At 72.6% G+C, this 54,680-nt stretch carries 53 protein-coding genes and 1 tRNA gene (2 of these 54 only partly in view); 22 read left to right on the top strand and 32 right to left on the bottom strand.

Annotated features, from left to right (window positions below; all coding sequences use genetic code 11):
• The 3 genes in view from ACZ6KO_RS12420 to ACZ6KO_RS12410 are tightly spaced (each overlapping or abutting the next) and all read right to left on the bottom strand, a layout consistent with a single transcriptional unit that may run on beyond the window.
• Window positions 1–1,544, bottom strand: the 5' portion of a protein-coding gene (locus ACZ6KO_RS12420; protein ID WP_469303460.1) for a hypothetical protein. It extends 40 nt beyond the left edge of the window; the window shows 1,544 of its 1,584 coding nt (coding positions 1–1,544); the start codon lies at window positions 1,542–1,544; its stop codon lies off the left edge, out of view.
• Window positions 1,532–2,707 (bottom strand): hypothetical protein, encoded by a 1,176-nt coding sequence (locus ACZ6KO_RS12415; protein ID WP_469303458.1) that lies wholly within the window; start codon window positions 2,705–2,707, stop codon window positions 1,532–1,534. Before ACZ6KO_RS12415 ends, ACZ6KO_RS12420 begins: the two co-directional genes overlap by 13 nt.
• Complete coding sequence (locus ACZ6KO_RS12410) at window positions 2,649–3,467, bottom strand: phosphatase PAP2 family protein (RefSeq protein WP_469303455.1); 819 nt, start codon at window positions 3,465–3,467, stop codon at window positions 2,649–2,651. The genes ACZ6KO_RS12415 and ACZ6KO_RS12410 overlap by 59 nt, the downstream gene beginning before the upstream one ends.
• A 119-nt stretch (window positions 3,468–3,586) precedes the next feature.
• Between ACZ6KO_RS12410 and ACZ6KO_RS12405 the strand changes: the two genes are divergently transcribed.
• Window positions 3,587–4,183: a histidine phosphatase family protein gene (locus ACZ6KO_RS12405; protein ID WP_469303454.1), complete on the top strand. Its 597-nt coding sequence runs from the start codon at window positions 3,587–3,589 to the stop codon at window positions 4,181–4,183.
• Window positions 4,184–4,220: 37 nt separating this feature from the next.
• Here the strand turns inward: ACZ6KO_RS12405 and ACZ6KO_RS12400 are convergent, their stop codons facing one another.
• Window positions 4,221–5,531 (bottom strand): tetratricopeptide repeat protein, encoded by a 1,311-nt coding sequence (locus ACZ6KO_RS12400; protein WP_469303452.1) that lies wholly within the window; start codon window positions 5,529–5,531, stop codon window positions 4,221–4,223.
• A 238-nt stretch (window positions 5,532–5,769) separates the two neighbouring features.
• On the opposite strand from ACZ6KO_RS12400, the gene ACZ6KO_RS12395 reads away from it, so the two are divergent.
• Window positions 5,770–6,174 (top strand): hypothetical protein, encoded by a 405-nt coding sequence (locus ACZ6KO_RS12395; protein WP_469303450.1) that lies wholly within the window; start codon window positions 5,770–5,772, stop codon window positions 6,172–6,174.
• 95 nt (window positions 6,175–6,269) lie between these two features.
• The gene (locus tag ACZ6KO_RS12390; protein ID WP_469303447.1) at window positions 6,270–7,145 is read left to right on the top strand and encodes a spermidine synthase; all 876 of its coding nucleotides are present in this window, start codon (window positions 6,270–6,272) and stop codon (window positions 7,143–7,145) included.
• Window positions 7,146–7,217: 72 nt separating this feature from the next.
• Here the strand turns inward: ACZ6KO_RS12390 and ACZ6KO_RS12385 are convergent, their stop codons facing one another.
• Window positions 7,218–7,763 carry a hypothetical protein gene (locus ACZ6KO_RS12385; protein ID WP_469303444.1) on the bottom strand — a complete coding sequence of 182 codons (546 nt, stop codon included), beginning with the start codon at window positions 7,761–7,763 and terminating at the stop codon, window positions 7,218–7,220.
• Between the two features lie 79 nt (window positions 7,764–7,842).
• Between ACZ6KO_RS12385 and ACZ6KO_RS12380 the strand changes: the two genes are divergently transcribed.
• From ACZ6KO_RS12380 to ACZ6KO_RS12365, 4 genes are all read left to right on the top strand, one after another.
• The gene (locus ACZ6KO_RS12380) at window positions 7,843–8,532 is read left to right on the top strand and encodes a response regulator transcription factor (RefSeq protein ID WP_469303441.1); all 690 of its coding nucleotides are present in this window, start codon (window positions 7,843–7,845) and stop codon (window positions 8,530–8,532) included.
• 52 nt (window positions 8,533–8,584) lie between these two features.
• A complete protein-coding gene (locus tag ACZ6KO_RS12375) occupies window positions 8,585–9,958 on the top strand; it encodes a HAMP domain-containing sensor histidine kinase (protein WP_469303438.1) in 1,374 nt (457 codons plus the stop codon).
• A gap of 152 nt (window positions 9,959–10,110) precedes the next feature.
• Window positions 10,111–10,824 carry an NADPH-dependent F420 reductase gene (locus ACZ6KO_RS12370; protein ID WP_469303435.1) on the top strand — a complete coding sequence of 238 codons (714 nt, stop codon included), beginning with the start codon at window positions 10,111–10,113 and terminating at the stop codon, window positions 10,822–10,824.
• Between the two features lie 66 nt (window positions 10,825–10,890).
• Window positions 10,891–11,193, top strand: coding sequence for a hypothetical protein (locus ACZ6KO_RS12365; RefSeq protein WP_469303433.1), 303 nt, complete (start codon window positions 10,891–10,893; stop codon window positions 11,191–11,193).
• A 45-nt stretch (window positions 11,194–11,238) separates the two neighbouring features.
• Here ACZ6KO_RS12365 and ACZ6KO_RS12360 read toward each other — a convergent pair whose 3' ends face one another.
• Entirely contained in the window at window positions 11,239–11,760 is a 522-nt protein-coding gene (locus ACZ6KO_RS12360; RefSeq protein WP_469303431.1) for a MarR family winged helix-turn-helix transcriptional regulator, read from the bottom strand.
• A gap of 168 nt (window positions 11,761–11,928) precedes the next feature.
• On the opposite strand from ACZ6KO_RS12360, the gene ACZ6KO_RS12355 reads away from it, so the two are divergent.
• The gene (locus tag ACZ6KO_RS12355) at window positions 11,929–12,810 is read left to right on the top strand and encodes an NAD(P)H-binding protein (RefSeq protein WP_469303902.1); all 882 of its coding nucleotides are present in this window, start codon (window positions 11,929–11,931) and stop codon (window positions 12,808–12,810) included.
• Between the two features lie 16 nt (window positions 12,811–12,826).
• Here ACZ6KO_RS12355 and ACZ6KO_RS12350 read toward each other — a convergent pair whose 3' ends face one another.
• Genes ACZ6KO_RS12350 through ACZ6KO_RS12335 form a run of 4 tightly spaced genes read right to left on the bottom strand, consistent with a single transcriptional unit; the run spans window position 12,827 to window position 17,294 of the window.
• On the bottom strand, window positions 12,827–14,170 hold the full coding sequence (locus tag ACZ6KO_RS12350) for a GH1 family beta-glucosidase (RefSeq protein ID WP_469303429.1): 1,344 nt from the start codon (window positions 14,168–14,170) through the stop codon (window positions 12,827–12,829).
• A complete protein-coding gene (locus ACZ6KO_RS12345; RefSeq protein ID WP_469303426.1) occupies window positions 14,167–14,991 on the bottom strand; it encodes a carbohydrate ABC transporter permease in 825 nt (274 codons plus the stop codon). Before ACZ6KO_RS12345 ends, ACZ6KO_RS12350 begins: the two co-directional genes overlap by 4 nt.
• Window positions 14,988–15,965 carry a carbohydrate ABC transporter permease gene (locus ACZ6KO_RS12340; RefSeq protein WP_469303422.1) on the bottom strand — a complete coding sequence of 326 codons (978 nt, stop codon included), beginning with the start codon at window positions 15,963–15,965 and terminating at the stop codon, window positions 14,988–14,990. The genes ACZ6KO_RS12345 and ACZ6KO_RS12340 overlap by 4 nt, the downstream gene beginning before the upstream one ends.
• 3 nt (window positions 15,966–15,968) lie before the next feature.
• Window positions 15,969–17,294: an ABC transporter substrate-binding protein gene (locus ACZ6KO_RS12335; protein ID WP_469303419.1), complete on the bottom strand. Its 1,326-nt coding sequence runs from the start codon at window positions 17,292–17,294 to the stop codon at window positions 15,969–15,971.
• Between the two features lie 101 nt (window positions 17,295–17,395).
• Between ACZ6KO_RS12335 and ACZ6KO_RS12330 the strand changes: the two genes are divergently transcribed.
• Complete coding sequence (locus tag ACZ6KO_RS12330) at window positions 17,396–18,427, top strand: LacI family DNA-binding transcriptional regulator (RefSeq protein ID WP_469303416.1); 1,032 nt, start codon at window positions 17,396–17,398, stop codon at window positions 18,425–18,427.
• A gap of 79 nt (window positions 18,428–18,506) precedes the next feature.
• Here ACZ6KO_RS12330 and ACZ6KO_RS12325 read toward each other — a convergent pair.
• The 4 genes from ACZ6KO_RS12325 to ACZ6KO_RS12310 form a co-directional block, all read right to left on the bottom strand.
• Window positions 18,507–18,579: transfer RNA gene (locus tag ACZ6KO_RS12325), tRNA-His, on the bottom strand.
• Window positions 18,580–18,685: 106 nt separating this feature from the next.
• Window positions 18,686–19,288: an oligoribonuclease gene (gene orn, locus ACZ6KO_RS12320; RefSeq protein WP_401450414.1), complete on the bottom strand. Its 603-nt coding sequence runs from the start codon at window positions 19,286–19,288 to the stop codon at window positions 18,686–18,688.
• Between the two features lie 82 nt (window positions 19,289–19,370).
• Complete coding sequence (locus ACZ6KO_RS12315; protein WP_469303413.1) at window positions 19,371–20,540, bottom strand: helix-turn-helix domain-containing protein; 1,170 nt, start codon at window positions 20,538–20,540, stop codon at window positions 19,371–19,373.
• A 375-nt stretch (window positions 20,541–20,915) separates the two neighbouring features.
• Window positions 20,916–21,290, bottom strand: a complete 375-nt coding sequence (locus ACZ6KO_RS12310) for a hypothetical protein (protein ID WP_469303410.1) — start codon at window positions 21,288–21,290, stop codon at window positions 20,916–20,918.
• Between the two features lie 400 nt (window positions 21,291–21,690).
• Here ACZ6KO_RS12310 and ACZ6KO_RS12305 point away from each other — a divergent pair, with 400 nt between their 5' ends.
• Window positions 21,691–22,221, top strand: coding sequence for a universal stress protein (locus ACZ6KO_RS12305; RefSeq protein ID WP_401450407.1), 531 nt, complete (start codon window positions 21,691–21,693; stop codon window positions 22,219–22,221).
• A gap of 108 nt (window positions 22,222–22,329) precedes the next feature.
• Window positions 22,330–22,899 (top strand): GPR1/FUN34/YaaH family transporter, encoded by a 570-nt coding sequence (locus tag ACZ6KO_RS12300; protein ID WP_469303408.1) that lies wholly within the window; start codon window positions 22,330–22,332, stop codon window positions 22,897–22,899.
• A gap of 102 nt (window positions 22,900–23,001) precedes the next feature.
• Here ACZ6KO_RS12300 and glmS read toward each other — a convergent pair whose 3' ends face one another.
• The 3 genes from glmS to ACZ6KO_RS12285 all read right to left on the bottom strand — a co-directional run bounded on the left by glmS (window position 23,002) and on the right by ACZ6KO_RS12285 (window position 26,118).
• The gene (glmS, locus tag ACZ6KO_RS12295; RefSeq protein ID WP_469303406.1) at window positions 23,002–24,819 is read right to left on the bottom strand and encodes a glutamine--fructose-6-phosphate transaminase (isomerizing); all 1,818 of its coding nucleotides are present in this window, start codon (window positions 24,817–24,819) and stop codon (window positions 23,002–23,004) included.
• A gap of 40 nt (window positions 24,820–24,859) precedes the next feature.
• Window positions 24,860–25,135 carry a hypothetical protein gene (locus tag ACZ6KO_RS12290; protein ID WP_401450400.1) on the bottom strand — a complete coding sequence of 92 codons (276 nt, stop codon included), beginning with the start codon at window positions 25,133–25,135 and terminating at the stop codon, window positions 24,860–24,862.
• A gap of 98 nt (window positions 25,136–25,233) precedes the next feature.
• Complete coding sequence (locus ACZ6KO_RS12285; RefSeq protein ID WP_469303404.1) at window positions 25,234–26,118, bottom strand: DUF4429 domain-containing protein; 885 nt, start codon at window positions 26,116–26,118, stop codon at window positions 25,234–25,236.
• A gap of 55 nt (window positions 26,119–26,173) precedes the next feature.
• Here ACZ6KO_RS12285 and ACZ6KO_RS12280 point away from each other — a divergent pair, with 55 nt between their 5' ends.
• The 4 genes from ACZ6KO_RS12280 to ACZ6KO_RS12265 all read left to right on the top strand — a co-directional run bounded on the left by ACZ6KO_RS12280 (window position 26,174) and on the right by ACZ6KO_RS12265 (window position 32,749).
• On the top strand, window positions 26,174–27,802 hold the full coding sequence (locus ACZ6KO_RS12280; protein WP_469303402.1) for a beta-N-acetylhexosaminidase: 1,629 nt from the start codon (window positions 26,174–26,176) through the stop codon (window positions 27,800–27,802).
• Window positions 27,803–27,931: 129 nt separating this feature from the next.
• Window positions 27,932–28,261, top strand: coding sequence for a trypco2 family protein (locus tag ACZ6KO_RS12275; RefSeq protein WP_469303400.1), 330 nt, complete (start codon window positions 27,932–27,934; stop codon window positions 28,259–28,261).
• A gap of 7 nt (window positions 28,262–28,268) precedes the next feature.
• Window positions 28,269–31,523 carry a tetratricopeptide repeat protein gene (locus ACZ6KO_RS12270; RefSeq protein WP_469303398.1) on the top strand — a complete coding sequence of 1,085 codons (3,255 nt, stop codon included), beginning with the start codon at window positions 28,269–28,271 and terminating at the stop codon, window positions 31,521–31,523.
• Window positions 31,524–31,963: 440 nt separating this feature from the next.
• Complete coding sequence (locus tag ACZ6KO_RS12265) at window positions 31,964–32,749, top strand: hypothetical protein (RefSeq protein ID WP_469303395.1); 786 nt, start codon at window positions 31,964–31,966, stop codon at window positions 32,747–32,749.
• Here the strand turns inward: ACZ6KO_RS12265 and ACZ6KO_RS12260 are convergent, their stop codons facing one another.
• Both ACZ6KO_RS12260 and ACZ6KO_RS12255 read right to left on the bottom strand, forming a co-directional pair.
• Window positions 32,750–32,929 carry a DUF397 domain-containing protein gene (locus ACZ6KO_RS12260; protein ID WP_469303392.1) on the bottom strand — a complete coding sequence of 60 codons (180 nt, stop codon included), beginning with the start codon at window positions 32,927–32,929 and terminating at the stop codon, window positions 32,750–32,752. It lies immediately after the preceding gene.
• Between the two features lie 25 nt (window positions 32,930–32,954).
• Window positions 32,955–33,806, bottom strand: a complete 852-nt coding sequence (locus tag ACZ6KO_RS12255; RefSeq protein ID WP_469303390.1) for a helix-turn-helix domain-containing protein — start codon at window positions 33,804–33,806, stop codon at window positions 32,955–32,957.
• 259 nt (window positions 33,807–34,065) lie between these two features.
• Here ACZ6KO_RS12255 and ACZ6KO_RS12250 point away from each other — a divergent pair, with 259 nt between their 5' ends.
• Both ACZ6KO_RS12250 and ACZ6KO_RS12245 read left to right on the top strand, forming a co-directional pair.
• A complete protein-coding gene (locus ACZ6KO_RS12250) occupies window positions 34,066–34,476 on the top strand; it encodes an ATP-binding protein (RefSeq protein WP_469303388.1) in 411 nt (136 codons plus the stop codon).
• 2 nt (window positions 34,477–34,478) lie between these two features.
• On the top strand, window positions 34,479–34,676 hold the full coding sequence (locus ACZ6KO_RS12245) for a DUF7848 domain-containing protein (protein ID WP_469303900.1): 198 nt from the start codon (window positions 34,479–34,481) through the stop codon (window positions 34,674–34,676).
• Between the two features lie 119 nt (window positions 34,677–34,795).
• On the opposite strand, the gene ACZ6KO_RS12240 is transcribed toward ACZ6KO_RS12245, so the two are convergent.
• The 10 genes from ACZ6KO_RS12240 to ACZ6KO_RS12195 form a co-directional block, all read right to left on the bottom strand.
• Complete coding sequence (locus ACZ6KO_RS12240; RefSeq protein WP_469303386.1) at window positions 34,796–36,613, bottom strand: IucA/IucC family protein; 1,818 nt, start codon at window positions 36,611–36,613, stop codon at window positions 34,796–34,798.
• Window positions 36,610–37,242, bottom strand: coding sequence for a GNAT family N-acetyltransferase (locus ACZ6KO_RS12235; RefSeq protein WP_469303384.1), 633 nt, complete (start codon window positions 37,240–37,242; stop codon window positions 36,610–36,612). The genes ACZ6KO_RS12240 and ACZ6KO_RS12235 overlap by 4 nt, the downstream gene beginning before the upstream one ends.
• Complete coding sequence (locus ACZ6KO_RS12230) at window positions 37,239–38,549, bottom strand: lysine N(6)-hydroxylase/L-ornithine N(5)-oxygenase family protein (protein WP_469303382.1); 1,311 nt, start codon at window positions 38,547–38,549, stop codon at window positions 37,239–37,241. The genes ACZ6KO_RS12235 and ACZ6KO_RS12230 overlap by 4 nt, the downstream gene beginning before the upstream one ends.
• On the bottom strand, window positions 38,533–40,014 hold the full coding sequence (locus ACZ6KO_RS12225) for a pyridoxal phosphate-dependent decarboxylase family protein (RefSeq protein ID WP_469303380.1): 1,482 nt from the start codon (window positions 40,012–40,014) through the stop codon (window positions 38,533–38,535). The genes ACZ6KO_RS12230 and ACZ6KO_RS12225 overlap by 17 nt, the downstream gene beginning before the upstream one ends.
• 127 nt (window positions 40,015–40,141) lie before the next feature.
• Window positions 40,142–41,050 (bottom strand): siderophore-interacting protein, encoded by a 909-nt coding sequence (locus ACZ6KO_RS12220; RefSeq protein WP_469303379.1) that lies wholly within the window; start codon window positions 41,048–41,050, stop codon window positions 40,142–40,144.
• 32 nt (window positions 41,051–41,082) lie between these two features.
• The gene (locus ACZ6KO_RS12215; protein WP_469303377.1) at window positions 41,083–42,126 is read right to left on the bottom strand and encodes an ABC transporter substrate-binding protein; all 1,044 of its coding nucleotides are present in this window, start codon (window positions 42,124–42,126) and stop codon (window positions 41,083–41,085) included.
• A 196-nt stretch (window positions 42,127–42,322) separates the two neighbouring features.
• Window positions 42,323–43,483, bottom strand: coding sequence for an acyl-CoA dehydrogenase family protein (locus ACZ6KO_RS12210; protein WP_469303375.1), 1,161 nt, complete (start codon window positions 43,481–43,483; stop codon window positions 42,323–42,325).
• Window positions 43,484–43,490: 7 nt separating this feature from the next.
• A complete protein-coding gene (locus ACZ6KO_RS12205; protein ID WP_469303373.1) occupies window positions 43,491–44,432 on the bottom strand; it encodes a hydroxymethylglutaryl-CoA lyase in 942 nt (313 codons plus the stop codon).
• Window positions 44,429–46,486 carry an acetyl/propionyl/methylcrotonyl-CoA carboxylase subunit alpha gene (locus ACZ6KO_RS12200; RefSeq protein WP_469303371.1) on the bottom strand — a complete coding sequence of 686 codons (2,058 nt, stop codon included), beginning with the start codon at window positions 46,484–46,486 and terminating at the stop codon, window positions 44,429–44,431. Before ACZ6KO_RS12200 ends, ACZ6KO_RS12205 begins: the two co-directional genes overlap by 4 nt.
• A gap of 23 nt (window positions 46,487–46,509) precedes the next feature.
• Entirely contained in the window at window positions 46,510–48,126 is a 1,617-nt protein-coding gene (locus ACZ6KO_RS12195) for a carboxyl transferase domain-containing protein (protein WP_469303369.1), read from the bottom strand.
• Window positions 48,127–48,215: 89 nt separating this feature from the next.
• Here ACZ6KO_RS12195 and ACZ6KO_RS12190 point away from each other — a divergent pair, with 89 nt between their 5' ends.
• Window positions 48,216–48,794 carry an SACE_7040 family transcriptional regulator gene (locus ACZ6KO_RS12190; RefSeq protein WP_469303367.1) on the top strand — a complete coding sequence of 193 codons (579 nt, stop codon included), beginning with the start codon at window positions 48,216–48,218 and terminating at the stop codon, window positions 48,792–48,794.
• Window positions 48,795–48,842: 48 nt separating this feature from the next.
• On the top strand, window positions 48,843–49,643 hold the full coding sequence (locus tag ACZ6KO_RS12185; RefSeq protein ID WP_469303365.1) for a phosphatase: 801 nt from the start codon (window positions 48,843–48,845) through the stop codon (window positions 49,641–49,643).
• Window positions 49,644–49,711: 68 nt separating this feature from the next.
• Here ACZ6KO_RS12185 and ACZ6KO_RS12180 read toward each other — a convergent pair whose 3' ends face one another.
• On the bottom strand, window positions 49,712–50,578 hold the full coding sequence (locus ACZ6KO_RS12180) for an SDR family NAD(P)-dependent oxidoreductase (protein ID WP_469303362.1): 867 nt from the start codon (window positions 50,576–50,578) through the stop codon (window positions 49,712–49,714).
• Window positions 50,579–50,657: 79 nt separating this feature from the next.
• Here ACZ6KO_RS12180 and ACZ6KO_RS12175 point away from each other — a divergent pair, with 79 nt between their 5' ends.
• Both ACZ6KO_RS12175 and ACZ6KO_RS12170 read left to right on the top strand, forming a co-directional pair.
• Window positions 50,658–51,119, top strand: coding sequence for a MarR family winged helix-turn-helix transcriptional regulator (locus tag ACZ6KO_RS12175; protein ID WP_469303360.1), 462 nt, complete (start codon window positions 50,658–50,660; stop codon window positions 51,117–51,119).
• A 64-nt stretch (window positions 51,120–51,183) separates the two neighbouring features.
• Window positions 51,184–52,044 (top strand): DUF4253 domain-containing protein, encoded by an 861-nt coding sequence (locus ACZ6KO_RS12170; protein ID WP_469303358.1) that lies wholly within the window; start codon window positions 51,184–51,186, stop codon window positions 52,042–52,044.
• A gap of 88 nt (window positions 52,045–52,132) precedes the next feature.
• Here the strand turns inward: ACZ6KO_RS12170 and ACZ6KO_RS12165 are convergent, their stop codons facing one another.
• Both ACZ6KO_RS12165 and ACZ6KO_RS12160 read right to left on the bottom strand, forming a co-directional pair.
• Window positions 52,133–53,008, bottom strand: coding sequence for an acyl-CoA thioesterase (locus ACZ6KO_RS12165; RefSeq protein ID WP_469303356.1), 876 nt, complete (start codon window positions 53,006–53,008; stop codon window positions 52,133–52,135).
• A 6-nt stretch (window positions 53,009–53,014) separates the two neighbouring features.
• On the bottom strand, window positions 53,015–54,172 hold the full coding sequence (locus ACZ6KO_RS12160) for an acyl-CoA dehydrogenase family protein (protein WP_469303354.1): 1,158 nt from the start codon (window positions 54,170–54,172) through the stop codon (window positions 53,015–53,017).
• A 277-nt stretch (window positions 54,173–54,449) separates the two neighbouring features.
• On the opposite strand from ACZ6KO_RS12160, the gene ACZ6KO_RS12155 reads away from it, so the two are divergent.
• Window positions 54,450–54,680, top strand: the start of a protein-coding gene (locus ACZ6KO_RS12155; protein WP_469303351.1) for a serine hydrolase domain-containing protein. Its footprint extends 969 nt past the window's final position; the window shows 231 of its 1,200 coding nt (coding positions 1–231); the start codon lies at window positions 54,450–54,452; its stop codon lies off the right edge, out of view.

Below are 54,680 nucleotides of genomic sequence, written 5' to 3'. Positions count from 1 at the left end.
GGGAAGAGCGTGGCGGCAGGCGACCCGGGCGGGCCGCCGTGGGTCCACGGCGTGTTCTCCGGGTCCGGCAGCTTCGGGCCGCCCCGGGCGTCGTGCTCGAACAGCGTCCAGCACAGCCGGTCGCCCTTCTCCGGCACCGAGCCCGGCTCCGGCTCCCGGCCGCGGCCCATCCGGTCCAGCAGCCGCAGCACCAGCTGCCCGTCCTCCTCGAAGCGGACGAACTCGGCGGCCTGCGTCCGGCCGTCGAGCACCCGGAACACCTTGCCGCCGCCGGCCTCCGCCAGCTGCGGGGTGTCCTCCGTGGCGACCGTCACCAGCGGGCGCGGACTGGGCCGCTTCGACTCCGTCCACGCCATCACCACCTCGGTGACCTCGCCCGCGAACGCCTCGCCCGCCAGCCGCCGGCCCGCCATCACCAGCGGGTCGTCCAGCGCCTCCTGGGCGTCCAGGCGGACCTGCTCGGTCTCGCGCGTGGCCAGCTTCTGCGCCGCCGTCACCGCGTCGTCGCGGCGCGGCTGCGGCGGCTCACCCGCCCGCACCCGGTCCCGGTGACCGGTGTAGGACCAGCGGTCGCGCGTCCAGCGCTCCTCGGCCCGCTCGCCCGGCCGCAGCGTGCGCATCAGGTCGACGGCCTCCCACACCGACCACCAGGTGTTCGCCATCTGCGCCACGACCAGGCGCCGGATCGCCCGCTCGGCCAGCCGCACCGGGTCCGCGTCGCGCGGCTGCCCGCCAACCCGGGCCGCGTCGAACTTCGCCATCGCCGGGGCCAGCAGCTTGTTGTCGAAGGCCGGGTCGGTGGCCGGACCGGCCGGCGGCACCAGCAGCTGGCCGTCGGCGTCCCGGCCGTGCTCGGCGCGCAGCGCGGCCTCCGCCCCGGAAGCACCCTCCGGGGGATCTATCCAGGCCAGCAGCGAGCCCAGGTGCTGGTCCTCCAGGTTGCTCTGCCCGGTCGCCCAGTGCCGCGCCAGCAGATCGGTCGCCGACAGCAGCATCGAGGAGCCCGGCACCCGCGCGCGCTCGCCCAGGTGCGTGAACCAGCGGCCCAGCAGCGGCACCTGGGTGGGCGCCGGGTAGGGGTTGTCCGGGTCCTCCTCCGCCGTCCGCCGGAACCGCATCGACCGGCCCAGCAGCCGGACGTACTCGATGCCCGCCCGGCTCGGCACGATCAGCTGCGGCGCGTCCACGCACAGCTCGGTCTCCACCTTGACCCGCTTGCCCGTCTCCGGGTCGGTCTCGGTGCGCTCGGCCGGCTCCACCACGTCCGCGTACCCGTCGAGGTACGGCATGACCCGCGCCGCGAGGTCCGCCAGGAACTCCCAGCGCAGGTCCCGGTCGCGCGGCTGCGGTACGACGAGGATCCGCGGGTCGTGCCGGTCGGTGCCGACCATCGCGCCCAGCGGCGCGCCGGCCTCACCGGCCGTGGTCAGCGGCACGAACACCAGCGGCTCCGCGCCGATGTGCCGGTGCCGGACGGTCGCCAGCGGCTGGGCCCGGCCCGCGCGCACGGCCTCCAGCCGGGCCAGCGTGTTCAGCAGGGGCATTCGACGGCCTCCGGCACCTCGTACGGATCGGCGGCCGCGATCTCCAGGGCCTCCGCGCGCAGCCGGGCCGCCCGGTACAGCGCGGCGGCGGTCGGGTCGTCCCCGGCGCCCTCCCCGCAGGCGGCGGCGAGGGCCTCGCCGACGGTGGTCAGCGCCCCCAGCTCGCCCCGGACCGAGCGGCCCAGCGCGGTGACGGTGTCGGCGGCGCGCGCCGCGGAACGGCAGTGGAAGGCCAGCTCGCACGAGGCCAGGCACTCCGGCGCGTACACCGCGTCGACCGCGGCCACCGCCTCGGTCAGCTCCTCGGCGGGCCGGGCCACGTCGAAGCTCAGGCCCGCGGGCAGCGCGGCGGCCAGCTCCTCGACGCGGGTGAGCCGGTCCAGCTGGCGCCGGGTGACGGAGCGCTGCTTGCGGACGTCCATGGCGGCCGCGGTGGGCAGGTTCGAGAAGTCCTTGGGGCAGACCAGCAGCGCCGTGTGCCCCACCCGCGCCTGCGGCAGCAGGTCGGCGGTCTTCTCCAGGGCCAGCACGTAGACGGCGGCCTGGCGGGCGGCGGCGCCGACCTTCGCCGCGTCCGCCGCCCCGTCGATCATCGGGAAGGACTTGATCTCGACGACCGTCCAGCGGCCGTCGGGGTGCACCACCACGGCGTCCGGCTCCAGATAGGCGGGGGTGCCCGCCACCTCCAGCGCCAGCATCGGGTGGTCCAGCAGGGTCCACGCGCCCTCGTCGCGGCCGGCCGCGGTGGCCTCGCGCAGCGCCAGCGCCGTACGGGCCGCGCGGCCCTCGGGGCCGGCGGCGGTCAGGTCGGGGACGCGGGCGCCCCGGCCGGGCGGCTCGGCCCCGGCGCCGAGGTGCTCGTGGACCAGGCGCAGCAGCTCCGCCCCGCCGTCGCCCTTCACCTTGGCCTCGAAGGAATTGCCGCGGATCATCGCGAACTGCGACTGGCCGAAGGCCGCGGGCGAGCCCAGGGCCGAGGCCAGCGCGGTCTTGTCCACACCGGCCCCGTCCAGCAGGGCGCGTCTGCCGCAGCCGGGGTTGGCGGCGAGCGCCGCCAGCGCCCGGGCGTCGAGCGGGCGGGGCGGCACGGCGGGGCCGCGCAGGTCAGCGAGCCGCTGCCGGAGAGTCGTCTGCGGAGGGCCGCTGGGCGGGTAGGAGCTCACCCGCGGAAGTGTCCCATCCGCCACTGACAATCGTGGGGCCGCGGCGGAAAACGATCCGCCGGGCCAGCAGATAGCCGGCTCCCATGACCGCCGCGCCCGCGACCGCGTCGAAGAAGTAGTGGTTGGCCGTCCCCATCACGACCAGGGTCGTGACCAGCGGATACGCCACGGCGAACGCCCGCACCAGGGGGCGGCGGCCGTACGTCCACAGCAGGACGCCGCACCACAGCGCCCAGCCGACGTGCAGGCTCGGCATGGCGGCGTACTGGTTGGTCAACGAGCCCATCCCGCGCGGTGCGCTGGCCTCCGCGCCCCACCAGCCGTACCCGCTGTACTGCGCCATCGTGTCGCTGAACCCGTGCGCCGCGTCCAGCAGCCGCGGCGGGCAGGTCGGCATCAGCGTGAAGCCGATCAGCCCGAGCAGCGTGGACGCCACCAGCCAGGTGCGCGCGAGCCGGTAGTGGGCGGGCCGGCGGCGGTAGAGCCAGACCAGCACGGCCGGGGTCACCAGGTAGTGCAGCGAGGCGTAGACGAAGTCGGCGGGTACGCCCAGCCAGGCCTGGTCGGTGAACAGCCGGTTGAGGGGCCGTTCGAAGTCCATCCCGAGGGCGCCCTCGGAACGCAGGATCGCGAGCCCGTGGTCGACGGCGAGCTGCACGTCGCCGCGGGCGAGGAGTCTGCCGCCCGAGTACGCGGCGTAGACGAGCCCCAGGAGCAGCAGTTCGGCCCACCAACGGGTGGGCCGGGGCCTTTGAGTCATACGGTGTAAGACGCACGTATGTACGGACGGGTTGCCTGGTGTTCCCGTGATGGATGATGGTCGGACGATACAACCGGCGATTACCGGCCATAACCGGCACGAACCTGGGAGAAACGCACATGGCCCCCCGCATCCTGCTGGCCCGCCACGGGCAGACCGCGTGGTCGCTGTCCGGCAAGCACACGGGCCGCACGGACGTCCCCCTGCTCGAGGAGGGCCGGCGCGGCGCGAGGCTCCTCGGCGAGCGGCTCGCCAAGGACCCGTGGGCGGGGCTGCCGGGCGTCGAGGTGCGCACCAGCCCGCTGCTGCGGGCGAGCGAGAGCTGCGACCTCGCCGGCTTCGGCGCCCGCGCCGAGCCCTGGGACACGCTGATGGAGTGGGACTACGGCGACTACGAGGGCATGACCCCGGCCGAGATCCAGGCCGTCCGCCCCGGCTGGCTGATCTGGCGCGACGGCGTCCCCGGCGGCGAGTCGGTCGCCGACGTCGCCGCCCGCGCCGACGAGGTCGTGCGCTGGGCCCGTGCGGCCGAGCAGGACGTCCTGGTCTTCGCGCACGGCCACATCCTGCGCACCCTGGCGGCCCGCTGGCTCGGCCTGGACGCCTCCTTCGGCGCGCGCATCCGGCTGGACCCGACCTCCCTGTCCGTCCTGGGCTGGGCGTACGGGGAGCCGGCCCTGGAGCGCTGGAACGACACGGGCCACCTGGACGCGTGACCGCGGCCGCCCCGCCCGCGCGAGGGCGGGGCGGGGCTCAGACCGAGGCGTGCCGGGCCAGGAAGTCGCAGACGCGCGGCGAGCGCTGGTGCGGGACCAGGGTCTGCGCGGTGCCCGCCAGCAGCGACCGCACCCGGGTGGACTGCACCTCGGTGAGCAGGTCCAGCACCCGGCCGCCGGCCCAGGCGGCCTCGTCGGGGGCGCCCGCGCGGGCCAGGTCGTCGGCGAGCTCGGCGGTGTACAGCGCGACATTGCGCGCGAAGTGCGGGTCCTGGAGGTCGGCCGCCCTCCGGGCGTGCCGGGCGGCCCGGCCGTACTCGCCCAGCTCCGCCCAGCACTTGGCCTCCAGCGACTCCAGCTCCGCCTCGCCGAAGAAGGACATCCACTCCGGATCGGCCTCCTCCGCGCCCCGCGAGAAGTGCGTGTGCGCCCGGCTCAGCGCGTCCTCGCAGGACGAGCGGTCCGCCAGCCCCGCCCAGCCGCCCGCCTCCCGCAGCGAGAGCAGCGACAGCAGCCGCGCCGAACCCAGCCCCCGCGCCGCGCGCTGCCCGGCCTGGGCGGCGCGGACCGCCTCGCGCGGCCGCCCGCAGTCCCGGGCCAGGAAGGCCGTGTTGCAGAAGGCGTGCGCCTCCAGGCCCGCGTCCCCGGCGACCCGGGCCGTGGCCAGCGCCTCGGCGTAGTGGGAGCGGGCGTCGTCGAAGCGGCTCGAGTCGTGCGCCAGCCAGCCCACCGAGAGGGCGAGTTCGCCGGCGCCCGCGTGCAGCCGGTCCTCCGTCGACTGCCGGGCGGCCCCGGCGTCCAGCAGTGCGTACGCGGCGCGCAGCGGCTCGGCGGCCCTGCGGTAGAGGGCGTCGGCGCCGTGCCGGTCGTCCAGCAGCCGGATCTGGCGGACGGCGTCCTCCACCGCGGCCACCTCGGCCTCCCCGGCCCGCGCGGGAGGGGGGCGGTGGTCACCGAGCAGGCTGAAGTTGAGCGTCGCGGCGGCCACGGTCGCCGAGCCGCCCGCCATGAACGCGCGACGCAGCACGTCGCTCTCCTTGGAGGGGTGGGGGGTGGGGGACGGGGCGGCCGGGACGCGGGCCGAGCGGCCGCGCACCGCCTCGCGCGGGGCGAAACCGAGGTCGCTCAGCGTGCGGCCGGGGAACAGGTGCAGGAACACCCGCTCGTAGGCGTAGTTGGGGCAGCGGATCTCGCCGGACTCGACCCGGCCGATGTAGCGGGGGTCGCAGGAAACCGTTTCTCCGATTTCCTTCGCCGCCCTGCGCACCAGGGCGGCGAACTCGGCGGGCGAACGCTGCCCGCGCAGCCGGCGGAACGTGGCGTTCGGTGCGTGGGGGGACGCCGCCATGGACCTGGCCTCTCTGGCGAGGAAGGGTGCCGGTGACGGGTGGGGTCCGGCGCGCATGAACGTACCGCCGACGCCGGTGGCTCCACACGGTGTTTGGCTACAAAACGGATATCTCACCCACGATCCGCCATGAAGTGCCATCCTTTGCGGCGTTCTCGCGCCGCCACCGTTGACGTTCCGGTGCGTTGAACCATGCGGACTCGAGCATCAAGGAGGGGTTCCCTTGTTGGAGGGTGGCATGGAGAGCAGTGGAACGAGCACCGCGCCCGAGCCTGGCGCGACCCCGACCCCGGCCCCGGATCTGGTGACCGTGCCCACCCGGCAGGGACTGGAGGCGGTGGACATCATCCTCCGCGCCTCCCCGACCCCGGCCGCCGGCGTCGGTCCCGTGCTCCACGACGGATCCGGCGACACCCTCGGCTTCCTCGTCCCGCCCGGCACCGCCGACGCCTGGGACATGCCGGGCAGCGCGTGTACGCAGACCAACGGGCGCGGCATGCGCTTCGGCGACGCGCCCGCCGCCGGCCCCACCGCCTGGCTGTTGCCGCCGGAGGTCACCGGCGGTCTGACCGACCCGGAGGTGCTGCGCGCGGCCCTCGGCGAGGCGGCCCGCCTGATCGAGGCGGCGGACGGCTGCCACTGACCTCGCACCGGCGCCGGCGCCGGGGATCGCCCCGGCACCCGCCGCTGCCCCGCCGCCGTCCCGCCGCCGCGAGGGCCCGGCTCTGACCAGCGATAATGGGGGGCGTGGCAAAGGGCAGGAGAAGTGGAAAGGCGGCGGCCGCCGAGACGGTCGTGGGACAGGTCGACGGCGGTACGGCCGAGCTGGTCCCCGACCGGGAGCGAGCCCGCGCGTTCACGCTGCTGATCGACGGCGCCCCGCAGTCCCACGTGGACCTCGGCGATCCGGCCCACCTGGACTTCGCCTACCAGCGCCGGATCGGGCACCTCGTCGACCTCGCCGCCCCGGCCCGGCAGCCGCTGAACGTGGTGCACCTGGGCGGCGGTGCCTTCACCCTGGCCCGCTACACCGCGGCCACCCGGCCCCGGTCCGCCCAGCAGGTCGTGGAGATCGACGCGGGCCTGGTGGCCTTCGTACGGGAGCACCTCCCGCTGGATCCGCAGGCACGGGTACGGGTCCGCGCCGTCGACGCCCGGGCCGGACTCGCCAAGGTGCCGGACGGCTGGGCGGACCTGGTGATCGCGGACGTGTTCAGCGGGGCGCGCACCCCGGCGCACCTGACCAGCACCGAGTTCCTGGACGACGTACGGCGGGCGATGGCGCCCACCGGGTGGTACGTCGCGAACCTCGCCGACGGCGCGCCGCTGGCCCACCTGCGCGGGCAGATCGCGACCGCGGCGGTCCGCTTCGAGCGGCTGGCGCTGGCGGCGGACCCGGTCGTCCTCAGGGGGAAACGTTTCGGCAATGCCGTGCTGGTGGCTTCCGACCGCGAGCTCCCGGTGGCCGAGTTCACCCGCCGGGTGGCCGGCGACCCGCACCCCGGCCGGGTGCTGCACGGCCGCGACCTGGCGGACTTCACGGGCGGCGCGGCCCCCGTGGCCGACGCCTCGGCGGTGGCCTCGCCCGCACCGCCGCCGTCGGTGTTCCGGTAGTCCAGGTCCCGGTCCCGGGTCAGGTCCAGGGCCAGATCCCGGGCCAGATCCCGGCCGGCCCGCTCCGTCCCCTCAGCGCTCGTCGAACTCCACCAGCGGCGGGTGGTCGTGCCAGGTGCAGAAGACGGAGGACTCGCGGCCGTCACGGGTGAAGGTGACCCGGATCATGAACGGCTGCTTCCACACCTGCATCCGCCATCCGGCCGCCGGGGTCGCCGAGACCAGCTCCGCCGAGGTGGCGCCGAGGTCGAAGACCACCCGGCCGCCGGGGACCGTGTAACCCTTCACATCGCCCGTGCCCTCCTTCGCCGGCCCGCCGCCGTACGGCTGCTGGCTCGGCGAGGGCTTCGCGGCGGCCGGCGGCCGGGACGAGGCGGACGCGGACGGCGAGGCGGAGGGGGCCGGCGCCGAGGGCGTGGCCGGGCCGGGTGAGGCGGACGGAGCCGGGGGCCGCGTGCCCTGGGTGGCCGAGGACAGCGCCTGCGTCGTGAGCGGAACGGCGAGCGGCCGGTCGTACGCCGTACCGGACATGACCGTGTGCACGCCCCACCACGACAGCGTCACCGCCGCCCCGGTGGCCAGTGTCCAGGCGAAAGCGTGTACCAGTCCTCGTCGCATCAGGGCACATACTGCACCACGCGTCGCAGAGGTGGACCGCCACCCCGCGCGGTCCCCCGAATGGCGTACGGTGCCGCCCATGGCAAGTGTGCTCGTGGTCGAGGACGACCAGTTCGTACGTTCCGCCCTCATCCGGCACCTCACCGATGCCTCCCACACAGTGCGGAGCGTCGGTACGGCCCTGGAGGCCCTGCGCGAAGTCGCCCACCACCACTTCGACGTGGTCATCCTGGACCTCGGGCTGCCCGACCTGGACGGGTCGGAGGCGCTGAAGATGCTGCGCGGCATCACCGACGTCCCGGTGATCATCGCGACCGCGCGGGACGACGAGACGGAGATCGTCCGGCTGCTCAACGCCGGCGCCGACGACTACCTGACCAAGCCCTTCTCCGTGGAACACCTCTCCGCCCGGATGGCCGCCGTACTGCGCCGCGCCCGGGCCGCCGCCGGGGCCGAACCCCCCTCGCGCGTGCTGCGGGTCGGCGGGCTGGCCATCGACCCGCTGCGCCGTCTCGCGGAGCTGGACGGGGCCGTACTGGACCTGACCCGGCGCGAGTTCGACCTGCTGGCCTTCCTGGCCGGGCGGCCCGGGGTGGTCGTGGCGCGGCGCGAGCTGCTGGCGGAGGTCTGGCAGCAGTCGTACGGGGACGACCAGACGATCGACGTCCATCTGTCGTGGCTGCGGCGCAAATTGGGCGAGACGGCCGCGAACCCCCGCTATCTGCACACCCTGCGGGGCGTCGGGGTCAAACTGGAGCCACCCGCGTGAGCGGGGCGGGCGTCATGGGGAGGGCCGGCGCGGCGGGCGGGGGGCGCGTGCGATGAGATGGGCCCTGGTCAAGGTGTGCCTCGCGGTCACCGCCATGGTGGTCGTCGCGTTCGCCGTACCGCTGGGGATGGTCGTCCAGGAGATGGCCAGCGACCGGGCGTTCTCCAACGCCGAGCGGCAGGCCGCCACCATCGGGCCCACCCTGTCCATCACCACCGACCCGCAGCAGCTGCGCAAGGCCGTGGAGTCCACCCAGATGGGCGCTGCCGAGCGGATGGCCGTGCACGTGCCGGGGGTCGGCGGGGCGGCCGCGGTGACCATCGGCAGGGCCCGGGCGGCCGCCGGTGACGTGGCCCGCACCCGCGAGTACGGGCGGGCCACCACCGCCTCGGTGCCGGGCGGCGGCTCGGCGCTGCTCCAGCCCACCGCCATCGGTACCGGCGACATCGCGGTCGTGGAGATCTTCGTACCGGAGAGCGAGGTCAGCAACGGCGTCACCACCGCCTGGCTGGTCCTCGCGGGCGTCGGACTCGCCCTGATCGTGGGTTCGGTGGCGGTCGCCGACCGGCTCGGCGCCCGCCTGGTGCGGCCCGCCGAGCGGCTCGCGGACGCCGCCCACCAGCTGGGCGAGGGCAGGCTCGGCGCGCGCGTGCCCGAGGCCGGGCCCAAGGAACTGCGGTCGGCCGCCGTGGCGTTCAACTCGATGGCGGACCAGGTCGTCGAACTCCTCGCCAACGAGCGGGAGCTGGCCGCCGACCTCTCGCACCGGCTGCGGACGCCGCTGACGGTGCTGCGGCTCAACGCGGCCTCCCTCGGGGACGGACCGGCCGCCGACCAGACCCGGGCGGCCGTCGAGCAGCTGGAGCGCGAGGTCGACACGATCATCCGGACCGCGCGCGAGCAGCGGCCGGCGACGCAGGGGGCCGGCGCGGGCTGCGACGCCTCCGAGGTGATCCGCGACCGGATGGACTTCTGGTCCGCGCTCGCCGAGGACGAGGGCCGCGAGGTGCGCCTCGCCGGCGTCGACCGGACGGTACGGATCCCGGTGGCCCGCCCGGAGCTCGCGGCGGCCCTGGACGCCATGCTCGGCAACGTCTTCCGGCACACCCCCGAGGGCACCCCGTTCGCGGTGGACGTGCACGACGCCGGGGACGCGGTCATCGTGCTGGTCTCCGACGCCGGCCCCGGGATCGCCGACCCGGACGCCGCGCTGCGGCGCGGCAACGACGGGGGCCGGGACGGTTCCACCGGGCTCGGGCTGGACATCGTCCGCCGGGTGGCGGAGTCGACGGGCGGCGACGTACGGATCGGGCGCTCGGTGCTCGGCGGCACCGAGGTGCGGGTGTGGATCGCACTGGACGGGCGCAGCCGGGGCGGTGCGGGCGGGCCGCAGGCGCGGCGGGGACGGCGCAAGCGACGGGGGTGAGGGGCCGACCCGGGCTGGGGGGGGGCGACGGGGCTGGCCCGGCTGGGGGGCCGACGGGGCCGAGGGGCGGGTTCACGGTACGGCGCGGTACCGGTTTCCACTCCGGCGTGGGCATCCTGGACTCGTCCGTCCCGCTCCAGAAGGAGTCCGCCATGCGTTACGCCGTCCTCGGCACCGGGATCGTCGGCCGGACCGTCGCCGCCAAGCTGGTCTCGCTCGGCCACGAGGTGGTCATCGGCACCCGCGACCCGGCCGCCACCCTCGCGCGTACGGAGACCGGCGAGACGGGCGTGGGCCCGTACGCCGTCTGGCAGGCCTCCCATCCCGACGTGACGCTCGCGCCCTTCGCCGGGGCCGTGGCGGCCGGGGAGGTGCTGGTGAACGCCACGGGCGGCCGGGTCAGCCTGGACGCGCTGGCCGCCGCCGACGCCGCCGACCTCGAGGGCAAGGTGCTGCTGGACATCGCCAACCCGCTGGATTTCAGCCACGGATTCCCGCCCGGACTGGACCCGGTGAACACCGACAGCCTCGGGGAGCGGATCCAGCGGACCTTCCCGGGCCTGCGGGTGGTGAAGTCCCTGAACACCATGAACTGCGCCGTCATGGTCGACCCGAGCCGGGTCGCGGGCGAGCACCACGTCTTCGTCTCGGGCGAGGACGCGGAGGCCAAGAAGACGGTGCGGGAGCTGCTGTACTCCTTCGGCTGGCCGGAATCGAGCGTGCTGGACCTCGGTGGCATCGAGTCCGCGCGCGGCACGGAGATGCTGCTGCCGATCTGGCTGCGCCTGATGGGCACCCTCGGGCACACCGACTTCAACTTCCACATCACGGGCGCGGGCGGCGGCGGGGCCTGGGGCGGCCACTGACGGGTGCGCAATTGTTGCCTCCCCTGGTGGGGCAGCCGAGGGTGGGCGTGACGGAAGGAGTCACGCATGAGAGTCATGCTCCGGGCCCACATCGACACCACCGCGGGTAACGAGGCCCTCCAGAACGGGTCGCTGCAGCGGACGATGGAGAAGCTGCTGAAGGCCGTCAACCCGGAGGCGGCCTACTTCGGCCTCTCGGAGGGCGTCCGCTCCTGCTGGATCGTCTTCGACATGGACGACAGCGCGACGTTGCCGCCGCTGCTGGAGGGCCTGTTCATGGAGCTGGGCGCCGAGATCGAGGTCGCCCCGGTGATGGACCGCGACGGTCTGGAGCGGGGCCTGAAGGCGATGGCGGCGGCCCAGGGCTGAGCGGCCGCGCGCACCGACGCACCCGCGCACCCGCGGACCCGCGGGTCAGGGGGTGCCGGGGGTGCCGGGGGCTGCGTGGGGGGTGTGGGAGAGGCGTTCGGCCTGCTCGCGGCCGACCGCGGCGGTGCGGTGGAGGTAGTCGGCGATGACGGCCAGTTCGGCGTCGGAGTAGCCGCTCAGGACCTCGCCGAACGCGCGCCCGGGGGTGTCCCAGGCGGTGGAGATGCGCGTGCGGGCGATGGGGGAGAGGGCCACCAGGGAACGGCGGCGGTCGTGGGGGTCCGCGTGCCGTTCGACGACGCCGGCCTTGACCAGGCGGTCGACGAGGCGGGTGGCGGAACCCGAGGTCAGGCCGGTCAGACGGGCGACGTCGCCGGTGCTGACGGGGCCGGGTTCGAGGTCGAGCAGGGCCACGCACTGCATGTCGGTGGGGTGCAGGCCGACGTGGTCGGCCATCGCCTGGTTGAAGACGGAGTAGTCGGCGTAGTGCTTCTGGCTCTCCGTGATGACGCGCGCGAGCAGCTCCGCGCGGCTCCATTCACCCGAACGGGGGGAATCGGTTGACATCGGCTTCTCCGTGCTCCAAATTTATCTGTGTGACGCAGAGAATGCGTCGCACAGAATCTGCGTCACGGAGATTGTAGCCGTGTCGCGTCCGATCACAAGGAGCCTTCCATGTCCCAGCCCTCCCTCCCGGCATCGCTCCCGTCCGCGTCCGCGTCTCCGTCCCGGTCTCTGTCCGCGTCATCCACGTCGTCGGCGTCGTCCGGGCCGTGTGTCCTGGTCACCGGTGGCCGCGGCGCCGTGGCCCGCGCTGTCGCCGCCCGCCTGGCCGAGCGCGGGGTCCCGTTCCGCCTCGGCTCCCGCGAGCCCGGGCCTCCCGGCGCGTCGGGTGCGTCCGGCGCCCCGGGCGCCGTGCATCTGGACCTGACCGATCCCGCCACCTTCCCGGCGGCCCTGGAGGGCATCCGCACGGTCTTCCTCTACGCCGAGGCGGCGGCGATCGACGCCTTCGTGAAGGAGGCCACCGCCGCCGGCGTCGAGCATGTCGTGCTGCTGTCCTCCTCCAGCGTCCTCGCCCCCGACGCCACCGAGAACGCCCTGGCCGCCTCCCACCTCGTGGTCGAGCAGGCCCTGCTCGCCTCGCCGCTGCGCACCACCCTGCTGCGCCCCGGAGCCTTCGCGAGCAACGCCCTCGGCTGGGCCTGGGCCATGAAGTCCGGGGCGGCCATCCGGCTGCCCTACCCCGGTGCGTACGCCGACCCGGTCCACGAGGCCGACATCGCCGACGCGGCCGTCGCCGTCCTCACCGACCCCGCCCTGGCCGGCCGGGCGTACACCCTCACCGGCCCGCAGTCCCTCACCTTCGCCACGCAGCTTGCGGTCCTCTCCGGCGTCCTCGGCCGGTCCGTCCCCTTCGAGACCGTCACCCCCGAGCAGTGGAAGGCCGACGTCGAGGGCTTCATACCCGGCCCCTATGCCGATGCCCTGCTCGCCCACTGGGCCGCCCAGGACGGGATCGCGACGCCGGTCACCGACGAGGTCGAGCGTCTGACCGGCCACCCCGCCCGCGCGTTCGAGACCTGGGCCGAGGACCACGTGGAGGCCTTCTCCTGACCCGCGACCCGGCGGCTCACAGCCGACCCGTGCGGGCCAGCCGGGCGTACCAGTGGGCGCTGGAACGGGGGGTGCGGACCTGGGTGGCGTAGTCGACGTGGACGATGCCGAAGCGCTTGCTGTAGCCGTAGGACCACTCGAAGTTGTCCAGCAGGGACCACAGGAAGTAGCCCTCGACCGGGGCGCCGTCCGACAGGGCCCGGTGGACGGCGGTCAGATGGGCCTCCAGATAGGCGATCCGCAGCGGGTCGTGGAGGTCGGCGGGGTAGGCCGCGCCGTTCTCCGTGACCATCAGCGGCAGGCCGGGGGCCTCCTTGGAGAAGCGCATCAGCAGGTCGTACAGGCCCGTCGGGTCGATGGACCAGTCCATGTCGGTCCGCTCGCCCGGAGGTTGGTGGAAGGCCACCGTCTCCGCCGCGGGCCAGGGAGAGTGGACGGTCGTGGCGTGGCCGTCCCTGCGGGGGCCGCCGCCGGCGGTGGCCGCCGAGACCACGGCGGGGCTGTAGTAGTTCACCCCCAGGAAGTCCAGGGGCTGCTGGATCAGGCTCTCGTCGCCCTCATGGACGAACGACCAGTCCGTCACGGTGGCCGTGTCGGTCAGCAGGTCGTCTGGATAGGCGCCGTGCAGGAGCGGTCCCGTGAAGACGCGGTTGGCCAGCGCGTCGATGCGGCGCCGGGCGTCCCGGTCGGCGGGGGAGGCCGTCAGCGGGCGGACCGCGCTCGGGTTGAGCGCGATGCCGACGTGGGCGGCGGAGGGCAGCGCCCGCGCCGCCAGGCCGTGGGCGAGGTTGAGGTGGTGTGCCGCGCGCAGCGCGTCCGCCGGGCAGGTCCGGCCCGGGGCGTGCACGCCCGAGGCGTAGCCGAGGAAGGCACTGCACCAGGGCTCGTTGAGGGTGCACCACAACCGGACCCGGTCGCCGAGCGCCGCGCCGACGTCCTGCGCGTACTGGGCGAAGGCGTACGCCGTCTCCCGTTCCGCCCAGCCGCCCGCGTCCTCCAGATACTGCGGCAGGTCCCAGTGGTACAGCGTCAGACAGGGCTCGATGCCGAACGCCAGCAGTTCGTCCACCAGGGCGTCGTAGAAGCCGATGCCGCCCGCCAGCACCCGTGGCCAGGAGACCGAGAAACGATAGGAGTTCAGATGGAGTTTTGCCATCAGGCGTACGTCCTGCCGCCACAGCCGGTGGTGGTCCACGGCGACGTCGCCCGTGTCACCGGCGTGTACCTTGCCCGGGGTGCGGCAGAAGGTGTCCCAGATCGACGGCCCGCGGCTGTCCGCGCCGCCCTCGATCTGGAAGGCCGCCGTGGCCGCGCCCCAGAGGAACTTCTCCGGGAAGGTCAGCGTCGTGGGTGTGCTCATCCCTTGATTGCTCCCTGCATGATGCCGCCCACGATCTGGCGGCCGAAGACGACGAAGACGAGGAGGAGCGGGAGCGTGCCCAGCAGCGCGCCCGCCATGATCACCGACTGGTCCGGGATATAGCCGCGGCCCAGGCCCGTCAGGGCCACCTGGACCGTGGGGCTGCCGTTCTGGGTGAGCGCGACGATCGGCCAGAAGAAGTCGTTCCAGGCCATGACGAAGGTCAGCATGCCCAGGACCGCCATCGCCGGGCGGGCCGCCGGGAAGACCACGTGCCACACGATCCGCAGCGAACTCGCGCCGTCCACCCGGGCCGCCTCCACCAGCTCCGCCGGGAGGACCTGAGTGAGGTACTGGCGCATGAAGAACACCCCGAAGGCCGAGACCAGCGAGGGGAGGACCACCGACTGCAGCTGATCGGTCCACGACAGCTTCGCGATCAGCATGTAGAGCGGCACCACGCTCAGCTGCGGCGGGATCAGCATGGTGGCGACCACCAGCATCAGCAGCAGCCGGCGGCCGCGGAACCGCAGCCGGGCGAACGCGAACCCGGCCAGGGTCGAGAAGAGGACCGTGCCCGCGGCGACCGTGCCCGCCACCACCACGGTGTTGAGCAGGGCCGTGCCCATGTTCGCGTCGTTCCAGGCCACGGTGAGGTTGCGGCCCAGGTTCCCGCCGAACCAGAACGGCGGCGGGGTCTGCGCCAGCCGCGTACTGGTCCGCGAGGCCGCGATCGCCGTCCACACCAACGGGAAGAGGGAGACCGCCGTGAAGAGACCGAGGACGAGATACGTCAGCCGGCTCGCGCGCAGGGAGTTCACCGCTCACCCCGCCCGCGCAGCAGTCGCGCCACTCCGGCGATCAGCAGCAGGATCAGGAACATCGTCCACGCGATCGCCGAGGCCCGCCCCAGGTGCAGGTTCACCCAGCCCTGCTCGTACAGGTACAGGCCCAGCGTCTGGAACTGGTGGTCCGAGCCGCCCGTCGCGCCCGCCCCGCCGTTGAACAGCAGCGGCTCGCCGAACAGCTGCGTCGCCCCGATCGTCGAGACCACGCAGGTGAACAGGATCGTCGGCCGCAGGCACGGCACGGTCACGTGGAAGAACTGCTGCCACCGGGAGGCACCGTCGAGCGCCGCCGACTCGTACAGCTCACCCGGCACCGCCTGCATCGCCGCCAGGTAGATCAGCGCGTTGTAGCCCGTCCATCGCCAGATCACGATCGTCGAGACCGCCAACTGTGAGGCGAGGGTGCCGTTCTGCCAGTCCACCGGCCCGAACCCGACCAGGTCCAGCGCCCAGTTCACCATCCCGTAGTCCCGGCCGAAGAGCAGCACGAAGACCAAGGTGGCCGCCGCCACCGAGGTCGCGTACGGGGTGAGGACGGCGACCTTGAAGAACGTCGAGCCGCGCAGCCGGTAGTTCAGCAGATGGGCCAGCCCCAGCGCGACCGCCAGCTGCGGCACCGTCGAGAGCAGCCCGATCGTCACCGTGTTGCGCAGCGCGTTCCAGAAGAACGCGTCGTCCAGCAGCCGGCTGAAGTTGCGCAGGCCCACCCACCGCATCGTGTCCGGATCGGTCAGCTCCACCTGGTGCAGCGCCGCCCAGCCCGTGTACAGCAGCGGGAAGAGCCCGAAGGCGGCGAAGAACAGGAAGAACGGCGCCACGAACGCGTACGGGCTCAGGCGCAGGTCCCAGCGGTAGCGCCGGGACCGCCATGCCCGGCCCGCCCGGCCCTCCCGCAGAGCGCGGGAGGACGTGGGCAGGACCGCGGTCCCCGTCGTCTCGTCGGCCATCGGCTACTGGTCCAGCGCGTTGTCGATCGCCTTGACGGCCGCCTGCCAGCCTTCCTCCGGGGACCGCCCCTTCTGGTCGACCTGGAGCATCCCGATGTCGGCGAGGTTCTGGGCGATCACCAGGTCCTTGGGGCCGACCACCGTCACCGGCACCCCCTGCGCCGCCTGCGCGAAGATCTCCCCGATCGGCGCGCCCCCGAAGTACGCGTGCTTGGCCCCCGAGACCGTCGGCAGGGCGTAGGCCGCGCTCGCGCTCGGGAAGCTGCCCCGCTTCTCGAACAGCCGGGCCTGCTGCGCGGGCGCCGTCAGCCACGCCGCCAGCTTCGCCGCCTCCGCCGCGTTCTTCCCGGCCTTGGGCACCACCAGGAACGAGCCGCCCCAGTTGCTGGGCCGGGGGGCCTGCGCCACGTCCCACTTGTCCTGGCCCGCCGGGCCCGCCTTGTCCTGGATGTAGCCGAGCATCCAGGCCGGACAGGACACGGTGGCGAACGTCCCGTTGGCGAACGCCTGGTCCCAGGCCGGGGTGAACTGCTGGAGCTTCGCGCTCAGGCCCTCCGTCGCGAAGGACGCGGCCAGGTCGAAGGACGCGCGCACCGCCGGGTTGGTCTTGTACACGACCTTGCCCTGTTCGTCGTAGAAGCGCTGCGCGCTGCCGCCGGTCACCGCCGCCATCACGCCCGAGGCCGAGTCGACGAACGCCGTCCCGGCGGGCGCCTTCGCCTTGTACTGCCGGCCCGCCTCCAGGTACTTGTTCCAGTCGCCCGCCCACAGCGCCCCGACCGCCGCCCGGTCGGTGGGGAGCCCGGCCGCCGCGAACAGGTCCTTGCGGTAGCAGATGCCCTGCGGCCCGATGTCGGTGCCGAGCCCCACCGTGGCGCCGTTCTTCGCCGTCCCCTGCGCCCATTTCCACGGCAGGTACGCCGCCTTGTCCACCCCGGCCGCCTTGCCGAGGTCCACCAGCTTCTCGCTCTGCGTCGCGGTGATCTCGGCGATGTTGTTGACCTCGACGGCCTGGATGTCGGCGAGTCCGCTGCCCGTGCCCAGGTGGGTCAGCAGCTGCGGGTAGTAGTTCTCGTTCCGCTCGATCGAGGTCTGCTCGATCACCACACCCGGGTTCTGCTCCATGTAGGCGTCGTACAGGCCGGCCTCCTTGAGGCCGAAGGCCCCGAAGACCCCGACGGTGAGGGTGACGCGCGCGGCGCCACTGCCCTTGCCGCCGCCCTTGCCGCTTTCCTCCGGGCCGTCCGCCGGGTCCTGTGCGCAGCCCGCCAGCAGCAGGGCGGCGCCCACGACGGCGGCCAGGGTTCCTCGGGCTCTTCGGGCTCGCATGTGCGTCCTCCTTGAGGAGTGAACGTGCCGTGTGTTGTGTGCCACAGTGTGGGAGCGCTCCCATCGGCGTCAAGGGGTAGATTCACCATCGGGAGGAAGCCATGAATGGGCGTGTGCGCGGCGGGGGACGGCCGACCCTGGAAGAGGTGGCCGTGCGGGCCGGGGTCGGGCGCGGCACCGTGTCCCGCGTGATCAACGGGTCGTCGAAGGTCAGCGAGCACACCCGGGCCGCCGTCGAGGCCGCGGTGGCCGAGCTGGGTTACGTACCCAACCGGGCCGCCCGGGCCCTGGCGGCCAACCGGACCGACGCCGTCGCCCTGGTCATCCCCGAGCCGGAGGACCGGTTCTTCGCCGAGCCGTACTTCTCGGAGGTGGTCCGCGGGGTCGGCGCCGCCCTCGCCGAGACCGACGTCCAGCTGGTGCTCACCCTGGCCGGCTCCGACCGCGAGCGGCGCCGGCTGGCGCAGTACCTGTCCGGGCACCGCGTGGACGGCGTCCTGCTGGTCTCGGTGCACGCCGGCGACCCGCTGCCGGAGCTGCTGGCCGAGCTGGGCATCCCGGCCGTGATCAGCGGCCGCCGGTCGGCCGACGAACCGCTGCCGTGCGTGGACTCCGACAACCTGGAGGGCGGCCGGGCCGCCGTACGGCACCTGCTGGCCCGCGGCCGGCGCACGATCGCGACGATCACCGGCCCGCTCGACGTGTACGCCTCCCAGTGCCGCCTGGAGGGCTACCGGCAGGCCCTGGCCGAGGCCGGCCACCGCGTGGACGAGGCGCTGATCGCGTACGGCGACTTCACCGAGGAGGGCGGCCGCCGGGCCATGCGCGAGCTGCTGGCGCGCGGCCCCGCCCCGGACGCCGTCTTCGCCGCCTCCGACGTCATGGCCGCCGGGGCCCGGCACGAGCTGCGCGCGGCCGGCCACCGCACCCCCGAGGACGTGGCCCTGGTCGGCTTCGACGACTCGGTGGTGGCCCGGCACATGGACCCGCCACTGACGAGCGTGCGCCAGCCGATCGAGGAGATGGGCCGGACGATGGCGCGGGTGCTGCTGGAGCGCATCGCGCGGGGCGGAACGGAACCGGCCCGGGCCGTGGTGCTGCCGACCGAGCTGGTCGTCCGCCAGTCCTCGTAGCCGGTCCTCGGGGCGGTGCCGGGCCCGCGGAACGCGGAAGGTCCCGGTCCGCTCGCGCGGACCGGGACCTTCCGATCAGGGTGAGTGACGGGACTCGAACCCGCGGCCACCTGGACCACAACCAGGTGCTCTACCAACTGAGCTACACCCACCATGTCCGGTCGGAAACCGACCGGCCGAAGAAAAGGGTACAGGGTCCGGAAGGGTGCTCGCTCCCCGGTTTCCCGCCACCCCTCCTCCGGGGCTCCCGCCGCCTCGCTATTCGGCCGGCAGGACGTGCTTGGCGGCGATGGCCCGTGCGGTGTCCGAGTCCGGACCGGGCTGCGGCACGAAGACCGCCTCGCGGTAGTAGCGCAGCTCGGCGATGGATTCCTTGATGTCCGCCAGCGCGCGGTGGTTGCCGTTCTTCGGCGGGCTGTTGAAGTAGGCCCGCGGGTACCAGCGGCGGGCCAGCTCCTTGACCGAGGACACGTCCACGATCCGGTAGTGCAGGTGGCTCTCCAGCGCGGGCATGTCGCGCAGCAGGAAGCCGCGGTCGGTGCCGACCGAGTTCCCGCAGAGCGGAGCCTTGCGGGGCTCCTTCACGTGTTCCCGTACGTAGGCCAGGACCTGGGCCTCGGCGTCGGCCAGGGTGGTACCGCCGGCCAGCTCCTCGAGCAGGCCGGAGGCGGTGTGCATCTCGCGCACCACGTCGGGCATGGATTCCAGTGCGGCGTCCGGTGGGCGGATCACGATGTCCACGCCGTCGCCGAGCACGTTGAGCTCCGAGTCGGTGACCAGTGCGGCCACCTCGATAAGTGCGTCGTCCGTCAGCGAGAGCCCGGTCATCTCGCAGTCGATCCACACCATGCGATCGTTCATGCGTCCACTTTATGCGCCAGATCCCCGCACCGGTGATGACCGGTGCGGGGACCTCGCGCAGGGTGTGCCGTGCCGCCGGGCGTCAGGCGTGCTCGCGCAGAGCGCGGCCCGGGGCGTAGAGCTCGGTCACGGTCGGGCCGGTCGCCGCCAGCGCGGCCGCGGCCCGCTGGGGCTGCGGGGTGCGCTGGTGCGGAACCGGACCGCCCGAGAGCTCGGACACCGGTACGTCGGCCTGCGGCCGGCGTGCCCGGTAGGCGGAGCGGTAGGCGGCCGGGGAGGACCCCAGCTGCCGCCGGAAGTGCCCGCGCAGCGCGACCGGCGAACGGAACCCGCACCGTCCGGCGACCTCGTCGACCGAGTAGTCGGAGGTCTCCAGCAGCCGCTGTGCCTGGAGCACCCGCTGGGTGATCAGCCACTGCAGCGGCGCGCTGCCGGTCAGCGACCGGAAGCGGCGGTCGAAGGTCCGCCGGCTCATGTACGCCCGGGCGGCGAGCGTCTCCACGTCGAACTGCTCGTGGAGGTGCTCCAGCGCCCAGGCGACGACCTCGGCCAGCGGGTCCGCGCCGATCTCCTCCGGCAGGGACCTGTCGAGGTAGCGCTCCTGGCCGCCCGTGCGCCGCGGCGGGACGACGAGCCTGCGGGCCAGGGCCCCGGCCGCCTCGCTGCCGTGGTCGGTGCGCACGATGTGCAGGCACAGGTCGATTCCGGCCGCGGTGCCCGCGGAGGTGAGCACGTCGCCGTCGTCGACGAACAGCTCGCGCGGATCGACGTGGACGGACGGGTACCGCTTGGCCAGCGTCGGCGCGTACATCCAGTGCGTCGTCGCGGGCCGGCCGTCCAGCAGACCGGCGGCGGCGAGCACGAAGGCCCCCGTGCACAGTCCGACGATCCGGGCGCCCTCCTCGTGCGCCTGACGCAGGGCGTCCAGCGCTTCCGGAGGCGGCGGCGATGTGATGGAGCGCCAGGCCGGAACGACGACCGTGCCTGCCCGGGCGATCGCCTCCAACCCGTACGGCGCGGTCAGTTCGAGCCCGCCGGTGGTCCGCAGTGGACCGTCCTCACCGGCGCACACGAGCAGTCGGTAGCGTGGAACTCCCGCGTCCTGCCGGTCAATGCCGAACACGGAGAGTGGAATGGAACTCTCGAAAATCGGACCGCCGCTGAACAGCAGCACCGCGACAATTTCCCTGCGGCGCCGCCCCGCGAGCTTCCGGCCGGCGTCCGTGACGACGGCGGTGGAGTCCTGGCTCATGGCGCTAAGCCCCCCTTGGGTGTCGCGACTCCTTGGTCTGGTCGCACCTGCACGTTTCCCCTCGGCCTTGCACGTGGTCCCCCGCCGTAAATACATGATCGAATCTACTGCGTCCCGTGGTGTCGGCGTGACAAGTTCAGCACGCAGCGCTATGTCGACTTGGCAACTTGGCGAAAAGCATTCGATCAGGAAGCGTTCCACTCCGCGACCTTGGGGGGAAGCACGCCGTCCGCCTGTGGCCAGTACACATAGGGTCCTCGCGGTACCCCGGCTCCGTCGTCGCTGGTGGTAGGGGGGTTGGGTGGACATTCCGGCAACGGTTGCCAGGGGTCGCGAAGTTGGCTGAAAACATGCGGGCGCGCGTGTGCGAACCGGTCAGTCGTGCGGGGAGAACCCGCCGGAGGCGTGGCAGCCGCGGTGCGCGCCGGCCCCTGAACGGGAGTGCCGGCCGCGGTGCGCGGAGGGCAGGTGCTCGGCCGCGAGGGCCCGGGCGGGGACCGGGGCCGGGGCGGCCCGTGCGGTCCGTGCGGACGGCATCGTCCGTGCCGTTCGCGCCGTCCGTTCGGAGTGGCGCAGCATCACCCGGCACGCGGCCGTGACCGCGACCAGGCCCAGGGTCGCCACCGCCGCCCCGCCGAAGGACGTTCCGTAGACGACGAGGACCACGGGGACGAGCAGGCAGCTGAAGGCCGCCCAGCGCACCACGTCACCCGCAGGGTCGTCGTGCCGCGGCCGGCGTGCGGGGCGCACGGACGGGTGAACGCCGTGGCGGGGGGCGGAGTGCGTGGGGTGGGCGGCGTGGGCTGACTGCGTCGGCTGAGCGGGCTGGACGGGGTGAACCGGATGGCCGGGCACGGCGTGCTCCCTGCGGGCTCTTCCTGGACGGTCGGACGAATGACCAACGCGGCGCGGCCCGACTCGGTCACTGTGCCCAACAGGTGGCTCGTCACTGCCTGTATGCGCCAGCGGCCATTGCCAAGGCGGCCCCGCTCCGGCATGCTCCGTGGGACGCTCTCCAAGGGCGGCAAGCCCTGTCCTGGACAGGAGTGTCGCCGTACCCTGGTGGGTAAGGGCTTGGGAAGATGCTTCCCGGACGCAAGCTCCGTCACCCTCCGTTGCCGAATTCTGAGGACTCTTCGCCGAGACACCCATGGCCGGTCACGAATACCCCGAACCTGCGGACCGCAAGCGCAAACGCCTCGCCGACCCCGCGTCGGCCGATCTGCGCGCGGTGGAAGAGGCACGCCATCCGTGCGACCCGGCCTTCCGGCACGGCGTCGTGGTGGGCTTCGACGGCTCGACCTCCAGTGAGCGGGCCCTGGCCTACGCGATCGGCATGGCCCGCCGGTCCGGATCGGGCCTGATCATCGTCCATGTGGCCAACCGACTGCCCACCACGGTGTGGGCGGGCTGCGAGCCGCCCGTCTTCGTGGACGTGCCCGACCATCGCACCGAGGTGCTGGGCCTGGAACTGGCGTGTGCCGACTACCTGGCCGAGGTCCCGTGGATCCTGGTCGAGCGCGGCGGGGACATCTGCCACGAGCTGGAGGAGGTCGGCCGCGAGTACTCGGCCGACGCCATCGTGGTCGGTTCCACGCACGGCATCGTGGGGCGCATTTTCGGCTCCGTCGCCGGCCGGCTCGCCAAGCGGGCCCAGCGGCCCGTCGTTGTCATTCCGTAATCCCTCCGTGACCGGCCGACTGCGGATTGTGCGATTGCCCTCCCGTGTAAAGGGTACATAAAAGTCGCTGGGTAGCAGCACAAAACTGCAGATCGAAGGGAGCCCGCCGTGGACAATGACGTCTCCGCGGGAAGCACGGCCACGACTTCTACCCTGGGGCACCTGGCTCTGGGGCTGACCCTTCTCGCCTTCGGAATCGGCCACACCGGAGTGATCGACGGTGTGTCCGCGGCGGATTCCGCTTCCCTCGCCACCTTCGTCGGTGGCATCGGCCTCTTCCTCCTCGGGCTCCTGGAGTTCCGCGGCGGCAACGGTTTCAACGGCACCGCGTTCGCCGGTCTCGGCGCCTTCTGGTTCACCTGGGCCAGTGGCGCCGGGGACAAGGTCTCCGACGGCGCAGCCGGAACGTTTCTGGTCCTGTTCGCCATGCTCGCCCTGACCCTCACGGTGAGCGCCGCGAGCGGGCTGTTCAGCCAGGGCATGTACGGGCTGCTGTTCCTGTCCCTGGTGCTGCTGGCGATAGCGTCCTTCGCCGACAGCGGCGGCCTGGCCAAGGCCGGCGGCTGGGTCGCGGCCGTCTCCGGGCTGCTGGCCTGGTACGGCACCACGGCCGCGCTGGCCAAATGGCCCATGGCCATCGGCAAGGCGTCCGGCCGCGGGGCGGTCGCCGCGAGCTGACGCGCGGCCCCGCGCCACGGCGGGGAACGGGAGAGGCCCCTCGTGCACCGGGTGCACGAGGGGCCTCTGCGCGTGCCGGGGGGCGTCGCCCCCCGGTCGCGACTACTCGACGGTGACGGACTTCGCCAGGTTGCGCGGCTTGTCGATGTCCCGGCCCAGGGACAGGGCCGTGTGGTACGCCAGCAGCTGGAGCGGGATGCCCATCAGGATCGGGTCGAGCTCGTCCTCGTTCTTCGGGACGACGATCGTGTGGTCGGCCTTCTCCTGCGGCCGGTGGGCGACGGCGAGGATCCTGCCGCTGCGGGCCTTGATCTCCTCCAGCGCCGCGCGGTTCTTCTCCAGCAGGTCGTCGTCCGGGACGATCGCGACGGTCGGCAGCGAGGGCTCGATCAGCGCCAGCGGGCCGTGCTTGAGCTCGGAGGCCGGGTAGGCCTCGGCGTGGATGTAGGAGATCTCCTTGAGCTTGAGGGAGGCCTCCAGCGCGACCGGGTAGCCGCGGACGCGGCCGATGAACATCATCGACTTGGCGTCGGCGTACTCGGCCGCGAGCTTCTTGATGTCCTCCTCGCCCTCCAGGATCTCCTGGATCTGCTCGGGCAGCTTGCGCAGGCCCTCGATGATCCGCTTGCCGTCGGTGACCGACAGGTCCCGGATCCGGCCGAGGTGGACGGCCAGCAGCGCGAAGGCCACGACCGTGTTGGTGAAGCACTTGGTGGACACCACGCAGACCTCGGGGCCGGCGTGCACGTACACGCCGCCGTCGGCCTCGCGGGCGATGGCCGAGCCGACCACGTTGACCACGCCGAGGACGCGGGCGCCCTTGCGCTTGAGCTCCTGCACGGCGGCGAGCACGTCGTAGGTCTCACCGGACTGCGAGACCGCGATGTAGAGGGTGTCGGGGTCCACGACCGGGTTGCGGTAGCGGAACTCCGACGCCGGCTCGGCGTCGGCGGGGATCCGCGCCATGCCCTCGATCAGGCCCGCGCCGATCAGGCCCGCGTGGTAGGAGGTGCCGCAGCCCAGGATCTTCACCCGGCGGATGCCGCGCGCCTCGCGCGGGTCCAGGTTCAGGCCGCCCAGGTGGACGGTGTTGAAGCGGTCGTCGATCCGGCCGCGCAGCACGCGGTCGACCGCGTCGGGCTGCTCGGAGATCTCCTTGTGCATGTACGTGTCGTGACCGCCCATGTCGTACGAGGCGGCCTCCCACTCCACGGTCTCCGGGGTGGCGTTCGTCGTCGTACCGCTGGTGGTGTACGTACGGAAGTCGTCGGCCTTGAGGGTGGCCATCTCGCCGTCGTTGAGGGTGACGACCTGGCGGGTGTGGGCGATCAGCGCGGCCACGTCGGAGGCGACCAGCATCTCCTTCTCGCCGATGCCGAGGATGACCGGCGAGCCGTTGCGGGCGACGACGATGCGGTCGGCGAAGTCGGCGTGCATGACGGCGATGCCGTACGTGCCCTCGATGACCTTGAGCGCCTCGCGGACCTTGCCCTCCAGGGTGTCGGCCTGGGAGCGGGCGATCAGGTGGGTGATGACCTCGGTGTCGGTCTCGGAGGCGAAGACGACCCCGTCGGCCTCCAGCTTCGCGCGCAGCTCGGCGGCGTTGTCGACGATGCCGTTGTGGACGACGGCGACCTTGTTCTCGGGGTCCAGGTGCGGGTGCGAGTTGATGTCGCTGGGCGCGCCGTGGGTGGCCCAGCGGGTGTGGGCGATGCCGGTGGTGCCCGCGAAGCGCTTGGGGACGCGCGCCTCGAGGTCCCGGACCCGGCCCTTCGCCTTGACCATCTTCAGCGCGCCGGACTTCGGGCTGTTGACGACGATGCCCGCGGAGTCGTACCCGCGGTACTCCAGGCGCTGCAGGCCTTCCAGCAGCAGCGGTGCCACGTCACGCTTGCCGATGTATCCGACGATTCCGCACATAGAGTTCTGCCCCTCCTGAGGTGTTGCCGTGTGGTGGTGCTCAGCCGTAGACGATGCGGCGCAGCTGCCGGAGCGAGAGCTCCGCAGGCGCCACCGCGCGGTGCGGCAGCTCGGCCGCGATCCGTTCGAAGATCTCGGCGTTGACCGCGCCGCCCGACTGCAGTTCGCGGTGGCGGCGGCGGACGAACTCCTCGGTCGTCTCGTCGAAGTACGCGAGGACGTCGAGGATCACCCGGGCGGCCTCACCGCGCTGCAGCGCGGTGCTGCGCACCAGGTGGTCCACAAGATCGTCATGCGACGGGCGGCGGTCGAGCACCCGTAGATACTGACGGGTCGCGCCCGGGAACGCAAAGATCCTGCCCGATATCGGGCAGGATCCCTCTGGTCTGGACCAGGATGGATGCGGGAGGCGACTCAGAACCGCCGCAGGATGGCCTGCTTGGCCGCCGCGAACTCGTCGGCGGTCAGGACCCCGCCCTGGTGCAGCTCGCCCAGCTCCCGCAGCCGCCGCAGCAGGGCGTCGTGATCCTGCGCACCCTCCGGGGCGCGGTCGAGCTCCTTGGCCAGGGCCGCCTCGGCGGCCGGCGCCGGAGCGGCGGCGGGGTGCGGCATCCGGACCGCCACGGCCGCCGCGACCAGCGCCATCAGCGGGTCCTTCTTGAATCCGAAGAGCTCCACGCTGTGCGGGTCGTACTTCGGCTCGGGCGCGGAGCCGGTGGCGGAGGCCAGGGTGAAGCGGAGGTAGCCGTTGTCCAGGCCCATCGCCGGGTACCACTCCACCGCCGCGAGGTCCTCGACGGCGAACGTGCGCGGGCCGCCGGAGCTCTTGGCCTCCTCCGTCTTCCAGTTCCAGGCCAGCGAGACCCGGGAGCCGTCGAAGGCCGCGGTCCCGTCGCCCGCGCCCACGGTGAGCGGCACCGAGGGGCCGGGCAGCAGGTACGTCGCCACCGGGCCGGCGTCCACCTGGTCCAGCAGCAGCGCGTTGCGGACCTCGTCGACGAGGTACTCGGCGACGCCGGTACGGTCCGGCTCCACCGTCAGCTGGTAGGGGTCCGAGGAATCCGGCAGCCGTCCGGCCGTCACCCGCAGCAGCGGGTCCGCGCCGTCACGCAGCCGCAGCCGCAGCCGGCCCGCCTTGCGACCGGGCTCGTGGCTGATCCCGGCGATCGCGTGCAGCGGCACGCTCACCGCGCCGAGGGTCTGGCGCAGCAGGCCGACCCCCTTGTCGCGGCCCGGCACGATGTGCACCGCGTCCCCGTCGAAGCTCCAAGTGCCGTCCTTCTGGATGATTTCCGCCATCCTTCGATTCTCGCACCCACGACAGTGCGGGAGTTGGGGCCTATACCTGGTGGGCATGAGAGTCCTGCGCACGTTCGGCGTCCTGCTGGCCCTCGTGGCCGCGGTCTCCTGCACCGCGGCCGGAGGCGGAAGCCCGGCCGACGCCAAGCCCGGCGGCGCGAACGCCGGCGGCCGGCCCCGCGCGGTGGACCTCGCGCCGTACGAACGGCTGCTGCCCGCCCCCGTCTCCGCCCAGGGCGGCGGCCCCGGCTACGAGCTCGCCCCCGGCACGGTGATCCGTACCGTTCCCGGCCACGCCGAGGTGCGCCGGATCGGCGAGCGGCTGGCCGAGGCGCTGCGCGGGCCCGGCGCCCTGCCGCTGCCGGTGGCCGACGGCTCCGGCGGCCACGGCATCCTGCTGCGGCTGGACGGCGGCGAGGGCACGCGGGAGCTGGGGGAGGAGGGCTACCGGCTGGAGTCCGCCCCCGCCGCCGTGACGCTGACCGCGCGCACGCCCGCCGGGCTCTTCCACGCCGCGCAGACCCTGCGCCAGCTGGTCCCGGCGGGCGGGCGCGGCACGGTACCGGGCGGGCGGATCACCGACCGGCCCCGGTTCGCGTACCGCGGGGCGATGCTGGACATCGCGCGGCACTTCTTCACCGTGGAGCAGGTCCAGCGGTACGTCGACCAGCTCGCCCAGTACAAGGTCAACACCCTGCACCTGCACCTCACCGACGACCAGGGCTGGCGCCTGGACATCGCCTCCTGGCCGCGGCTGGCGGCGTACGGCGGGGCGAGCGAGGTCGGCGGCGGCACGGGCGGGGCCTGGACCAGGGACGACTACCGCGAGGTGGTCCGGTACGCGGCCGAGCGGTACGTGGAGGTGGTGCCGGAGATCGACATGCCGGGCCACACCAACGCCGCCCTCGCCTCGTACGCGGAGCTGAACTGCGACGGGAAGGCCCCCGAGCGGTACACCGGGATCAAGGTCGGCTTCAGCTCGCTGTGCGTCGGCAAGGAGCTGACGTACGCCTTCGTGGACGACGTGCTGCGGGAGGTCGCCGAGCTCACCCCGGGCCGCTACCTGCACATCGGCGGCGACGAGGCGAACGCGACGCCCGCGGCGGACTACGCGGCGTTCATGGAGCGGGCGCAGAGGACCGTGGCGGCGTACGGCAAGCGGGTCGTCGCCTGGCACCAGCTGGCCGGGGCCGCCCCGGCCCCGGGCGCGGTCCTGCAGTGGTGGGGGCACGACCGGACGGCGGCCGCGGAGCGGGCGAAGGTGGCCGCGGCGGCGAAGGCGGGCCACCCGGTGATCCTCTCGCCGGCCGACCACGCGTACCTGGACATGAAGTACGACAAGGCGACGAAGCCGGGCCTGGCGTGGGCCGGGTACGTCCCGGTGCGCCGCGCCTACGACTGGGATCCGGGGGCGTACCTGGCCGGGGTGCCGGAGTCCTCGGTGCTCGGGGTCGAGGCGGCGCTGTGGACGGAGACCGTGGCGACCGTTGCGGACCTGGAGCACCTGGCCTTCCCCCGCGTCCTCGGGATCGCCGAACTCGGCTGGTCCCCGGCGGCCGCCCACGACTGGAACCGCTACCGCCTCCGGCTGGCGGCCCAGACGGCCCGGCTGGACGCACAGGGCATCGCCTTCCACCGGGCACCGGAAGTGCCGTGGGAGACGCCCCCGGGCTCCGGCCGCTGACCCTTCGGCGTCCCTCGTCGTGCGTACGTGCGACGCCCGCCCCGACTTCGCGAAGTCGGGGCGGGCGCCGGGTGGAAGGGGCATAGTGGGGGCCCTGTCTGTTGCGTGCGGGTGTGGGGGGTAGGCACGGTGGAGATCGAACTGGCGGACGCGGTGGCGGCCGTACGGGATGAGCTGCTGGACGCGGCGGCCCGGGCCGCGGGCCAGGAGCTGGAGTTCAAGGTCGGGCCGGTGGAGCTCGAGTTCGCCGTCGAGCTGCGGGCCGACGCGAAGGCGAAGGCCGGCTTCAAGGCGTGGGTGGTCTCGGGTGACGTGGAGGCGGGCGTGGCCCGCGCCCGCACGCACCGGGTGAAGGTCGCGCTGACCCCGCAACGGCCCGGTGGCGGGGACCTGCTGGTGCGCGGCAGCGCTGCGCGGCCGCAGGGGCCGGGTGACGTCTCGGGCCACATCGAAGGCTGACCGCGCGGTGGATCGCGCGCGGGTGCTCGCGGTCGCGGCACCGGACGGGCCGGGCTCCGGGTACGTCGTCGCGCCGAGGCTGGTCCTGACGTCGGCGCACGTGGCGCCGCCGCCCGGCGGGCCGGTGTCGCTGTCCCGGCCCCATCAGGCGGCCCGGTGGAGCGGCGTCGTGGTCTGGCGCGGCACACCGGGCGGCCGGGACGACGCCGCCCTGGTCGACATCGACGACCCGGCATGGGTGCCGCCGCCGGGCCCGCCGGTCCGCTGGGGGCGCCTGGCCACCCACCGGCCCGGCACGCCGTGCGAGGCGTGGGGCGTGCCGGAGCTCGTACAGCGCCCGGACCGGCCGGTGGACACCGCGCAGCCGTCCGGGACGCTGAACCCCGGTGACCGGTACGTGGGCAACCGGTACGTGATGCACCTGGACCAGCACCCGCCGGCCGGCCGGGACGACGGGACCTCGCCGTGGGGCGGGATCTCGGGCTCCGCGCTGTTCTGCGGCGACCTGCTGGCGGGGGTGGTCGCCGCCGACCCGGCGGGCCGGTCCCACGCCGCGCTGGAGGCCGTACCCGCGTACGTCCTGATGCACGCCGCCTCGTTCCGCGCCGCCCTGGCCGAACACGCCCCGGACCTGGGCACGGTGCTGGAACCGGTCGAGTGGCAGCACCTGGCGGAGGCGGCCGACCCGGTCGCCACCGGCCCGGCCGCGCTGCTGCGGGCGCGCCGTCAGGTGGTGCCCTTCCGCGGCCGTACGGAGGCCATGGCCGACCTGCTCGCCTGGGTCCGCGAACCCGGATTCGGCGCACGGCTGCTGCACGGGCCGGGCGGGCAGGGCAAGACACGGCTGGCCCAGCACCTGGCCGACGCGCTGGCCGGCGAACGCTGGGCGGCGCTGTGGCTGCGCGGCGGGGCGCCGGGCGGGACGCTCACGGTCCTGGCGGGCGCGGCGGTTCCGCTGCTGGTCGTCGTCGACTACGCCGAGACGCGGATCGCCCAGGTGACGGAGCTCCTGGAGGCCGCGGCCCGGCACCAGGGCGGCACGCCGTTCAAGGTGCTGCTGCTGGCCCGCACGGCGGGGGACTGGTGGCAGGGCCTCCAAGCCGCCAGCGCCGTGGCCGAGGACCTGCTGGACGGCGCCGGCACCACCGACCTGCCCCCGCTGGAGCCCGACCCCGGCGCCTCCCGTACCGAGGCCTACCGGGAGGCCGTCCAGGGGTACGCCGCGCACCTGCCGCGGGTACGGGGCTGGCGGGACCACGACTGGCCGGCCCTGGCGGCGGCCCTGGACCGCCCCGGTGAACTGGACCGCCCGGGGCTGGAGACCGTCCTGACGCTGCACATGACGGCGCTGGCCGACCTGCTGGACGGCGCCGCACGGGTTCCCGCCGGGACCAGGGGCGCGGCGGGCGTGGAGGACCGGCTGCTGGTCCACGAACGCCGCTACTGGACGAGCTCCGCGGTCGCCCGCGGCCTGGCCCAGGGGCCGCTCCTGGACGAAACGCTGACCGACGCCCTGGCGGCCGCCTTCCTCCTGGGCGCCGCAACCCGCACCGAGGCGGAGGATCTCCTGGGCCGCGTCCCCGGCCTGCCGCGCGAGCGCCCGGCCGCCGTCCGCGCCTGGATCGCCGCGCTCTACCCCGGCAGCGGTACGCGCCCCTGGGACGGCCTCCAGCCGGACCGCCTGGCGGAGCGGTTCGCCGGCCGCCACCTCCAGACCCACCCGGAACTGCCCGACCACCTGCTCCCGGGCGCCACCGAGGCCCAGGCCACCCAGCTCCTGACGGTCTGCACCCGGGCCGCGGCACACCCGGTCTTCGACGGCGCGCTGGACCCGTACCTGACCGCGCTGTGCGTACGCCACGCCGGGGTCCTGGCGGCCCCCGCGATCGAGGTGGCGACCCGTACGGAGACCCCGGAACCCCTGCTCGAGGCCCTCCACCGCGTCTCGGAGGCCCCCGGTACAGCGCTGGCGGACCTGGAGGACCTCGCCGACCGGCTCCCGGAGACCAGCCACAATCTCGCTTCCTGGTCGGCCCACCTCACCCGGCTCATCACCGACCACTACCGCGCACGCGCAGCCGAACAGCCCGAACGCCTGGGCAGCCTCGCGGCCAGCCTGAACAACCTGTCCGTCAGGCTGCGTGACCTCGGGCAGTGGGAGGAAGCACTGGCCACGGTCACCGAGGCGGTGGCCGTGCACCGGGAGCTGGCGCGCCGGCGGCCCGAGGTGTTCCTGCCGAGCCTTGCGATGAGCCTGAACAACCTGAGTGTCCACCTGGCGGAGCTGGGGCGTCGGGAGGAGGCCCTGGCCGTGATCGCCGAAGCGCTGGACGCGCGCAGGGAGCTGGCGCGCCAGCAGCCCGAGGTGTTCCTGCCGAGCCTCGTGATGAGTCTGAACAACCTGAGTGTCCACCTGGCCGAGCTGGGGCGTCGGGAGGAGGCCCTGGCCGCGATCAGCGAGGCGGTCGACGTGTCACGCGGGTTGGCACGCGAGCGCCCCGACGCCTGCCTGCCGGACCTCGCGATGAGCCTGAACAACCTGAGTCTCCACGCGGGTGACCTGGGGCGTCGGGAGGAGGCCCTAGCCGCGATCAGCGAGGCGGTCGACGTGTACCGCGGGCTGGCGCGCCAGCGGCCCGATGCCTTCCTGCCGGACCTCGCAATGAGCCTGAACAACCTGTGTGTACAGCTGAACGAGCTGGGGCGGGACGAGAAGGCTCTGGTCGCGGTGACCGAGGCGGTCGACGTGTACCGCGGGCTGGCGCGTCAGCGGCCCGAGGTGTTCCTGCCGACCCTCGCGAGGAGCCTGAGCAACCGCGCCAAGAACCTCGGCGCTCTCGGCCGGCCGGAGGAGGCTCTGGCATCGATCGACGAATCGGTCGTGGTGGTCCGGGAGCTGGCCCGTCGCCGGCCGGACGTCCACCTGCCCGCCCTCGCCGCGAGCCTGAACAACCTGTCCATCGCGCTGGGTGGGCTGGGGCGGCGTGAGGAGGGCCTGGTCGCGGTGACCGAGGCGGTCGACGTGTACCGCGGGCTGGCGCGCCAGCGGCCTGACGCCTTCCTGCCGGACCTGGCGGCGAGCCTCCACAACCTCGCCATCGATCTGGAAGACCAGAGACGGTACCGGGAAGGCCTGGCCGCGATCACGGAAGCCGTTGCGCTCAGGCGGGAACTGGCCCGCCGCCGGCCCGACGTCCACCAGCGCGAACTCGACCGGTCCCTCTGGGTCCTGGATTGGCTGGAGGACAAGGCGACCGATTAGGGCGCGTATCGAGTCGTGATCACCGGGTGGTCCTGGTGAGGTCCTTGATCCAGATCATCGAGGCGTGCGGGTGGAGACTGGCGAGGTAGCTGTCGGGAGTCTTGTCGTATCGGGTGTCTCACCGTCCCGGTTCCGGCCTCCTGGTACGTCACGCTCCGGGGCGGGTGAGGCACGTGGAGCCGACGTGAGCCGACCGGTGCACTGATGTCCGGGCGGGGACTCATGGGACATGGCCTGGCACCCGGCTCAGGTTCCGGGGGCGGAACGGCCGGGACTCAGGTGCGGGTGGCGGTGAAGGTCGGCCGCTCGTTGACCGTCGGGTCACGGCTGTCACGAGCGCGCCCCGACTGTCATGGGCCGGTACCCGTCGGCGTCGGCCCCCTCAACAAGGTGACGAGCCCGTCCTACGGTGTGCGCACGAGACACTCCAGGGGGTTCCCATGCGCAGACCCGTCACCGCCACCCTCGCCACCGCCGTTGCAGCCCTCACGCTCTTCGCCGCACCCACCGCGGCCCGGGCCGATCGCGCCATCCCGCCGCGCATCCTGTCCGGCAACATCCACCCCTCGGTACTGGCGGTGGGCCCGGAGGGATCACGGACCTTCAGCGTCTCGTTCGACGCCGAGGACGACTCGGGCATCCGGCCCAACGGCGCCGAGGCGATCCTCGACGGCCCCGGTCCGAACGATCTCACCTCCGACCGCCCCCCATCCGGCACCAGCATCTGTACACCGACCAGCCCCACCCGCTCGACCTGCCGGTTCACCTTCACCGTGAACAGTGGCACGCTCACCAACGCCGGCGCCGGCACCTATCGCCTCTGGGCCCTGGTCACTGCCAACGACTTCGATCCGGCCACCGGCTCCGGGGGCCTGGTCACCGCCGGCAACCTCGACTCCGTCCGCATCCAGAGGCTGTCCCAGCTCACCATCGACGTGTTCCCCAAACGCCCACGCCCCGGCTACCCGCACGGCGTGGTCGGCCGCCTGACTCTTGCCGACTGGGACAACGGCGGGTACATCGGAGCCCCCGCCGGACTCCGGGTCCGGCTGGAGTACATCCCGTACGGCGGCTCGCTCTGGCAGCCCGTCGCCGACCTGACGACCGGCCGGGGCGGTGTGGTCCTGACCTCCACCCCGCCCCGCGCGCCCGGTGAGTGGACCCTCGTCCACGAGGGCACTGAGACCACGTCCTACGGCAGCGCCCCCGCCTTCGACGTGCCCTAGCTAGCCGCGCTTCACTCCGTGGAGGAACGCCGCCCAGGCTCCGCCGGTGCAGTGGATGCCGGGGCGGGCGGTGTCCTTGCTGTCCCGTACGGCCCGCCCGGCGTCGGCGGTCACGGCCACCTCGACGCAGTCGCCGCCGGAGCCGCTGTAGCTGCTCTTGTGCCACTTGAGGGTGTGCATGGGTGGTGTCCTCTCCAGCCGCCGACTACAGCTCCTTTCGGGCGCGCGCGATCAGGTCCAGGCTGTCAGCCGGACTGAGCGCGATCGAGCGGAGCGAATCGAAGATCAGCGTATATTCCGCGGTCTCTTCCGGAGTCTCCATGTACAGCGTCCCCGTTCGGTGTTCGACGCACACGACATCGGAGAAGTCGGGGTTGGGGAAGCGGAAGAGGACGAAAGAGCCGAACAACCCGGCATGGGCGCCGGCCCTGTTCGGGATCACCTGAAGGTCGATGCTCGGATGCCGGGCCACCTCGGCGAGGTGGTCGAGTTGCCGCCCCATGACGGGGCGGCCCCCGACCTCGACACGGAGTGCGGCCTCGCACTGGATGACGGACAGACGCGGCGGTTTCGGCCGGTGGAGCACGTTCTGGCGTTCCAGCCGTGCGGTGACCAACGCTTCGACCGCGTCGTCGCTCAGCTCTGCTTGCGCAGCGTCGATCACGGCCCGCGCGTAGTCGGCGGTCTGCAACAGACCCGCGATCAAGGTCGACTGGAACGAACGGATGTAGTGGGACGTCTCCTCGTAGCCGATGAAGTCCGAGTAGGACGGTCGGGCCAGGCTGGCCCGCTGCACCCACCCCGGTGCGCGGCCGCGCCGTGCCAGCGCGACCATCTCGTCGATCTGCACGTCACTCGTGACGCCGTAGAACGTCAGCAAGTCGCGCAGCTCACCGAGTGAGATGCCGAGGCGTGCGTTCTCGATCCGATTGATCTTGGTGCGATGGCATCCGATCCTCTCGGCCGCCTCCTCGGGCGTCTTGCCGGCCTCCTCGCGGAACTTGACCAGCAGCGTCGCGAGCCGACGGCGTCGAACGGTTGGCCTGCTCTCGGACATAGGAATCTCTCCAACTGGGCGCGTGACGCCCGAGGTTACCCCTCGCAGAAGATCTTGGAACTTGTTCCAAAGAGTCGCTTGCGGATTGCGCGAGAGCGGAGGACGCTAAGGCTGAGTACTCACCGTCGCAGCGCGCGACGGTGAGTGACCGGGCTTGGTCCTGGCATGAAGGACCCCCGCGACCGTGCGACCGGTCCGGGGGCGTGGTCAACGCTTACTCAAGGAGCGTCAACGTGCTGCATTTTATCGGGGTGTGCCGGTGAGCGGGTGTGAGCAGGGCGACGAGGTCGTGCGGCGGTGGCGGCGGGAGCCGCGGTGCGTGGGGCTCGCGCGGGAGGAACTGCGGGAGGCGCTCCTGCGGTGGGGGCTCCAGGAGGTCACCGATGACGCGCTGCTCGTGGCGTCCGAGCTGGTGACCAACGCCGTGCGGCACGCCGTCGCGCCCCGGGACCGGGAGATCGAGACCCGGTACGTGCGGCTCGCGCGGGGCGTGCGGGTGGAGGTGCACGACGCGTGCCCCGCGCGGCCCGTCCTCAAGGACGCGCAGTACGGGGACGGCGGGCGCGGGTTGTGGCTCGTGGCGGCGGTCGCGGACCGGTGGGCCGTCGGGGAGCGCGGCGGGCCCGGGAAGCGGGTGTGGGCCGAGGTGTCCGTGAAGGGGACGGGGTGAGCATGTGGCTGCTCACGGCCGACCGGAGCGGGAGCGGGGCCATCTACGAGGTCGAGTGCACCTCGTGTCATGAGGGGTCCGGGCCCGGGGACGAGGAGGGGGCCGCCGACGTGTGGGCGTTGCGGCACGCGCGTGGGACCGGGCACACCGGGTACCGGCGGATCGTCACCGATTTTCGGCGGGCTCTGAGGCCGCGATAGACGAAGCGCGGCGGGTCCGCGAAGAGGGCCAGTCAGGGCTTCGCGAACCCGCCGACGCGGGTGGGGACGGGCGTCCCGGCCGAGGGACCGTAGTCGGCCGGGACGGACCCGCCCCGCGATCACCGCCGCGCGTACGGCGCGACGGGGTTCTTGAGGTTGCCGATCAGCTGGAGCGCGGCAGAGGGGTCGGCCAGGTCGACCATCTGCTTGTTGTTGCGCAGCTGGAGGCGGTTGAGGCAGGACAGCTGGAACTCGTCCGCGAAGAGGTCGTAGCGCTCGAAGCGGTCCGAAAGGGCAGGGACCGTTGCCTGGTAGCCGTGGGCGCAGTCGGCCACCGCCTGCCAGAAGACGGACTCCTCGCAGATGCCCTCGGAGGCCAGGATCGAGCCCAGGAAGCGGAAGAAGCAGTCGAAGACGTCCGTGAAGATCGACAGGAGCTTCATGTCCTCCGGGATGTCCGCGCGGATGCGCTCCACCGCCGGCGGCAGGACCGCGTCCGGGTCCATGACGACGATCTCCTCGGCGATGTCCTTGAAGATCGCCCGCTGCACGACGCCGTCCTTGATGACCAGGATGGTGTTCTCGCCGTGCGGCATGTACGCGAGGTCGTACTGGTAGAAGCAGTGGAGCAGGGGGACCAGGTACGCGCGGAGGTACGGAGCCAGCCACTCCGCCGGCGTCAGGCCCGACTCCGCGATCAGGGCGCCCACGAAGGACTTGCCCTCGGAGTCCACGTGGAGGAGGGAGGCCATGGTGGCCAGCCGCTCGTCCTCGTCGCGCAGGAAGTTCACCGGGGACTCGCGCCAGAGCGCCGCCAGCATCTTGCGGTACGGCGAGTACCGGTCGGTCGCGCGCTCGTACTGCATGTGCCGGTAGCCGATGGCCGCCCGCTCGCGGATGATCGAGAAGTCGACCGACCGCAGCACCTCGTCCGACTCGATCAGGCGGTGCAGCCAGTCGTTGATCGCCGGGGTGGCCTCCATGTACGCGGCCGACAGGCCCCGCATGAAGCCCATGTTCAGGACGGAGATCGCCGTCTTGACGTAGTGCTTCGTCGGGGTCGTCGTGTTGAAGAACGTACGGATCGACTGCTGCGCCAGGTACGCGTCCTCGCCCTCGCCCAGCAGCACCAGGCGCCGGTTCGCGATCTCGGCCGCGAACGTGACCGTCGTCTTGTTCCACCACTGCCACGGGTGGATCGGCAGGTAGAGGTAGTCCGCCGGGTCCAGGCCCAGGGAGGACAGCTTCGCGGCGAAGGCCGCCACCGCCGCCTCGCCCAGCTCCTCGCGCAGGAACGAGTCGTGGTCCAGGCCCTCGCCCGCCGTGAAGGTGGTCACCGAGCGGTGCGCCGCCACCCACACCAGGTGGACGGCGGTGGCCGTCTCCGGGGCGTACGCGCGGTACTCGTGGACGCCGAAGCCGAGCCGGCCGTTGTTGGCCACAAAGCAGGGGTGGCCCTCGGTCATGCCCGTCTCGATGTCCTGGAAGGAGGACTTCGCGAGGACGGAGGAAGAGATCTGCGGCTTGGTGTACTTGTACGCCGAGCCCGCCAGCGTGGAGGAGATCTCCTCCAGGTAGACCGGCAGGACCTCCGCGCTCAGGCCCAGGGTGTCCTTCAGCTCGATGTGGAAGTCGAGCGCGTCCAGCGGACGATGCTCGCCGCCGACCGTCCGCGTGACCGAGGCCTCGTCGACCGCCCAGTGGTCCAGGGCGTGCCGGGCGGCGGTGAAACGGTACTCCACGCTGCCGTCGTCGCTGCGTACCGCGTACTGCCCGTTGCCGAGGTCGGCCGGGGTCAGCAGCCGCTCGTGGGAGAACTCGGCCAGCGCCTTGCGGACCATGGCCCGGTTCGCGCGGTCCCACAGCTCCGGGTCGAGGTGCCCGACCGCGTCGGAGAGCGTGTCGGAGAGGGAGAAGCGGGTTGTGTCGGCGGTCATATCGCCGCCTCCTGGCAGCTCGCGAAGATTCCGGTGGCGGCCTCGAACTGGGCACGGGTGCAGAAGCTGAGGAGGGCTTCCTTCTCCGGCTTCTGGACCGGCCGCTCCGGCACGAAGCCGACGACCTCGTTCAGGGCGTGGACGGCGGTGTTGTGCACGTCGGGCTCGACGACCACGCGCTGGGTCGCCGGCTCGGCGAACAGGGCCGCCATGACGGTCGTGATCACGGCGCGGGTGAAGCCGTGCAGCGGGGTGTCGCTCGGCGCGACGAGGAAGTGCATGCCGACGTCGCCCGGCTGGGCGTCGTAGAGGCCGACCAGCTCCAGCTGCGAGGGGTCGTAGCGCTCCATCAGGAAGGCGGGCTCGCCGTTGTGCAGACCGATGAACGCGTCGTGGTGCTCGTGCGCCGCGATGCGCATGTACTCGCGCTCGACGTCCGGGAGGGAGGCCTCCTGCATCATCCAGAACGCGGCCTTGGGGTGCGTCACCCAGCCGTGCAGCAGCTCGGCGTCCGCGAAGGGGTCCAGCGGCCGGACGGCGAAGGTGCCCAGTGCGTCGTCGGTGCGGCTGAAGCGCACGTCGGTGGTCTCGGTGGTCGCGTCGGACCCGGTGGTCTCGGTGGTGCTCATGCCAGGTTTCCCTCGGGGGCGGTGAACTGCTGGAAGGCGATGGACTTCTCGACCTTGTAGTACTCGCGGCCGAGCAGCTCCCCGACGATGTACGCGTTGCGGTACGCCGCCATGCCCAGGTCGGGCGAGGTGATGGAGTGGTTGTGCGTGGTGCCGTTCTGCAGGAAGACCGAGGTGCCGGCGGCGTCGACGGTGTAGTTGCGGGCCGCGTCCAGGCGCCCGCGGCCGTCGAAGTTCAGCCGCTCGCGGACCGGGTTCAGGAACTCCGGCACGTTGTACTTGTAGCCGGTGGCCAGCACCAGGCCCTCGGTGGTCAGGGAGAAGTCCCGCTCCTGCTCCTCCTGCCGCAGGCCGAGCGTGTAGGCGCCGGTCGAGGAGTCGTAGGCGGCGCTGTTCAGCGAGCTGTTGGTCAGCAGGTTCGTCGGGACGGCGCCCGGCATGGAGACCTTCTTCTGGTAGAGCAGGTCGAAGATGGCGTTGATCAGCTCGCCGTCGATGCCCTTGAAGAGGTTCTTCTGCTGGGTCTCCAGCCGGTAGCGGGTGTCCTCCGGCAGCGCGTGGAAGTAGTCCACGTACTCGGGGGAGGTCATCTCCAGGGTCAGCTTGGTGTACTCCAGCGGGAAGAACCGCGGGGAGCGGGTGACCCAGTTGAGCCGGTAGCCGTAGACGTCGATCTCGGCGAGCAGGTCGTAGTAGATCTCCGCCGCGCTCTGGCCGGAGCCGACCAGGGTGATGGACTTCTTCTTCTGCAGCTCCGCCTTGTTCTGCATGTAGGCGGAGTTGTGGACGAAGTCGCCGCCCAGGCCCTGGCAGGCCGGCGGGGCGTACGGCTGGGTGCCGGTGCCCAGCACCAGCCGGCGGGCGCGGTAGGTCTCGCCTGCGTCGGTGGAGACCAGGTACAGCCCGGCCTGCTCGTCGTACGTCACCTCGGTCACGGAGGTGGAGTACAGGACGTTCTCGAGGCGGTCGGCGGCCCAGCGGCAGTAGTCGTTGTACTCCGTGCGCAGCGGGTAGAAGTTCTCCCGGATGTAGAAGGAGTACAGCCGGTCCTGGTCCTTGAGGTAGTTCAGGAACGAGAACGGCGAGGTCGGGTCCGCCAGCGTCACCAGGTCCGACATGAACGGCGTCTGGAGGTGGGCGCCGTCCAGGAACATGCCCGCGTGCCACTCGAAGTGCGGCTTCGACTCGATGAAGAGCCCGCTCAGCTCGTCGATCGGCGCGGTCAGGCAGGCGAGCCCCAGGTTGAAGGGGCCGAGGCCGATACCGATGAAGTCGAGCTCTCGGCGGGGGTCACGAGGCGTGGACAAGGGATTCTCCCAGGAACTGCTCGGCGTGGGACGCGAGGAGGTCGAGGACGGCGCGCAGGTCGGCCGTCGTGGTCTGCGGGTTGAGGAGGGTGAATTTCAGGTACTGGCGGCCGTCCACCTTGGTGCCGGCGACCACCGCGTCGCCGGAGGCGAACAGGGCCTTGCGGGCGTGCAGGTTGGCCTCGTCCACCAGCTCGGGGCGTACGTCGCCCTCGGGGACGTAGCGGAAGACCAGGGTCGAGATCTGCGGGCGGACCACGACCTCGTAGCGCGCGTCGGCGGCGATGACGTCGTAGCCCTCGGCGGCCAGGTCGATGACCTCGTCGAAGAGCTGCCCGATGCCGTCGGCGCCCATGACGCGCAGGGTCATCCAGAGCTTGAGCGCGTCGAAGCGGCGCGTGGTCTGGATGGACTTGTCGACCTGGTTGGGGATGCGCTCCTCGGCCATGCGGCGCGGGTTGAGGTAGTCCGCGTGGTACGTGGCGTGCTTGAGGGTGTCGCGGTCGCGCACCAGCATGGCGGAGGAGGACACGGGCTGGAAGAAGGACTTGTGGTAGTCCACCGTGACCGAGTCGGCCAGCTCGATGCCGTCCAGCAGGTGGCGGCGGGTGGGGGAGACCAGCAGTCCGCAGCCGTACGCGGCGTCCACGTGCATCCAGGCGGAGTGCTCGGCGGCCAGGCGGGCGATCTCGGGGAGCGGGTCGATGGACCCGAAGTCGGTGGTGCCGGCGGTGGCGACGACGGCCATCGGGAAGAGGCCGTCGCGCTCGCAGTTCTCCAGCTCCAGGGCCAGGGCGGCGGTGTCCATGCGGCGGTTGCGGTCCGCGGGGATGGAGATGACGGCCTCGTAGCCCAGGCCCAGCATGGCGGCGGACTTCTGCACGGAGAAGTGGCTGCACTCGGAGGTGAAGATGCGCAGCTTCGGCAGCACCTCGGACTTGGGCAGCTCGCGCTCGCTGTTCTTCATCACGGTCCGGCAGGCCTCGTCACGGGCCAGCAGCAGGGCGTGGAAGTTGGACTGGCTGCCGCCGGAGGTGAAGATGCCGTCCGCGCCGGGGCCGAGGCCGATGCGCTGGGCGGTCCAGTCGATGAGGCGGCGCTCGATGAGCGTGCCGCCGATGGACTGGTCCCAGGTGTCCAGGGAGGAGTTGACGGCGGAGAGGATCGCCTCGCCCAGCACGGCGGGGATGACGACCGGGCAGTTGAGGTGGCCGAGGTAGCGCGGGTGGTGGAAGTACACCGCGTCGCGCAGGTAGACCTCTTCCAGTTCGTCGAGGGCGGCCGCCGGGTCGGCCAGCGGCCGGTCCAGGTCGATCCCGGCGATGACCGGGGCGAGTTCGTCGACGGATATGCCCGTGTGGGGCTTGTCGGTGGACGCGAGCTTGGCGGCCACGCGTTCGACGCCCTCGGTGACGGATCGCCGGTAGCGGTCAGCGGTCGTCTCATTGAGCAGATGCGAACGCATCAACAGTTCCTCCGGGCAGGGAAGAGTGGGGCGGGAGTTACTTGGATTAGGTTAGCCTAACCTTACTTGATGAACAAATGACGAAGAGCCCCGGTACAAACCGGGGCTCTTCGTCCTAAAGATACCTCTACAGCTCGGAGTTGGAGTCCTCGCTGGGCGCCTTGCCCGCGTAGGCCTCCGCCAACAGCTGTTCCTCGCTCGCTCCGAGGCGCCAGTAACCGGTGAATCGCACCGCGCGCCGGTCGAAGTGACGTTCCTGCACGACGTGGCGGCGCACCGCGCGGACGGTGCCGGCCTCGCCCGCGATCCAGCCGTACGGCGTGCCCGCGTCCGGGAAGGCCGCCCCGCGCAGGGCGGCCAGGACCTGCTCGGTGCGCCCGGGGCCGGAGCCCTCGCGCACGATCCAGGTGATGTCGGCGTCCGCGCGGGTGGCGAGCTCCAGCCGGTCGTCCGCGTGCGGGACCTCGAAGAAGGCCTTGACCGGAAGGCCGGCGTCCAGCCGTTCCAGGATCGCCGCCGCCGCCGGCAGCGCGGTCTCGTCGGCGTACATCACGAGCGCGTCGGTCCCGGCGGGCGGCTGGAACCGGACGGACTTGTTCGCGGCGACGGCCGGACCGATCGCCATGATGCGGTGGCCGGCGGAGGCCCGCCCCGCCCAGTGGGAGGCCGGTGACGCATCGCCGTGCAGGACGAAGTCGATGTCGACCTCGACGGTGCCGTCGGTGCCGTCGGTGGTGCGGCGCTGCTCGCGCACGGTGTACGAGCGCATCACCGGGCGCTCCTCGTCCGGGACGCCCCGCCAGGCGGCGAACCAGGTGTCCTCGTCCGTGGACGGCAGGACGGTGTGCTCCTGGTGGGGCAGCGGGAGGAAGAGCGAGAGGCTCTGGTCGTAGCCGCCCGAGCGGAAGTCCGCGAGGGACTCACCGCCGAACGTGACCCGCAGGAAGGAGTGGCCCAGGCGCCGGGTGCGGAGCACCTCCAGCTCGAAGAAGCGGAAGTGGGCGACGGCCGGGGCGTCGGATGCGGAGACGGTCATGCGGTGAGTTCCCCCGAGTGCGGTTGGAGCGGTCAGCCGACCTTCTTGGCGTTCTGGATGGCCTTGGCGAGGTCCTCGAGGATCTGGGCGCACTTGGCGTACGAGTAGATCGGCTCGGTCACGCGCGGGGTGACCTGGCCGGCCTTGACGGCGGGCAGCTCGGCCCAGGTCGGCTTGTCCTTCAGCTGCTCCGGCTGCAGGGTGGCCGTGCGGTTGTCGAGGAGGATGACGTCGGCCTTGTACTTGCCGGCGTTCTCCCAGCTGAGGCTCTCGAAGAAGCCGCCGGCGTCCAGCTTGTCCTGCTCCGGGGTGACGAACTCGACGCCCAGGGTCTCGAAGTACTTCAGGTCGGCCGAGGTCTTCGGGGTGGAGACGTAGAAGAGCTGGTCCGAGCCGGAGCCGACGAGCACCTTGACGCCCGGGTTGGCCTTGGTGGCCTCGCGGACCTTGGCGGCGGCGGCCTCGAAGCGGGCCTTGGCGTCCACGGTGGACTTGGCGTTCAGGTCGGCGCCCAGGGCCTGCGCGAGCTCGGCGGTGCGCTGCAGGGACTTGTCGAGGGTGGCGTCGCCGCCGGTGGAGATCGCGGCGGCCGGGGCCAGCTTCAGGATCTTGTCCTTGGAGGCCTCCGGGACGTACCAGTACGTGCCGTCCCAGGTGTTGGTGACCAGCAGCTCGGGCTGGAGGGCGGCGTACTTCTCGACGTTGAACTCGTCGTAGACGTTGCCGAGGATCTCGACCTTGGAGATGTCCATCGAGCCGGCCTGGATGTCGGGCTTGCCGTCGGCCGTCTTGGTCGGGCCGAACACGCCCTTGACCGGCACGCCGTAGTCGTGCAGCGCGGCCGCGGTGCCGGTGAACGCGACGATGTTCTTCGGCTTGGCCTTCAGGCTGATGTCCTTGCCCAGGTCGTCCTTGAACGTCCAGGGGCCCGAGGCCGCCGCGCCCTTGTCCTTGGCGTCCGCGTCGGCCTTCTTGTCGGAGCCACCGCAGGCGGTGAGCGTCGCGACGAGGCCGAGGGCGCCGCCGGCCGCGATCAGACCGCGGCGGGTGAGGAGGGAACTGCGGGACTTGGGCATGTCGGTGTCCGTTTTCGTGCGTGCCGGGCGGCCACTGGGCCGTTCGGAGGGAAGGTTAGCCTAACCTTGGCCGAAAACGATAAGGGGGCCCTAAGTTTTTTTCGGGCCACCTCGCACCGACCGCTCGCCGACCGGCGAAATCCGGCCATCCGGGCGCCGGGTGGTGCACCCCGGCGCCCGACCGTGCACCGTACGCCTAGCCGGCGAAGCCCAGCTCGCGGGCGATCAGCATGCGCTGCACCTCGCTGGTGCCCTCGCCGATCTCCAGGATCTTGGAATCGCGCCACATCCGGGCCACCGGGTACTCGTTCATGAACCCGTACCCGCCGTGGATCTGCGTGGCCTCACGGGCGTTGTCCACGGCCACCGTCGAGGAGTACAGCTTCGCGATCGCCGCCTCCTTCTTGAACGGCTCACCGAGGACCAGCCGGGAGGCCGCGTCGCGCCAGCCGATGCGGGCCATGTGGGCGCGCATCTCCATGTCGGCCAGCTTGAACTGGATGGCCTGGTTGTCGCCGATGGCCTTCCCGAAGGCGTGCCGTTCCTTCGCGTACTTCACCGACTCGTCCACACAGCCCTGCGCAAGGCCCGTGGCGAGCGCGGAGATGGCGATCCGGCCCTCGTCCAGGATCCGCAGGAACTGCGCGTAGCCGCGGCCCTCCTCGCCCACCAGGTTCGCCAGCGGGACCCGTACGCCGTCGAAGGACAGCTCGCGGGTGTCCGAGGCGTTCCAGCCGACCTTGGAGTACGGGGCGGCCACCGTGAAGCCGGGGGTGCCCGACGGCACGATGATCGAGGAGATCAGCGGACGGCCGTCCTCGGTACGGCCCGTCACGGCCGTGACCGTGACCAGCCCGGTGATGTCCGTACCGGAGTTGGTGATGAAGCACTTCGAGCCGTTGATCACCCACTCGTCGCCGTCCTTGACGGCGGTGGTGCGGGTCCCGCCGGCGTCGGAGCCCGCGCCCGGCTCGGTCAGGCCGAACGCGCCCAGCACCTCGCCGGAGCACATCTTCGGCAGCCACTGCCGCTTCTGCTCCTCGGAACCGAAGCGGTAGATCGGCATCGCGCCGAGCGAGACGCCGGCCTCCAGGGTGATGGCGACCGAGGAGTCGACCCGGGCGAGCTCCTCCAGGGCGATGCCGAGGGCGAGGTAGTCGCCGCCCATGCCGCCGTACTCCTCCGGGAACGGCAGGCCGAACAGGCCCATGCGGCCCATCTCGCGGACGATCTCGTACGGGAACTCGTGCCGCTCGTAGAAGTCGCCGATCTTCGGAGCGACGACGTCGTGCGCGAACTCCTCGACGGTGCGACGGAGTTCCTCGTGCTCGGGGGTGAGCCGGTGGTCGAGGGACATGGGTCTCTTACTCCTTGTGGGAGAGGGCGCGGACGGTGCGGGACGGGCTGGGACGGCCCAGCCGCTCGGCCATCCACACGCTCGTGGCGGTGAGGGCGGCCAGGTCGACCCCGGTCTCGATGCCGAGGCCGTCGAGCATCCACACCAGGTCCTCGGTGGCGAGGTTCCCGGTGGCGCTCTTGGCGTAGGGGCAGCCGCCGAGGCCGCCGGCGGAGGCGTCGACGGTGGTGACGCCGTGCTGGAGGGCGGCCAGGGTGTTGGACAGGGCCTGGCCGTAGGTGTCGTGGAAGTGCACGCCGATCCGGTCGGTGCCCACGCCCTGCTCGTTGAGGCTGCTCAGCAGCTCCTGGACGTGCCCGGGGGTGGCGACGCCGATGGTGTCGCCCAGGCTCAGTTCGTCGCAGCCGAGGTCGATCAGCGCCTTGGCGACCCGGACCACCTGGTGGACCGGGACCGGGCCCTCCCAGGGGTCGCCGAAGCACATGGACAGGTAGCCGCGGACGTGCACCGGTCCGCCGGCGGACTGCTTGGCCCGGGCGACCACCGGCTCGAACATCGCGAGGGACTCGTCGACCGTGCGGTTGAGGTTGCGGGCGGCGAAGGTCTCGGTGGCGGAGCCGAAGACGGCGATCCGGGTCACCCCCTGGGCCAGCGCCCGCTCCAGACCCCGCTCGTTGGGCACGAGCACCGGCAGGTCCGCCCGTACGTCGGCCAGGAGCGGCAGCAGCTGCTCGGCGTCGGCGAGCTGCGGGACCCACTTGGGGTGCACGAAGCTGGTCGCCTCGATGGTGGTCAGCCCGGCGGCGGCCAGCCGGTGGATGAACTCGGCCTTCACCTCGACGGGGACGACCGACTTCTCGTTCTGCAGGCCGTCGCGGGCGCCGACCTCATGGATACGGACCCGGGCCGGCAGCTCGGGGGCGGGCACGGTCATGGGCAGGCCGGTCATGCGCCCTCCTCGTCCTCGTCCGGGGTGACCACGGCCAGCACCTGGTCCATGGCGACGGTCGTGCCGGGGGTCACGTCGAGCTCGCTGACGGTGCCGGCGTGCGGGGCGGAGATGACGTGCTCCATCTTCATCGCCTCGACGACGAGCAGGCTCTGACCGGCGCTCACCCGGTCGCCGACGGCGACCTTCACGACGGTGACGGTGCCCGGCATGGGGGCGGCGAGCGTGTCGGCGCCGCCGCCGGCCGCGCCCTTGGCGGTGACGGGGTCGTGCCGCTGGACGTGCCAGCTGTCGCCGTCCCGGCCCAGCCAGATCCCCTCAGGGGAGGCGGCGTGGGCGAAGCGGTGCGTGACGCCGTCGAGTTCGACGGTGACCGCGTCCGCGGTGAACGCGACGATCCGGCCACGGGCCGGTGCGGCCGGACGGTCGGCGCCGTCCGCCAGGAGCAGTTCGGTGTCCGCACCGAGTGTCCGGGTCCGGAGCTCGACCGGGTCCCGGCCCGGGAGGCGTACGTGGTGGACCGTCCAGGCGGGTACGCCGCCCAGGCGCCAGCCGTTGCCGGCGTCGAAGGGATCGACCCACGTGTCCGGCCCGTCCGGCGTTCGAGGACCGAGGTCCGGGGCGGAGCCCCGGTGGCCACGCAGCCCCCGGTCGGCCAGCAGCGCGGCGGTGGCGTACACCTCCGGCGGCACACCCTCCGGCAGCAGCCCCTCCAGGTCGCGCTCGACCAGACCGGTGTCGAGGTCACCGGAGACCACGTCCGGATGGGCCAGCAGCCGCCGCAGGAACCCGGCGTTGGTCTGGACGCCCAGGATCACCGTGTCGGCCAGCGCCGCCCGCAGCATCCGCAGCGCACTGGCCCGGTCCGGCCCGTGGACGATGACCTTCGACAGCATCGGGTCGTACGTAGACCCCACCGGCACACCCGCCGTCAGGCCCGAGTCGGTACGCACCGGGCCGCCGTCCGGCTCGGACAGGGCCAGGACCGTACCGCCGGACGGCAGGAACCCGCGGGCCGGGTCCTCCGCGCAGACACGGGCCTCGATCGCGTGCCCGGTGAGCGTGACGTCGTCCTGGGAGAAGCCGAGGGACTCGCCCGCCGCCACCCACAGCTGCTGCTCCACCAGGTCCAGCCCGGTGATCAGCTCCGTCACCGGGTGCTCGACCTGGAGGCGGGTGTTCATCTCCATGAAGTAGTACGAGGACGGGTCCCCGCCCGGGACGATGAACTCCACCGTGCCCGCGCCGACGTACCCGCACGAGCGGGCCGCGTCCACCGCCGCCGCGCCCATCGCCGCACGCGTCTTCTCGTCCAGCAGGACGCTCGGCGCCTCCTCGACGACCTTCTGGTGGCGGCGCTGCAGCGAGCACTCGCGCTCGCCCAGGTGGACCACGTTGCCGTGGGCGTCGGCGAGCACCTGGATCTCGATGTGGCGCGGCCGGTCGATCCACCGCTCCACCAGCAGCGTGTCGTCGCCGAACGAGGAGCGGGCCTCGCGGCGCGCCGCCGCGATCTCGTCCGCCAGCAGGCCGGCGTCGCGCACCAGCCGCATGCCCTTGCCGCCGCCGCCCGCCGAGGGCTTCAGCAGCACCGGCATGCCGATCTCCTCGGCGGCCGCGACCAGTTCCGCGTCCGTCAGGCCGCTGCCCGAGGAGCCGGGCACCACGGGCACGCCCGCCGCCTTCACCGTCTCCTTGGCGCGGATCTTGTCCCCCATCAGGGAGATCGCGGAGGCGGGCGGCCCGATGAAGGCCAGCCCGGCCTCGGCGCAGGCGGCCGCGAAGGCCGCGTTCTCCGCCAGGAAGCCGTAGCCCGGGTGGATCGCCTGCGCTCCCGTACGCCGGGCCGCGTCGATCAGCTTCGGCACCGACAGGTAGCTCTCGGCGGCCGCCGCCGGGCCGATCCGGACGGCCGTGTCGGCCTCCCGCACGTGCCGGGCGTCGGCGTCCGCGTCGCTGAAGACGGCCACCGACCGTACGCCCAGCGCCCGCAGCGTGCGGATGACGCGGACCGCGATCTCGCCTCGGTTGGCGACCAGAACAGTCGTGAACATCGAAGAGGTCCTCACGTCACACGTCACATTCGGAAGATGCCGAAGCCGGGCTCACCCAGCGGGGCGTTGGCGCACGCGGTCAGGGCGAGCCCCACCACCTGCCGGGTCTCCAGCGGGTCGATGACCCCGTCGTCCCACAGCCGGGCGGTGGCGTAGTACGCGTTGCCCTGCTCGTCGTACTGCGCCCGGATCGGCGCCTTGAAGGCGTCCTCCTCCTCGGCCGCCCACTCCTGCCCGGCGCCCTCGATCTGGTCGCGCTTGACCGTGGCCAGCACGGAGGCGGCCTGCTCGCCGCCCATCACGGAGATCTTGGCGTTGGGCCACATCCACAGGAAGCGGGGCGAGTACGCCCGCCCGCACATCGAGTAGTTGCCCGCGCCGTAGGAGCCGCCGACGACCACGGTCAGCTTCGGGACCCGGGTGCAGGCCACGGCCGTGACCATCTTCGCGCCGTGCTTGGCGATGCCGCCCGCCTCGTAGTCGCGGCCGACCATGAAGCCGGAGATGTTCTGGAGGAAGAGGAGGGGGATGCCGCGCTGGTCGCACAGTTCGATGAAGTGCGCGCCCTTCTGGGCGGACTCGGAGAAGAGGATGCCGTTGTTGGCGACGATCCCCACCGGGTGGCCGTGGATCCGGGCGAACCCGGTGACCAGGGTCGTGCCGAACTCGGACTTGAACTCCTGGAAGCGGGAGCCGTCCACGAGCCGCGCGATGATCTCGCGGGCGTCGTAGGGGGTGCGCGAGTCGACCGGGACGGCGCCGTAGAGCCCGTACGGGTCCACCTTCGGCTCCTCGGGCGCCTCGACCTTCCAGGGCAGCGCCCCGCGCGCGGGCAGGGTCGCCACGATGTTCCGTACGATCCGCAGCGCGTGCGCGTCGTCCTCCGCGAGGTGGTCGGTCACGCCGGAGATCCGGGAGTGGACCTCGCCGCCGCCGAGCTCCTCGGCCGTGACGACCTCGCCGGTGGCGGCCTTCACCAGCGGCGGGCCGCCCAGGAAGATCGTGCCCTGGCCGCGGACGATGACGGCCTCGTCGCTCATCGCCGGCACGTACGCGCCGCCCGCGGTGCAGGAGCCGAGCACGGCGGCGATCTGCGGGATGCCGGCGCCGGACATCCGGGCCTGGTTGTAGAAGATGCGGCCGAAGTGCTCGCGGTCGGGGAAGACCTCGTCCTGCATGGGCAGGAAGGCGCCGCCGGAGTCGACGAGGTAGAGGCAGGGGAGCCTGTTCTCCAGCGCGACCTCCTGGGCGCGCAGGTGCTTCTTGACCGTCATCGGGTAGTAGGTGCCGCCCTTGACGGTGGCGTCGTTCGCGACGACCACGCACTCGCGGCCGCTGACCCGCCCGATGCCGGCGATCACACCGGCCGCCGGGGCGGCGCCCCCGTACATGCCCTCGGCGGCCAGCGGGGCCAGCTCCAGGAAGGGCGAGCCGGGGTCGAGGAGGGTGTCGACACGGTCGCGGGGGAGCAGCTTCCCGCGGGCCGTGTGGCGGGCGCGGGCCTTCTCCCCGCCCCCCTCGCGGGCCGCCGCGAGCCGGGCGCGCAGGCCCTCCGCGAGCTCCTGGTGGGCGGCCTCGTTGGTCCGCCAGGCCTCGGACGCCGGATCGGCGGCGCTGTGAAGCACTGGTGCCTGCTGCATCGCTCGAGCTCCCTTGCTCGGTTAATGAGCGTTAACGCGTACACGGCCAGGTTAACGACCGCTAACGGCCCTGTCTAGAATGGATTCCCATGAGCACTTCAGCGGCCGCCCCCACCCGTCGCGAGCAGATCCTCAGCGAGGCTGCCCGCCTCTTCGCCGAGCGCGGATTCCACGGCGTGGGCGTGGACGAGATAGGGGCCGCGGTGGGCATCAGCGGCCCCGGCCTGTACCGGCACTTCGCGGGCAAGGACGCGATGCTGGCCGAGCTGCTGGTCGGCATCAGCGAGCGGCTGCTGACCGGCGGCCGCCGCCGCGTGGCCGAGGCCGCGGGCGGCCCGGCGGCCGTCCTGTCCTCCCTGATCGACGGCCACATCGACTTCGCGCTCGACGACCGGGCGCTGATCACCGTGCACGACCGCGAGCTGGACCGGCTGCGCGAGGCCGACCGCAAACTGGTGCGCCAGCTCCAGCGGCAGTACGTCGAGCTGTGGGTGGAGGTCGTACGGGAGCTGCACCCCGAGGTGCCGGAGGCGGAGACCCGGGTCGCGGTGCACGCGGTCTTCGGCCTGCTGAACTCGACCCCGCACCTGGGGTCGCTGGGGCGGGCGGCGACGGAGTCGCTGCTGCGCCGGCTGGCGCACGGATCCTTTGCCGCGCTGTCCGGTTGATGGGACGGCAGGCCGCGCCCCGGGCGCGGCGACGGCAGAATATGCATCATGCCGATAGAGCCGATTGAGACGTCCGTACCCAGCCGCGCCGAACTCGTCGACCACCTGGTCCGCACTCGGATCGCGGGGCAGGTCGCCACCCCGCGGGAGAACAACCTCTCCCACTACCGCAAGCTCGCGAACGGCGACCGCCACTACTGGCTCGGCCTGGAGCTCGGCGACCGCTGGACGGACGAGCAGGACGTCCTCGCGGTCATGGCCGAGCGGGTCGGCGTCGTGGACGACCCCTCCCACCGCTTCGGCCAGGACACCATCGACCCGGAGCTCACGGCCGACGGTCTGGAGCGGATGGCGGCGCGCCTGCGCAAGGCCGCGCTGGACCAGCAGAGCGTGCTGTTCGCCACGGGTCACCCGGGTGGGCTCCTGGACGTCCACCGCGCGACCGCGGCCGCGCTGCGGGCCGCCGGCTGCGAGATCGTGGTGATCCCGCGCGGCCTGACCGCCGACGAGGGCTCGGTGTGGCAGGTCGCCGACGTCGCCGTCCAGGAGCGGGGCGCGACGCTGTGGCACACCCACTCGCCGGAGCCGATGGCCGCGATCCTCGACGGCCTGGCCGCCGAGAACCGTCCGCAGCCCGATCTGGTCGTCGCCGACCACGGCTGGGCGGGCTGCGCGGCCCAGCGGGGCCTGGACGCCGTCGGCTACGCCGACTGCAACGACCCCGCCCTGTTCATCGGTGAGGTGGAGGGCACCCTCCAGGTCGCGGTCCCGCTGGACGACCACGTGCGCGACCCGCGCTTCTACGACCCGATGGTGGCGTACCTGCTGTCGGCGGCGGGCCTGCTGTAGGCCCGCCCCGCGGGCCTCCGGCACGACGCCGGCGGCCCGGGGGCCTTGGCCGTGGCTGCCTCATGGCACTAGCCGAGCCAGGCGGTCATCTCGGTCTGTACGGCCGAGCCGTCGAGGTCCGTGAGCTTGCGGGCCACGAAGTCGCGGGCCCAGTCGGAGGTCTGGATCCGGAACGGCATCGTCTCGGCGGTCAGTGCCTCGACGACCGGCGCCGCGGCCTGCTCCGGGGTCTGGGCGGTGTCCGCCCCGAACACCGCCAGGACGTGGTCGATGTAGCCCTGGAGCGCCGGGGCGTACGGCCCGGCCGCCGCGAGCAGGGCCGGGATGTCGAGGCCGACGTTGTTGACGAACTCGCTGGAGACGGCGCCCGGTTCGACGACGGCCACCTGGACGCCCGCGGACGCGGCGACCGGGGCGAGGGCCTCCATGAAGCCCTCGACGGCGAACTTCGCCGCGCAGTAGGACTCGTTGAACGGCTGGCCGACGATGCCGCCGACGCTGGTCACGGTGATGACCCGGCCGCCCGAGGCGCGCAGGTGGGGGAGCGCGGCCCGGGTGAGTTCGGCGACGCCGAAGAAGTTGACCTCCATGACCTCCCGCAGCTTGTCCATGCCGTGCTGCTCGATGGTGCCGACGAAGCCGGCGCCCGCGTTGTTCACGACCGCGTCGAGGTGGCCGTGTTCGGCGACGACCTCGGCCACGCAGGCGGCGACGGAGTCCGCGTCGGTCACGTCCAGCCGTTTGACCTGCACGAGGTCGCTGACCCCGGCCTCCTCGGCAGCCTTGAGGAGGGCGTCGGCCCGGCCGGTGTCGCGCATGGTGGCGATGGCCAGCCAGCCCGCCCTGGCGGCGGCGACCGCGGCGGCCAGGCCGATGCCGGAGGAGGTGCCGGTGATGAGGACGGTCTTGGTGGTCCCGGTGCTGTTCGTGGTCATGGAAGACTCCCTAGATTTGTGCGTGCACACACACATTAACTTTGTGTGCGTGTGCACGCAACCCGGGTATCCTCGTGTCATGGCGCACGACGAACTCAACCTGGACGGCCTCACCCCGCGCGACCACGCCTTCTACGGGCTGGTCTGGGCCGGCACCACGCTCACCGCACGCGTCGACCAGGCCCTCACGCGCCGCCACGACCTTCCGTTGTCGTGGTTCGAGGTCATGCTGTGGCTGAGCGTCCGGCGCGAGCCGGTCGCCCCCTCCGAGCTGGGTGCCAGGACCCTGCTCAGCCGCAGCCAGGTCTCCCGGGTCGCCGACGCCCTGCGGGCCCGCGGCCTGGTCGAGCGGGTTCCCTCCCCGACGGACGCCCGGTCCGTGGGGATCGCCCTCACCGAGGCCGGCCGCCGCGCGTTCGCCGAGGCCGACGCCACCCGCCGCGAAGCCCTGGCCGAGGTGTTCGACGACCGTCTCGACGACGCGGACATAGCCGCGCTGGAGTCGGTCTGGGCCAAGCTCAAGGCGAAGCCCGGGCACTAAGGCGTGTCGTCACGGTCCGTGCGGCGCGCGGGCGTTGTCAGTGGCGGCCGTTAGCGTCGAAGGCGTGACGAATCCGCCGAAGGAACAGAACCCGCTGTCGGTCCTGGCCGACGACCCGCACGGCCGGTCCCTGGACCTGGAGTTGCCGCCGGGCACGCTCCTGGCGCGCCCCGGCGGGCGGCGGTGGCCGCGCAGCCGCCGCGAGCCGCTGCTGTGGGTGTCCGACGCGCCCGTGGGCGTCGGCGCGCTCGCCGCCGCCCGCAGCCCCGCCCTGGCGGCCGCCGGCCTCCAGGCGGTGCTGTTCCAGGAGCGGCGCGGCCTGGAGAGCTGGTGGACCCGCGACGAGCTGAGCCCCGCCTCCATGTCCGACCCCGACGACCACCATGTCGAGCCGGTCCTGCGCACGTGGTGGGCCGGGGTCGTGCCCGACCCCGAGGAGGGCGAGGGGCCCGACGGCGCGGGGCTCATAGCCCCCTTCGGCCGCGACTGGCCCGGGCTCGCGGAGCACGGGGCCGCGGGGGAGGAGGACCCGGACGGGGCGGCCGTCGCCCTGGCCGACGAGCTGATCCGGGACGGCGCCCTGCCGAGCCCCCGGCTGGCGCTGATACCCGCCGGCCGGGGCGCCGACGTACCCACCGCGATGGGCTGGCGCGGGCCGGTGAACCATGTCGCCGACACGGCTCTGATCAGCACCGTCCTGCGTTCCTGGGAGGACCGCTTCGGCGCCCGCGTCGTCGCCCTCGGCTTCGACGAACTCCACGTGTCGGTGGCGGCCCCGCCCCGGACGACGGCCGGGGCGCTCCCGGTCGCCGCCGAGCACTTCGCCTTCTGCCCCGACAACGTCTGGCAGGGCTCCGGCAGCGTGCGGGCGTACGCGGACGAGGCCGTCGCGGGTTCCGGGTACTGGGGCTTCTGGTGGGACTGAGGGACGGGGCGGCTGAGGCGACTGAGGGGCGGTCAGTGGTGGTGAGGCCGGGCCCGGTTCGGGGACCGGGCCCGGTCGCGGCCGGGCGTCAGGCGCGCGGGACGCGCACCACGCCCTCCTGGATGACGGTCACGGCCAGCCGGCCGTCCTGGGTCCAGATACGGGCCTGACCGAGCCCCCGGCCGCCGTGGGCGGAGGGCGACTCCTGGTCGTACAGCAGCCATTCGTCGGCCCGGAACGGGCGGTGGAACCACATCGCGTGGTCCAGGGAGGCGCCGACCACGTCCCCGACCGCCCAGCCGCCGCGCCCGTGCGCGAGCAGCACCGCGTCGAGCAGCGTCATGTCGGACACGTACGTGGCCAGGCAGATGTGCAGCATCGGGTCGTCGGCGAGCTTGCCCGCCGTACGGAACCACACCTGCGAGCGCGGCTGAAGGGGTTCGCCGACGCTGCCCCACGGCGGAGTCGTGGCGTAGCGCAGGTCAACCGCGCCGCGCGCGTCGATCAGCCGCTCCACCGTGCCCGGGTCGCGGAAGATGTCCCGGTAGTGCGGGAGCGACTCGGCGGCCGTCGGCAGGGTCTCCGGGTCCGGGGCCTGCGGCATGAGCGCCTGGTGGTCCAGCCCCTCCTCGTACGTCTGGAACGACGCCGAGAGGTGGAAGATCGGCTGCCCGTGCTGCACGGCGACGACCCGGCGGGTGGTGAAGGACTGCCCGTCGCGGATCCGGTCGACCGAGTAGACGATCGGCGCGCCGGGGTCACCGGCCCGCAGGAAGTACGAGTGCAGCGAGTGCGCCGTGCGGTCGGCGGGTACGGTCCGGCCGGCCGCGACCATGGCCTGCGCCGCGACCTGCCCGCCGAACACGCGCGGCACCAGGGAGGTCCTGCTGGTGCCGCGGAAGATGTTCTCCTCGATCTGCTCCAGGTCGAGCAGATCGAGGAGATCGGTGAGTGCCTCGCTCAAGGCGACTTACAGACCCATCGACTTGGCGATGATCGACTTCATGATCTCGCTGGTGCCGCCGTAGATGCGGTTGACGCGGTTGTCGGCGTACAGGCGGGCGATCGGGTACTCGTTCATGTAGCCGTAGCCGCCGTGCAGCTGGAGGCAGCGGTCGATGACGCGGTGCGCGACCTCGGTGCAGAACAGCTTCGCGGAGGCGGCCTCGGCCGGGGTCAGCTCGCCGGCGTCCAGGGCCTCCAGGGCGCGGTCGGCGACGGCCTGCGCGGCGTCCACCTCGGCCTGGCAGGCGGCCAGCTCGAACTTGGTGTTCTGGAAGTGGGAGACCGGCTTGCCGAAGACGGTGCGCTCCGTCACGTACTGCTGGGCGAACCGGACGGCCGCGGCGGCCTGGGCGTACGCGCCGAAGGCGATGCCCCAGCGCTCGGAGGCCAGGTTGTGGCCGAGGTAGTAGAAGCCCTTGCCCTCCTCGCCGAGCAGGTCCTCGACGGGGACCTTGACGTCGACGAACGCCAGCTCGGCGGTGTCGGAGGTCTTCAGGCCCAGCTTGTCGAGCTTGCGGCCGATGGAGTAGCCCTCGGACTTGGTGTCCACGGCGAAGAGGGAGATGCCGAAGCGGCGGTCGTCCTCGCTCGGGGCCGAGGTGCGGGCGCAGACGATGACGCGGTCGGCGTGCACGCCGCCGGTGATGAAGGTCTTGGCGCCGTTGAGGACGTAGTGCGTGCCGTCCTCGGAGAGCTTGGCGGTGGTCTTCATGCCCGCGACGTCGGAGCCGGTGCCCGGCTCGGTCATCGCCAGCGCCCACATCTCCTCGCCGGAGACGAACTTCGGAAGGAAACGCTTCTTCTGCTCATCGGTGGCGAGCATCTTGATGTAGGGCAGGGCGAGCAGCACGTGCACGCCGGAGCCGCCGAAGTTCACGCCCGCGCGGGAGGTCTCCTCGTAGAGGACGGCCTCGAACTTGTGGGTGTCCAGGCCCGCGCCGCCGAACTCCTCGGGGACGTTGATGCCGAAGACGCCCAGCTCGCCGAGCTGGTGGTAGAAGTCGCGCGGCGCCTGGCCGGCGGCGAACCACTCGTCGTAGACGGGGACGACCTCGGCCTCGATGAAGGCGCGGATCGTCTCGCGGAACGCCTCGTGGTCCTCGTTGAAAACGGTACGGCGCACGGCCGGACTCCCTTCGGTCGCGGCGCTCCGCCGCCCATGTCTAAGCGCTTGCTCATATACAAGTTACCGGCGGGTTATGGCCACTGTCCAGAGCCGGAGGTCAGGGGAACCCCTGAGAGCCGGGGCCGGGCGACCCCCAGGGGACGGGGCCCGCGCGGGTCGTCTGCGCGGAGGATCCGCAGGCCTTCGGTGATCACCACGATGGAAGGTGTCCACGACGACCGCGCCATTGTCGCCGGATCGTCGAACGCCGCGTACCGATCACCGGGAGCTGCCCGTGAACCGCCGTACCCGTACCGCCCTGGCCGCCGTCCTCCTGCTCGGCCTGACGGCGGGGCCCATGACCGCCACCGCGCTGGCCGCGACCGGACCCGCGCCGGCCGCGACCGTCGCCGTCGCCGGTGCCGGTGCCGGCGACCGTACCGGCGACGGCTCCGGGGCGGTCGCCGACGCCCGGCGCGGGCCCGACGTCGCTGCGCTGCGCGCCGCCATCGCCGGGCTGCCGGAC

Source organism: Streptomyces sp. NPDC042102, assembly GCF_055582305.1.
This window is presented reverse-complemented; position numbering and strand designations above follow the sequence as displayed.

Bases quoted from the DNA above. Each gene is read 5' to 3' on its own strand.
- ACZ6KO_RS12410 (WP_469303455.1), bottom strand. From the start codon at position 3,467: ATGACTCAAAGGCCCCGGCCCACCCGTTGGTGGGCCGAACTGCTGCTC.
- ACZ6KO_RS12405 (WP_469303454.1), top strand. From the start codon at position 3,587: ATGGCCCCCCGCATCCTGCTGGCCCGCCACGGGCAGACCGCGTGGTCG.
- ACZ6KO_RS12400 (WP_469303452.1), bottom strand. From the start codon at position 5,531: ATGGCGGCGTCCCCCCACGCACCGAACGCCACGTTCCGCCGGCTGCGC.
- ACZ6KO_RS12395 (WP_469303450.1), top strand. From the start codon at position 5,770: ATGGAGAGCAGTGGAACGAGCACCGCGCCCGAGCCTGGCGCGACCCCG.
- ACZ6KO_RS12390 (WP_469303447.1), top strand. From the start codon at position 6,270: ATGGGGGGCGTGGCAAAGGGCAGGAGAAGTGGAAAGGCGGCGGCCGCC.
- ACZ6KO_RS12385 (WP_469303444.1), bottom strand. From the start codon at position 7,763: ATGCGACGAGGACTGGTACACGCTTTCGCCTGGACACTGGCCACCGGG.
- ACZ6KO_RS12380 (WP_469303441.1), top strand. From the start codon at position 7,843: ATGGCAAGTGTGCTCGTGGTCGAGGACGACCAGTTCGTACGTTCCGCC.
- ACZ6KO_RS12375 (WP_469303438.1), top strand. From the start codon at position 8,585: ATGAGATGGGCCCTGGTCAAGGTGTGCCTCGCGGTCACCGCCATGGTG.
- ACZ6KO_RS12370 (WP_469303435.1), top strand. From the start codon at position 10,111: ATGCGTTACGCCGTCCTCGGCACCGGGATCGTCGGCCGGACCGTCGCC.
- ACZ6KO_RS12365 (WP_469303433.1), top strand. From the start codon at position 10,891: ATGAGAGTCATGCTCCGGGCCCACATCGACACCACCGCGGGTAACGAG.
- ACZ6KO_RS12360 (WP_469303431.1), bottom strand. From the start codon at position 11,760: ATGTCAACCGATTCCCCCCGTTCGGGTGAATGGAGCCGCGCGGAGCTG.
- ACZ6KO_RS12350 (WP_469303429.1), bottom strand. From the start codon at position 14,170: ATGAGCACACCCACGACGCTGACCTTCCCGGAGAAGTTCCTCTGGGGC.
- ACZ6KO_RS12340 (WP_469303422.1), bottom strand. From the start codon at position 15,965: ATGGCCGACGAGACGACGGGGACCGCGGTCCTGCCCACGTCCTCCCGC.
- ACZ6KO_RS12335 (WP_469303419.1), bottom strand. From the start codon at position 17,294: ATGCGAGCCCGAAGAGCCCGAGGAACCCTGGCCGCCGTCGTGGGCGCC.
- ACZ6KO_RS12330 (WP_469303416.1), top strand. From the start codon at position 17,396: ATGAATGGGCGTGTGCGCGGCGGGGGACGGCCGACCCTGGAAGAGGTG.
- orn (WP_401450414.1), bottom strand. From the start codon at position 19,288: ATGAACGATCGCATGGTGTGGATCGACTGCGAGATGACCGGGCTCTCG.
- ACZ6KO_RS12315 (WP_469303413.1), bottom strand. From the start codon at position 20,540: ATGAGCCAGGACTCCACCGCCGTCGTCACGGACGCCGGCCGGAAGCTC.
- ACZ6KO_RS12305 (WP_401450407.1), top strand. From the start codon at position 21,691: ATGGCCGGTCACGAATACCCCGAACCTGCGGACCGCAAGCGCAAACGC.
- glmS (WP_469303406.1), bottom strand. From the start codon at position 24,819: ATGTGCGGAATCGTCGGATACATCGGCAAGCGTGACGTGGCACCGCTG.
- ACZ6KO_RS12285 (WP_469303404.1), bottom strand. From the start codon at position 26,118: ATGGCGGAAATCATCCAGAAGGACGGCACTTGGAGCTTCGACGGGGAC.
- ACZ6KO_RS12280 (WP_469303402.1), top strand. From the start codon at position 26,174: ATGAGAGTCCTGCGCACGTTCGGCGTCCTGCTGGCCCTCGTGGCCGCG.
- ACZ6KO_RS12265 (WP_469303395.1), top strand. From the start codon at position 31,964: ATGCGCAGACCCGTCACCGCCACCCTCGCCACCGCCGTTGCAGCCCTC.
- ACZ6KO_RS12260 (WP_469303392.1), bottom strand. From the start codon at position 32,929: ATGCACACCCTCAAGTGGCACAAGAGCAGCTACAGCGGCTCCGGCGGC.
- ACZ6KO_RS12255 (WP_469303390.1), bottom strand. From the start codon at position 33,806: ATGTCCGAGAGCAGGCCAACCGTTCGACGCCGTCGGCTCGCGACGCTG.
- ACZ6KO_RS12245 (WP_469303900.1), top strand. From the start codon at position 34,479: ATGTGGCTGCTCACGGCCGACCGGAGCGGGAGCGGGGCCATCTACGAG.
- ACZ6KO_RS12240 (WP_469303386.1), bottom strand. From the start codon at position 36,613: ATGACCGCCGACACAACCCGCTTCTCCCTCTCCGACACGCTCTCCGAC.
- ACZ6KO_RS12235 (WP_469303384.1), bottom strand. From the start codon at position 37,242: ATGAGCACCACCGAGACCACCGGGTCCGACGCGACCACCGAGACCACC.
- ACZ6KO_RS12225 (WP_469303380.1), bottom strand. From the start codon at position 40,014: ATGCGTTCGCATCTGCTCAATGAGACGACCGCTGACCGCTACCGGCGA.
- ACZ6KO_RS12220 (WP_469303379.1), bottom strand. From the start codon at position 41,050: ATGACCGTCTCCGCATCCGACGCCCCGGCCGTCGCCCACTTCCGCTTC.
- ACZ6KO_RS12215 (WP_469303377.1), bottom strand. From the start codon at position 42,126: ATGCCCAAGTCCCGCAGTTCCCTCCTCACCCGCCGCGGTCTGATCGCG.
- ACZ6KO_RS12210 (WP_469303375.1), bottom strand. From the start codon at position 43,483: ATGTCCCTCGACCACCGGCTCACCCCCGAGCACGAGGAACTCCGTCGC.
- ACZ6KO_RS12205 (WP_469303373.1), bottom strand. From the start codon at position 44,432: ATGACCGGCCTGCCCATGACCGTGCCCGCCCCCGAGCTGCCGGCCCGG.
- ACZ6KO_RS12200 (WP_469303371.1), bottom strand. From the start codon at position 46,486: ATGTTCACGACTGTTCTGGTCGCCAACCGAGGCGAGATCGCGGTCCGC.
- ACZ6KO_RS12195 (WP_469303369.1), bottom strand. From the start codon at position 48,126: ATGCAGCAGGCACCAGTGCTTCACAGCGCCGCCGATCCGGCGTCCGAG.
- ACZ6KO_RS12190 (WP_469303367.1), top strand. From the start codon at position 48,216: ATGAGCACTTCAGCGGCCGCCCCCACCCGTCGCGAGCAGATCCTCAGC.
- ACZ6KO_RS12185 (WP_469303365.1), top strand. From the start codon at position 48,843: ATGCCGATAGAGCCGATTGAGACGTCCGTACCCAGCCGCGCCGAACTC.
- ACZ6KO_RS12180 (WP_469303362.1), bottom strand. From the start codon at position 50,578: ATGACCACGAACAGCACCGGGACCACCAAGACCGTCCTCATCACCGGC.
- ACZ6KO_RS12175 (WP_469303360.1), top strand. From the start codon at position 50,658: ATGGCGCACGACGAACTCAACCTGGACGGCCTCACCCCGCGCGACCAC.